Origin of the sequence: Streptobacillus notomytis, from assembly GCF_001902585.1 — a bacterium.
GTDB classification, from domain to species: domain Bacteria; phylum Fusobacteriota; class Fusobacteriia; order Fusobacteriales; family Leptotrichiaceae; genus Streptobacillus; species Streptobacillus notomytis.
In genome coordinates this window covers 1-57671 of record NZ_LKKV01000034.1, presented here as the reverse complement: position 1 = coordinate 57671, position 57671 = coordinate 1, and the positions used below count along the sequence as shown (strand labels likewise).

Sequence of the window (57671 nt, the reverse complement as noted above, 5' to 3'; positions counted from 1 at the left end):
TATTGAAGGTCAAGGTAAAATAGAATTATTTGATAATTTAATGGAAGAATTAATTTATAGATTTACAGAAAATACTGTATTTAATTCAAAATATATAAAAAAATTAATTACAGAAATACTTTTTGAATTTGAAGATAGGGTAATAGTTGAAAATATTGAAAATACTAAAATATATTTATCGTGTATATTAACAGATTATTGCAATGTAATTTATGTATATATGAAATATTATTATTTTAATATAATAAGAGATGATGAAATATTTTTTAAAAATCAAATAATTGAAAAAGGAGATATAATTGGATATACGGAACTATTTCCCCTAATTGAAAATGATTTAATAGAAATACGTATAGGTAATAAAAAAATTGTTGAATTTAAAATACTTAAAATAAATAAGATATCAAAATTTACAAATAATAACTTTTTGATAAAGTTTACAATATTATTTTTAATATTTTTTGTATTTATATATTTTATATTATCAAACATTTATTTAAATAATAGTTTTAATCATATTGAAAACATATTTACAAAGGTGAATAATAATAATTTTGATTATTTATCAAATGAAAAAAAGTTAATTGAAATTGAAAATAGGTTAATACTTATAGATAAAAAATACATTTATTATACAGGTAAGAATATAGAAAAAAGAGAAAAGTTAAAAAATAAGTTAAGCTTAGAGAAGAATAAAAATAATATATTTAAAAATATTTTTGAAATTAAAAATATAACAAAAAAAATGATAAAAAATAGAGAATTTTTAAAAGCCAAAAATGAATATGTTAATATAAAAAATAAGATAGAGGACATCTCGCCCAAATTATTAATAGATATTAATAAGGATATAGCTGAGTTAGACAAATTAATAATTGAACAAAATAATGAATTATTTTTAGTTGGAGAGGACATAATTAAAAATACTGATATTTTAAATAATTTAATAGAGGTATATAAAAAATCAAAATTTGAAATAGATATAAATGATTTAGAAGATAGAAAAAATAATAATTTTAAAATATTAGATAATTTAAAAATAAAATTGGATAAGAGATATCTTAAAATTGATGATTTATTAGACCAAAATATTTCAGAAGGTTTAAAAGAAATAATTTATTTAAAGCAAGAATATAGTAAATTGGAATTTAATAAAGAAGTTGAATATTTAAGTAAAAAAGAAATTGAAATATCAAATAAAATATTAAATTTAGAAAGTAAAATGAATGAATTATATAATAGACATAAAGAATACTATGAGATTAAAGAATACATTACATCTATTTCATTTCTTGAAAAATCACTTTATTATGCTAATTTGTTGCATAATGACAATAAAATTAAAGAGCTAGAAGGTAGAATTAGATTAATTTATAAACAAAAGAAAAAAATAGAAATGGAAAATATAAAAAAAGTTGAAGATATAAAAGATAAATTGAAATTAGAAAATGATATGAAATATACCATTAAATTATCAATAGAAAAAGGTGATAAATTATTAAAAAATGATGAGTATGAGAAAGCGTTTATAGAATATAAAAAGGCTATAGAATTAATGGATAAAGTAAATTATTCAAAAAAAATAAAATTAGATATTGAGAAAAAGGTAGAATATATTAAGAAAAAAAAGGGCAAAAAATGGTGGGAATTATGGAAATGAAATATTATAAAAAAATATTTAATATTAATTTACCAGAATATAATTTTATGTTTAATTACGAAATAAATACCATGTTTTTCTTATTAAAAAATGAGATTTCATTTATACCTAGAATATTAAAAGTTAAAATAAAAAAAAATAATAGGGAAATTTTTTATGAAAAAATAAAAGGTAAGACTCTTAATGAAATAAATATATTAAATTATTCATTAAAAGAAAGACTAGAAATATTTAATAAAATTATTATTGCCATAAAAAGAATTCATGATTTAGGTTTAATACACAATGACATTAACTTAGGGAATATAATTATTAATGAAAATAATGTATATATTATTGATTTTTCTGAATCAAGATTTTTAAATGGTGAATATAATAAAAAATATTTTTCATATACTAAAGGATTTTCTTCTTTGGAAAAATATTCAAATATCGAAAAAAATTTTATTGAAAATGATACTTATTCTTTAACATCTATATGTTATTATTTAGTTTTTAATAAAATTTATCCTAACATTTGTGATTCAAATTATATTAATATTGTCCATTCAAATAAAAAATTAGAAAGATTTTTAAAAAAAGGTTTATCCTTGATAAAATATAAAAGGTATAATAGCACAGTTATTATGAAAGAAATGATAAGTGATATAATTGAAGAATTATAATAAAAATGAATTAATAGTAAAAAATAATTATGAACTATATGAGATAGCAAGAAAAGAAAATATCGTAGACAGGTATAATTTTGATATAAATAGAAAAAAATTAATAAATAATATATTAAAAAATAATGAGTATAAATATAATAAAAAAATTGAAGAATATCTTGAAATAGGCTATTATTCATTACAGGATTTTTTTGAAAAAAACTTAAGAGTTTTAGAGTTTGAAAAATTTGATATAATTATAGAAGATGTAATTATATATAAAGAAATAATTACTAAAGTTAATATATGTATCACTAAAAATAAGAATATAGATTTAAATATAGTTCTTTTAGTTAATGAATACAGATATATTTATGGTATTTTTAGTACAAAAATTTTAGATATAAATGATGATTACTATAAATGTGAATTAACATTAATACCTGAATTGAATAGATTCACATCAGAATATAATAATGAAAAGATATTCTTTTCATTTTTTGAAGAAAGTTCAGATCTATATAATATTTATTATAATAAATATAAAAGTGAAGTATTAAATGATAGTATTTATGGATATATAGTACCCATAATTAAATATAATATTATACAAAAAGTTGAAAGTATAGAAAATCTTTATGTTAAATTAGGTATAGATAATGTTGAGTCTAAATATTTAAAAGAAGATTATTGTATTGATATTTCAAATTTAGAAGATAATATTTCATTAAATTATGGAACTGAGGCTAAAAATATTTTAAAAGAAAATGAATATAAGACAAATAGAAGTTTTTTTACTCAAATAGATGATATAATTTATAATTATAATGATGCTATAATTATAAAAGATGAAAATTTAAATAGTCGAATAATAAATTTTTCTGAGTTATTTTTAAAATTTATGAAATTTTATATCAATAAAATAGAATATAAAATAAAAATTAAAATAAATAATGTCCTAATATTGAAAAATGAAGAGGAAGATTTAAATGATAATTTAAGTTTTGAATGTTATCATAATTTAAAGTATTTTATTGGAAAAGACAGAGAATACACATATATATTATCGGACATTAAGTATTTTAAAATAATTTACGTTAAGCATAGTGTTGTGAATAATAAAGTTTCATACAAATTAAAAATGAGTGAACAAGTGATACATGAAAATACATATCTTACAGAAATAATGTTTTTGAAAATGATAATGGAATATATATTAAATGATAGAAAATCATTATTTAAATATGAAGGTAATATGTTTAATTTTATGAAAGAAAATAGAGATTTTGAAATAAATTTATCTAATAATTATTCAATTTATGTAAGAGAAGAAGCTAAAGAATTGATGAATATGTATTATAAAGATGAAAATTTTAATAATAAAAAAGATTTAGATGATATAATAATTTACCTTTCATTTAAATCTATTTATGATTTTTTTGAAAATTTTAAAATTATAGATATACTTAAAAAATTTAATGATATTAAATTAAGTGGTAAATTAGTATACATGAAATATTTTATTGAGGTTTTAAAAGAATTTATACCTGGAAAAATATTGGAATATAAAAATATAGTAAATGAAAATGAGATATTTAATATTATTGATGATTATGAGAGAAAAAGAGATAAAGGAAATTTAATATTAGAGTATAAGTATATAGAACTTAAATATGATATAAATATTTCATATATTAACTATATAAGTGAAAAAATTAAAATAATATCATTTTATGAAAATATAGTTAATTTTATAGATAAAGATAACAATACTATTTTTATTGAAATTATTATAGAAAAAATTTATCAATATAAAAATAATGAAGAGTTTACATCAATAGTTAATTTTCCACAAGAATATATAGAACTTGATGAAAATGAACTTTTACATACAGATGAATTGGGAATAAAAGATATTGAAATTGATGAGGTTATTAATGATGTAATAAGAATATTTTTATCATTTGAAAGTAGAAATAAACTAAAATTATGTTTTGTTAAACGTATTGAAGATCAATTATTTTGTGCTTTTAATGACATTAATATACCTTGAAAATTGACAAATATAAAATATCCATGTTATACTTAGTCAATTCAGAAACGGAGGTACTATGAAAAAAATACTAACGATATTTTTATTGACTTTAACCTTATTATTAGTTAATGCTAGTGAGAATATTAGTGGTAGTCATATTGAAAATGTCGAAGTTAAAGGAGAAGATATTAAGGAATTAATATCTGAATTAAAAGAACAAAGCCAACCAGTAGAAGAAGAAAATATTAGAGAAATGGTTGAAACAGAAATTTATCAAACAGGAATTGCTTCATATTATGGTGAAAGATGGAATGGAAGAAAAACTGCTAATGGAGAAATATTTGATACATGGAAAGTATCAGCAGCTCATAAAAAATTGCCTTTTGGAACAAAAGTAAAAGTTACTAACATAAGTAACGGTAAATCAGTAAAAGTTAGAATTAATGATAGAGGACCGTATATTAAAGGTAGAGTTATTGATTTAAGTAAAGCAGCATTCAAAGAAATTGAAAATTTTGAAAAAGGAATTACTAAAGTTAAGCTAGAAATAGTAAAATAAATTTAAGACATAAAAGTTCAGTTATCTGAACTTTTTTATTTTTTAATTTAAAATTAGTGTTAATTGAAAAAAAATATTCAAAATGTTAGAATTTATATGTAGAAAAATATTAATAAAATAAGTTAAGTTAGAACAATTACTTTCTGTCTTTAAATTAAAGGGCAAATAGAATGTTTAATTATAAAAAATATGTCGATAAAATACATATAAATATGAATTTAAATATATAAGAAAGTCTTTTTATTGTTTCTTTATATGAAATTATATGTTCTATAATATTATTTTATATAATATTTTTAAAAATAAAGAAGGAGGATTTAAAGATAAAAATATATTTTTATCTGAATAACTATGATTAAAAAAATTAATAAAAAATTAATTAAATTGAGTAGTTTATTTCTATTATCAATTTTAACAATTTTACCTATTTCTAGTTTAGGTAATAACAATATGGAAGCTAGAAAAAATAGCAACTATATTTTAACTAAAGAAGAGTACAAAAAATTATCGGCTGTTCAAATGGCGAAATTGGTTAAGGAAAAAAAGGTAACACCTAAACAATTAATAGATTTGGCATATGAGGTAATAGAAGAAACAGATCCTATTTTGAATAATATAATTAAATATGACGGAAAATCTATAGATCCTAAATTAAAAGAAAGAGCATATTTAGAAGCTAAAGATGTTAAAAATATGGATAAACCTTTCTATGGTGTACCTATACTGGTAAAAGGAATAACTTTTGAATTAAAAGATGGGATTAATTCTCAGGCTTTAGTTTATAGAAAAGATAATATATCTAAAGATGATAATGCTTTAGTTAAGATGTTTACTGATTTAGGGTTTATACCTATAGCTCAAACTACTATACCTCAGTTAGGTTGGATAAATGTAACTAATTCTGATTTATATGGTTCTACTAAAAATCCTTGGGATATTAGTAAAAATCCTGGTGGTTCATCAGGTGGAACTGCAGCAGGAGTAGCTATAGGACAAACTGCAATAGGTACTGCAAATGATGGAGGAGGTTCTATTAGAATACCATCATCATTCTCAAGTTTAATAGGATATTTCCCTACAGGTGGAGTTATTAAAAATAATTCTGCAGCTGAAGGATTTAAATTAGAAAACTTCCTTATAGCTGAAAAAATGGAAGATGTTTTAGCTATAGCTAAGGCTCTTCACAATCCTGAATATAAGTTAAATGATAAAAAATTAAGTAAAGATAAAATAATAGCTTATACTACAAAAACTCCTGCTAATACTCCTATAAGTCCAGAAGCTGTAATAGCAGTTGAAAATGCAGTTAATTTCTTAAAAGATATGGGTTATACATTAGAAGAAGTAGACTATCCTATAGATGGAAGAGCTATGATGATGGCATATTATACAAATGCATCGTATATAGGAAGCAGAGTAGGTAAATTCGGAGAAACTTTACTAAAAAGACCTTTAAAGATGGATGATGTTGAATTATTAACTTGGGCTTTATACCAAGCTGGTAATAAGTTAAATAATGAAGATATAAATAATGCAAAAGAAACACTTAAAGGATTTAGAAAAACTGTAGATGAATTTTTTGATAAATATCAAGCTTTCATAACACCTACAACTTCTTATCCAGCTCCTTCAGCTGATTATAACCATATACCAGAAGAATTAAAAGTAAAAATGAGAGATATGTCTGGTTTAACTAAAGAAGAAGCTATACAATTAATTTATGATCAATGGTTACCTGCTTGGACTATTACACCATTTACTCAATTATCAAATGTAACTGATACACCAAGTATTAGCATACCAACGCATTTAACCAAAAATAAATTACCATTAGGAGTATTAATTTCAAGTGGAAGATTTGATGATAATATAATATTAGAAATAGCTAAATTATTTGAAGATAATAATAAATTCTTCTTATATCAAGATTATGAAAAATAGAAAATAGGGGCTAAATTTTAGCCCCTATTTAATTACTTTGTATATTTATTTATCCAATTTGTAATTTCTTCTAATCTTTCTATTCTAGCTTTTGGTTTACCACCTCTTGAAAGTCCATGGGATTCTCCGTAGAATAATACCATTTTAGTATCTACATTTCTATCTCTTAGAGCGGTAAATAATTGGTATCCTTGATCTACAGGACATCTATAATCTTCGTTAGAATGTATTATTAAAGTTGGAGTTTTAGCATTTTCGATATATTTTAATGGAGAATGATTCCAAATTTTTTCAAATCCTTTTTCATTAGGTAATGTAGTGTAATTTTGATCATCTGAGAAATAATAACCTATATCACTAATACCATACATAGAAATCCAGTTAGATATAGATCTTTGAGTAGCAGCAACTTTAAATCTATCTGTATGTGTAATTATCCAGTTAGTCATGAAACCACCATAAGAACCACCAGTTACAGCTAATTTTTCTTTATCTATATTAGGGTATTTAATTAACGTCTCATCAACAAATTTCATTAAATCTTCATAATCTATAGTTCCGTATTTACCTCTAATATCACTAAATTTATCTCCTCTACCACTAGAACCATGAGGATTTGTAAACATTACTACATATCCTTTATTTACCCAAACTTGCATTTCATGGTAATAAATAGTAGAATAAACAGTTTTAGGACCTCCATGAATATCTAATATTGCAGGATATGATTTGTTTTTGTCAAAATTTTCAGGTAATAGAACAAATCCTTTTATTATGTCTCCATTAGATTCAAATTCAAACATATTAGGCTCTGCTATATATTTGTCCTTCATAATGTCATCGTTATATGAAGTAACTTGTTCTAATCCATTTGATTTGTATATTTCTAATAATTTAGAATCTTTAAATCCTAATAGATATAGTTCATTTTTTAAAATTGCATATCCATCAACTGAACCTAATGAATCAGAAATAACGTATGATTTTCCATCTTTTACACCATGTAGCTCTGCTTTATATTCAGTAGTACATATATATGTTATTTCTTCTGTATCATAATCTACTTTAAAGCTTTCATTATACCCAAATCTAGCATCAGTACCAGTGGCATTTCCGTAACTAACATCTTCATCTAAGTAAAGTTCGATTTCTGAATTATCTCTATTTATTTTAAATATTTTACTATTTTCGTTTATACCATAAAATTCCATTAAACTTGCTATTGCATATATATTATTTTTACTGTATTTAGCATTTGAGAAACTATATTTTCCGTCATTAACTATAGTTTTTATTTCTGAAGTTTTTACATCATATTCAACTAAAGAGTTATATTTTTCCATTTTTTTATCAAAATATTCAGATATTAAAAGTATTTTATTATTGTCTATATCTAAAATATTTGTGCTAGTTCCATCAAGTAAAGTTATATTTTCAACTTTATTTTCAGAAGGTATATATTTAAAAATAGCGTTTCTTGATTTAGAAATATATGTAGAACCATCATTCCAAAATGGAATTTCATCTATAATTCTTCTAAAACTTTTATCTTTTGTTTCTTTGATGTACTTAGATTTTTCTTCCTTAGATAATGAGTGAAATTCTGGATTATCTAAAGAGTATTCAGAAGATAAGATGTATAAATCATCATGTATTTTATATATTTTATTTACAGAAAAATCAAATTCTAAAAATTTTTCAGCTTCACCTGATTTTTCTATATTTAATTTATATATTACACTACCATTTTCATTTTCTTTATCCTCATCAGTTCTTTTAGAAAAAAAGTATATATTAGAATTATCTAAAAATTCATAATTTCCTTCATTTGTTAATTTTCTATGTTCCTTACCATCAAACATGTATATACAACTATCGTATCTATTTTTTTCTAAATTTGGTTTTGTTAGTATATATGTTAGTATACTTTTGTCTTTATTTGATTTTAAATTCCAAATGTATTTAAAATCGTTCATTGTATCTATATTTAATTTAGACATTATATATTTACCTCTTCTAATTTGTTAATTAAATTTATTATTCCTTCTTTAGATTTACAGTTAGAAACTACATTAACATTAGTTTTGTTATAAAAAATTTTAGCTATTTTAGCTAAAGCTTCTAAATGTAAATTATTGTATTTTGCAGGTGTAGCTATAAATAGAAAAAGTTTAGTTTTTTCATTATCCAAAGATTCAAAATCAACACCTTCTTGACTTATTCCTAAACCTATAGAAAAATGAGTTATATTATTACTTCTAACATGTGGTATAGCTAATCCATGTTCTAAAGCTGTTGAACCAGCATCTTCTCTGGCAACTAAATCATTGTAAAGTTTTTCTTCATCTAAAATTTCTCCAGTTTTAACTAAAGATATTAATTCTTTTAAAATTTCTTTCTTTGTTTTTGATTTTAAATCAATGCAGATATTCTCTTTTTTTATAATCTCACTTATTAACATATAAGCACCTCCGTTCTTTTTATTATTATAGCACTATAAAATAAAAAGTCAATATAAGAAAAACTAGACTTTAACTATATTTTTAGCAGTAAATATTCTTTAATTATGTAAAGTTTTTATCGATTGATAAAAAAGTACATTTATGCTATAATAAATAGTAAAAAATAAAAAAATGAAAGGGGAAAATGATGTTTCAAAAATTAGATGAAGTTGTTGAAAAATACGAAGAAATAAATAGATTACTTATGACACCAGAAGTATTATCAGATCCTAAAAAATTAATGGAATATAATAAAACATTAAGTCAAATGTCAGAAATTGTTGAAAAATATTTATCATATAAATCAAAAAAAGAGGCTTTGGAACAATATAAAGAAGAAATAAAAATTGAAAAAGATGAAGAAATGTTAGAAATGTTAAATATAGAAATTGATTCAATAGAAGAAGAAATTCCTAGGTTAGAAGAAGAATTAAAAATATTGCTTTTACCTAAGGATCCAAATGATGATAAAAATGTAATAGTTGAATTAAGAGCAGGAGCAGGTGGAGATGAAGCTGCTTTATTTGTTTCTGACATATTCCGTATGTTTACAAGATATGCTGAGAGAAATAGATGGAAAACAGAAATAATAGATAAAAATGAAATAGGTGTTGGAGGATTAAAAGAAATAACCTTCTTAATATCTGGAAAAGGTGCTTATTCAAGGTTAAAATTTGAAAGTGGAGTACATAGAGTACAAAGAGTTCCTGATACAGAAGCATCTGGAAGAATACATACATCTACAATTACTGTTGCAGTATTACCTGAAATAGATGATGTAGAGCAAGTAGCTATAAATCCATCTGATTTACAAATAGATACATATAGATCTAGTGGTGCAGGTGGACAGCACGTAAATACAACTGATTCAGCAGTTAGAATTACACATAAGCCTACAGGTATAGTTGTAACATCACAAGATGGAAGATCTCAAATTAAAAATAAGGAAGCAGCCATGAAAGTATTAGCTTCTAAACTATATGAAATTGAGGTTGAAAAACAAAGAAGTTCTGTAGAAGCTGAAAGAAGAAGTCAAGTTGGTACAGGAGATAGATCTGAAAAAATTAGAACATATAATTATCCTCAAGGAAGAGTTACTGATCATAGAATTAAATTAACTTTACATAGATTAGATGCTATACTTGATGGTTCTTTAGATGAAATTATTGATGCTTTAATAGCATTTAATCAAGCAGAGTTGTTAAAAAATTCAGGTGAAAATTAATATGAAAGACACTTTATTAACATTACTGAATAAATCAGTTAAATACTTAGAAAATAAAGGTGTCTTTAAACCTAGATTTGTTGCAGAAAAGATACTATCTGAAATTTTATTACTTGATAGAATTTCTCTTTATTCAAATTTTGAAAGAATAATTTCAGAGGATGAAAAAAAAAGGATAAAGGATAAACTATTAAATTATGATTCTAATAAAAAAGAAGAAATAGTACTTGAAACTATTAGAGATTATTATGAAAAAATTAAAGTTTATTTGGATAAAAAAGGTATAAATGAAAGTAATATCATTACAAACATTATTTTTTCTAATTTATTAAATATTGATATGAGTTTATTATTTACTAAATACAATACCAGTATTAATGAAGACCAAAAAAATAAGCTAAGAGATATATTAAAAAAAATAGTTGAGAAAAAAATACCTATACAATATATATTTAATGAACAAATTTTCTATGGTTATTCATTTTATGTAGATAAAAATGTTTTAATACCTAGAATAGATACAGAAGTTGTAGTAGAAAAATCTTTAGAATTAATAAATAAAATAGATGAGCCTAAAGTTTTAGATATAGGAACAGGAAGTGGAGCTATAGCTTTAGTAATAGGGCTTGAAAATAGAAGTAGTAAAGTTTTAGCTGTTGATATATCAGAAAATGCTTTAAAAGTAGCTAAAAAAAATTTAGAAATATTAAATGTAGAAAATGTGAAAATTTTACATTCTGATCTATTTTCAAATGTTACGTATAAGGAATTTGATTTAATTGTTTCTAACCCTCCTTATATATCTCGTGATGAAATAGGAATTATGTCAGAAAATGTTTTATTACATGAACCACAAAATGCTTTATTTGCAGATGATGGAGGACTATATTTCTATTTTGAAATATCAAAAAATGCACAAAATTATTTAAAAGATAATGGATATTTACTTTTTGAAATAGGTTATTCTCAAGGAAGTAAAGTAAAAGAAATTATGGAAAAATTTGGATATATTGAAGTATTAATTGGTAAAGATTTAACTGGAAATGAAAGATATGTTTTTGGTAAAAAGAAAGGAAATTAATGAGAGTTGAAGATTATGATTTTGATTTACCTTTAGAATCTATAGCACAGCATGCAATAGATCCAAGAGATCATTCAAAATTATTAGTTTTAAATAAAAATAATGGAACTATAGAAGATAAAAAATTCTATGATATTATTGATTATCTTACCCCTAATGATATTTTAGTAATTAATAGAACTAAAGTTATTCCAGCTAGATTATTTGGTAAGAAAGAAAATGGGGTAATATTAGAATGTTTTTTATTAAAAAGAATTGATTTAAAAAAATGGGAAGTTTTACTAAAACCTGCCAAAAAATTAAAAATGAATGATAAATTAATATTTTCAGATAAATTATCAGCAACATTACTAGAAATTAAAGAAGATGGAAATAGGATAATGGAATTTGAATTTGAGGGTGTATTTGAAGAAATACTTGATGAGTTCGCTGAAATGCCATTACCACCATATATTACTGAAAAATTAGAAGATAAAAGTAGATATCAAACAGTTTATGCTAAATCAGGAGAATCTGTTGCAGCACCTACTGCAGGATTACATTTTACTACTGAATTACTTGAAAAAATTGAAAAAAAGGGTATAACAATATTAGAAGTTTTTTTAACTGTTGGTCTTGGAACTTTTAGACCAGTTCAAGTAGAAAATGTTGAAGATCATATAATGCATAGTGAAGAATATATTATTCCTGAAAAAACTGCAAAGATAATAAATAAAGGTAAAAAAGAAGGAAAAAGAATAATAGCAGTTGGTACAACATCTATTAGAACACTTGAATCATCACTTGATGAAAATAATAATTTAATTGCACAAAAATCTGAAACAAGTATATTTATATATGGTGAATATAAGTTTAAAATAGTTGATGCACTAATTACTAATTTTCATTTACCTAAATCAACTTTAATAATGTTAATTTCATCTTTTGCTAGTAAAGATTATATTATGAATGCATATAAACATGCAATAGAAAATAATTATAGATTTTTTAGTTTTGGTGATGCAATGTTTATACAAGGAGAATTATGAGAATTACATCAGGATATTTAAAAAATAGAGTTATTTTAAGTAGAATAGGTAAAGAGACTAGACCTACTCTTGAAAGAGTAAAAGAAGCGATTTATAGTATTATTTCAACTAAGGTTGAAGATGCAATTTTCTTAGACTTATATTCTGGTACTGGGAATATGTCTTTTGAGGCTATGAGTCGAGGAGCTAGTAGAGCTGTAATGATTGAAATGGATAGAGAGGCTTTAAGAGTAATTATTGAAAATGTCAATAATTTAAACCTTGAAAAAAAATGTAGAGCATATAAAAATGATGCTTTACGGGCTATAGAAATATTAGAAAATAAAAATGAAAAATTTGATATAATTTTTATGGATCCACCATACAAAGAAAATTTAACAGAGAAAACATTAAAAAAAATTTCTAACCATAATATATTAAATGAAGATGGTATAATAATTTGTGAGCACGGTAAATATGAAAAATTAGAAAATGAAATTGGAGATTTTGTTAAATTTGATGAAAGAGAGTATAATAAAAAAGTAGTGACATTTTACAAGAAAAAATAGGAGTGAATATGGAAAATAAAAATTTTGAAACTATTTTAGAAGAAATTAAAAAAAGTATAGTTAAATTAGAAAGCTTTGATATATCTTTAGATGATTCTATATTAGAATATGAAAATGCTGTTAAATTAATAAAAGAAGCTGAAAAAAAATTAAAAGAAGTTGAAGGTAAATTAGAGGTAATAAAAATAAATTTCGAGAAAGAATAATATATGGAGAAATATTTAAAAAATATAAAGAAGGATGTAGATGAAAGCATAAAAAAGGTTTTAAAAAAACATAAATCAATAAAAGAAATTGATGAAATGTTGGAATATGCAGTTCTTTTAGGTGGTAAAAGAATAAGACCAGCAATTATGTACTTACTTGCCGATATATATAAAAAGGATAAAAAATATATAGAAAATGAAGCAGTTGCTATAGAATTAATACATGCCTATTCTTTAATACATGATGATTTACCTTGTATGGATAATGATGCTTATAGAAGAGGGAATTTGACTGTACATAAAAAATATGGTGAGTCTAATGCTGTTCTTGTAGGAGATGCATTATTAACATTAGCTTTTTCTGTGCTTGCAGAATCAGAATATTCTAATAAATATAGTATAGTTGCACTTTCATATTATTCAGGACATAAAGGTATGATATTAGGTCAGTATTTAGATTTATTAAATGAAAATAAAAATAATATGGATTTTAATGATTTAATGGAAATAAACTTGAATAAGACAGCAATGCTTTTAATGGCTACGGTTGAAATTGCATCTATTAGTTTATCTATAAACATAGAAGCTAGAAATGCACTTAGAAAATATATACTATATCTTGGATTAGCTTATCAAATACAAGATGATATTTTAGAAGCAGAATCTAGTTTTGAAAAAATTGGTAAAGAAAATACTGATGATAAGAATAATAAATCAACCTTTCCTAAAATATTAGGTTTAGAAAAATCTAAAATGTTAAAAGAAAAATTTACAAATGATGCAATAGAAATAGTAAAAGATAATCAAAAATTAGTAGATTTTGCACATTATTTATTAAACAGGGAGTATTAATGTTTAAAGAAGAAAAAAATCTTTATATCATAGATGAATTTTTAAAATATAATTGCATAGCTGCTTTTACCAAGAAAGAATTGGGGAATATGGCAGATTATATAAATAATGATAATCCAAAGAATAATAGGGAAAATGCACTTTCTATATTGGGAATTAGTGATAAAAAAATTGTTTTTGCATTACAAAAACATACAAATAATATTATTGATATACCTAATGATGCTGATATTGAAGCATTAATAAATATTGAAAATGTTGATGGTTTTGTTACAATGAGAAAAGATGTAGCTATATTTACTTTTTATGCAGATTGTTTACCTATTTATATTTTAGATAAAAAAAATTTAGCATACGGTTTAGCACATTCTGGTTGGGCAGGAACTACAAAATTTGTAATACATAAATTAATTGATAAAATGATTAGTACATATAATAGTAAAAAAGAAGATTTATTAATAGCTCTTGGTATAGGTATACATATTGATGATTATGAGGTTGGAACTGAGTTTTTAGAAAATTTTAAAAATGTATTTCCAAATCATTTTCAAAAGTGTTTTAAAGAAATTAATGGTAAAATATTTTATGATAATACATTATTAAATAAATTATTGGCACTAGATTATGGGATATTAGAATCTAATATAGTTATAGATAATAGAGGTGTGAAAATTGCTAATACATTTTCTCATAGATTAGATAAGGATAGTATTGGTAGATCTGCTGCTATAATATCAATAAAGGAGTAAAATGCAACAAAAAAATAGGTTAATTTCTATTTTTATGCTTTCACTTTTATTTGTAATTATGAATAATAAAACACTTAATAATTCGAGTAATACTATTCATATTGATAGAATGATAACAAGCTTTTTAAAAATAGAAAAAAAAGAAAATGAAAATATAAATATAGAAAATAATATAGAAAAATTTTTTCTTAAAAATACAAGGATTATAAGAAAAAATAATATAATATCTTTTTGGAATATTTTTTTTACATACAATAAAATTTATGGTAGAAATAATTTAAAATATATAGAATAAAAATTTCCTTTTTTAAAATATATAATATTAAAAGGAGTAAAAATGAAAATAATAGATATAATTAATAAGATATTTGGTTCATCTGATGAAAAAATTATAAAAAAAATGAAAAAACAAGTAGAAAAAATTAATGCATTAGAACCGACTATGGAAGCATTAAGTAATGAAGATTTGGCAGCTAAAACGCAAGAGTTTAAAAATAGATTAAAACAAGGAGAAACGTTAGATGATTTATTAGTTGAAGCTTTCGCTGTAGTTAGAGAAGCTGCTAAAAGATTAACAGGTATGAGAATATATGATGTTCAGTTAATAGGATCAATGATAATACATAGTGGTAAAATTGCAGAAATGAAAACAGGTGAAGGAAAAACCTTGATGTCAACTTTAGCAATATATTTAAATGCTTTAACTGGAAAAGGTGTGCATGTAGTTACAGTAAATGACTATCTAGCTAAAAGAGATAGAGATACTATGGCACATATTTATGATTTCTTAGGTTTAACTTCAGGAGTAATAATAGCTAATTTGGATAATGAAACTAGAAGAGAACAATATAATTGTGATATAACTTATGGAACAAATAATGAATTTGGATTTGATTATTTAAGAGATAATATGGTTCATGATCCAAGTGAAAAAGTTCAAAGAGAACATAATTATGCTATAGTTGATGAAATTGATTCTATCTTGATAGATGAAGCTAGAACACCATTAATAATTTCAGGTCCAGCAGAAGAAACAACTCATTGGTATGATGTTTTTGCTAATGTAGTATTAAGATTAAAGAGAAGTTACAAAACAGAAGAAATAAAAGATAAAAAAAATACTGTTATTCCAGATGAAGACTGGGAAGATTATGAAGTTGATGAAAAAGCTAAAACAGTTACAATAACTGATAAAGGTATAAAAAATGTTGAGAAAATATTACAAATTGATAATCTTTATTCACCACAATATGTTGAATTAACTCATTTTTTATCACAAGCATTAAAAGCTAAGGAATTATTTAAAAGAGATAGAGATTATATAATAAATGAAAAAGATGAAGTTATTATAGTTGATGAATTTACAGGTAGATTAATGGATGGTAGAAGATATTCTGATGGATTACATCAAGCTATAGAAGCTAAAGAACATTTAAAAGTTGCTGGAGAAAATCAAACATTTGCAACAATTACATTACAAAATTATTTCAGAATGTATGAAAAATTATCTGGGATGACAGGTACTGCTAAAACAGAAGAAGAGGAATTTAAACAAATATATAAACTTGGAGTTGTAGTTGTTCCAACTAATAAACCGGTAATAAGAAAAGATTTACCTGATGTAATATATCAGACAACTAAAGCTAAATACAAGGCTATAGTTAATAAAATAATAGAGTTGTTTGAAAAAGGTCAACCAGTTTTAGTTGGTACGGCATCAATAGAACATTCAGAGTTGCTTTCATCATATTTAACTAAAGCTAAAATTCCTCATGAAGTTTTAAATGCTAAATATCATGAAAGAGAAGCTGATATTATAGCACAGGCTGGTAGATATAAAAATGTTACTATTGCAACTAATATGGCAGGACGTGGAACAGATATTAAATTAGGTGGAGATCCAGATTCATTAGCGATTAAAGTAGCTGAACGTGGAACGTCTGAATATTATGAGGCTTATAAGACTTATGAAAAAGAATGTCAAGAAAATAAAGAAAAGGTTCTTGCAGCAGGTGGATTATTTATTTTAGGTACTGAAAGACATGAAAGTCGTAGAATTGATAATCAATTAAGAGGAAGAGCAGGTCGTCAAGGAGATACAGGAGCTTCTGAATTTTATTTATCTTTAGAAGATGATTTAATGAGATTATTTGGAGGAGATAAACTTAAGTCAATGATGAAAGCTTTAAATATACCTGAAGATGAGGATATTAGACATGGAAGAATATCTAAAGCTGTTGAAAATGCACAAAGAAGAATTGAAAGTAGAAATTTCTCTATAAGAAAAAATCTTATTGAATATGATGATGTAAATAATAGACAAAGAGAAGTTATATACAAGCAAAGAGATCAAATATTATATAATAAAGAAATTAGAGAATTGATTTATGATATGATAGATAATACAGTTGTTTCTGTTGTGGATGATATATTATCTCCTAATAAATCAGAATGGGATTTTGAAAATCTTAATTCAAAAATTTATGAAATATATGGATTTGAATTACCTGATTTAGTTTATGAGGCTTCAAAATTAGATGAAATTTATGATATATTATATAATGAAGTTAAAAATAGGTATGATAATAAAGTGTTAGAAATAGGAGAAGAACAATTTTCTAGAATAGAAAGATATATTATGCTTGAAGTACTTGATCAAAAATGGAGACAAAACTTAAAGGATTTAACAGAATTAAGAGAAGGTATAAACTTACAATCTTATGGACAAAAAAATCCTGTTAATGAGTATAAAATTTCAAGTACAGATGTATATAATGATATGATAGATAGTATTAATAGAGAAACAACATCTTTCTTATTAAAACTAAAATTAAATGTACCAGAAGAATTAATTAATGTAAATGAAGAAATTGAAGTTATTGATTCAGATAATGAAAGTTTTGAGTTCAAGAGCAGAAGAGAAAGAATAGAAGAAAATGAATAAATTTAAAAAGAGAATTTTTTATAAATTCTCTTTTTACTTAAAGGAAGTGAAATAATGATTAATAAAATTATAAAAAAAGAAGATATATACGAGGTTATGTATAATGAATTTTATTCTAAGAATGAAAATTTAATATTAAATGAAGAAGTAGTTTTTGAGGATATATTAAAATATGATAAAACAAAATTAAAGCAATTAGCAAAGCTTAAGTTTAAAATGAAGAAATTTTTTTATGATATTCAATTTAAAAAAATTTTTGAGATATTTAATAATGATGATTTTTCTAAATCAAACACGTTTATAACTAATACTTTAAATAAAGTAGAAATAACAAAAGCTGTAAAAGAAATGGATAATTATAAAAGTATTATTATTCATTCAGATATTTTAGTAAATTTACAAAATAAATTAATATGTGATAAAGGCTGCCCTCTTAACTCTTCTAAGGTTGAAGATGAATTAAAATTAAAAATTATACTTAATAATGATATAACATTAAATGATAATGGAGAATATATCTCATATGTTTTAGAAAATAGTATATATGATTTTAATGTTGATATTGTTAATGAAAAAAAGGAAAATAGAGCAGTTGTAAATGTTAGGTATGGTTTTGATATTGTAAATAATATTATTAGAATAATTAGTAAAGATTAATCATATTTAAAATATATATTATTATATATATTGTATACTTGTAATTTATATAAATATATGATACTATTACTTTGTAATAATTTTGGAGGAAAAAATATGATAAATAAAGTAGTTACATTTAAAATGAATATGATGCACATGTAATAAAAGCTTGTATTTTTGGGTACAAGCTGTTTGTGTTTGTGCCTTGAATGTAACTAGTTAAGTCAGGCACTAAAGCCTGACTTTTTATTTTAAGGAGGAATAATGTCATACCTAACAATAAAGAATTTAACCAAAAAATTCAATGAAAAAATAGCTGTTGATGATGTTAGTTTAGAGATATCAAAGGGAGAAATATTTGGAATAATTGGTTTATCTGGTGCTGGAAAATCAACCTTAATTAGAATGATAAATAAGCTAGATAGTCCAACTAAAGGAACTATTTATCATGAAAATAAAGATATTTTTAAATTTAATGATTTAGAAACCAGGGAATATAGAAAAAAAACATCTATGATATTTCAAAATTTTAATTTATTATCATCAAGGACTGTATTTGAAAATGTTTCTTTACCTTTAGAAATATCAAAATTTTCAAAAAGTGAAATTGATAAAAAGGTAAATGAATTACTTGTGTTGGTTGGATTAGAAAATTTTAAAGATGAATATGTAAATAATTTAAGTGGAGGACAAAAACAAAGGGTAGCTATTGCAAGAGCTATATCTACTAATCCCGATATATTATTATCAGATGAATCTACTTCAAGTTTAGATCCAATAACATCTAATTCAATATTAGAATTATTAAAAGATATAAATAGTAAATTAGGAATAACTATTATATTAATAACACATCAAATGGAAGTTATTAAGAAAATATGTGATAGAGTAGCTGTTATGAAAAATGGTAAATTAATAGAGGTCTCTACAGTAAAGGAATTATTTATTAACCCTAAGATTGATTTTTCAAGAGAATTAATAAGTGATTTAAAAATAGAAGTTCAAAAAGGAAGAGCTAATACACTTAATTTGATTTTTGATGGAGATCAAGTTGATAAACCTTATGTTTCAGAACTTACTAGAGAATTTAATTTGGATATTAATATACTTAGTGGTTCCATTGATACATTAGCAAGTGGAGTAAAAATAGGGCATTTAAACATAAGTATAGAAACAAATAATATAGAAGAAATAATAAATTGGTTGGAAAATGTTGGAATTAGAGTAGAGGTGTTAAAATGATTATTAAAGCCATATTAGAAACAATATATATGATATTTATTTCAATAAGTATAGCAAGCATCATTGGATTGCCATTAGGTATATTATTGTCAATTACAAGAGAGGGATCTATTTCAGAGAATAGAACTTTAAATAAGATTCTTGATTTAATAATAGTTAATATAACTAGATCAATACCATTTGTAATTTTGATAGTTCTTTTGATTCCTTTATCAAGATTAATAGTTGGTAAATCATATGGTACAACGGCATTTATTATTCCTTTATCAATAGGAACAGCACCATTTGTAGCCAGAATTATAGAAAATTCATTAAATGAAGTTAGTTATGGATTGATAGAAGCTGCTATTTCAATGGGAGCTACTAATAAAGATATAGTATTTAAGGTGTTAATACCTGAAGCAATACCTTCAATAATTAATGGATTAACTTTAACTTTAATTTCACTTGTAAGTTTTTCTGCTATTGCAGGTATAATTGGTGGTGGAGGATTAGGTAACTTAGCTGTTATAGAAGGCTTTCAAAGAGGTAATTATAAATTAATGTATTTATCAACGTTTATATTGATAGTTATAGTTCAAATAATACAATTTATAGGAACTAGAATAGTAAAATTTATTGAAAAGAAAAGAGGAAGGTAATATGTTTAAAAAAATAATATTAGTATTTTTAACTTTTATTGTATTATCATGTGTTGGAGGAAAATCTTCTGATGAAAATAGTAAAAAATTAATTTTAGGAGTTTCTCCAATACCGCATCAAGAAATAGCAGAATTTATTAAAGATGATTTAAAAGCTGAAGGTATAGAACTTGAAATAGTTGTATTTAATGATTATGTTCAACCCAACATATCATTAAAAGATGGAAGTATAGATGCAAACTATTTCCAACATATACCATATATGGAAACATTTGGTAAAGAAAATAATATAGAAATGGTTAGTGCAGGTGCTATACATTTAGAACCTTTAAAAGCATATTCAAATGTAGTTAAGAATATAAATGAAATAAATGAAGGATCAGAAATTTTAATTCCTAATGATCCAACGAATAGAGGAAGAGCACTATTATTATTAGATGCTTCAGGTTTAATTAAATTAAATAGTAGAGAAAAATTAGATGCAAATATTTCTGATATTGTAGAGAATTCTAAAAAATTAGTAATTACAAGTTTAAATTCAGAGCAAATTGCACCTAGATTATCTGAAGTTACTTTAGCTATTATTAATACAAATAATGCTTTAGCTTCAGGAATTACAGGAGATAAAGCTGTAATAGTTGAAGGTAAGGATTCTCCTTATGTAAATATAATTACAGTATTAAAAGGTAAAGAAAATGATGAAAAAATACAAAAATTAATTAAAGTTTTACAAACTGATAAAGTAAGACAATTTATAATGGAAAAATACAATGGAGAAGTAGAAGTAGGTTTTTAACTTAATATATTAGACTAAGGTAAATCAAATTGACTTAGTCTTTTTTGTTTAGTATAATTAATATATATAAATAAGAAATGAGTGTGAAAAATGGAGAATAGACAGGAATTTAGTTTGAAAAGATTTTTACCTTTAATATACATGATAACAGTTATATTAATAGCCTTAATAGCCTTTAAAGCGTCTTTATATTTATTACCATTTGTGATTGCATTCATAGTGGTTACGGTAACTAGAGGTCCAGTTAATTTTTTGGTAAATAAGTTTAATTTTAGTCACAGAATATCAAATATGATAGTAATAATGTTATTTTATTTAATAATACCTGTGATATTAATTTTATTATTTATTAGATCGTATAATGAAATATATAATCTTTCAAATTGGTTGATAAAAAATACTAATACCTTAAAAAATATTAGTTCGGAATTATTTGAAAAATTTGGATTTTTTGAAAGATTATTACCTTCAGTTGCAATAATACCAATTAAGAATTTTATGGGAATGGCACTTTCTAAATTAGCTAATTTAGGATTTGTAATTGCTAACTACATTTTATCTTTGACATTAAAATTACCAGTACTTTTTGTATATGTTATAATAACAATTACGGCGACATTTTTAATGGCAGGAGATATAGAAACGGTTCATAATTTTTTTGAACAACAGTTTCCTAAAATATGGTTAGAAAAATTTGAACAAATTAGAGTTAATGTAGTTGGAGTAGCTTGTCAGTATTTAAGAGCTCAATTAATATTATTATCATTATGTTTTACAGAATTAGTAGTGGGATTAAGTATAATAAATATATTTGTTAGTTCGATAAACTATGTTTTTTTAATGTCAATGCTTATAGCATTATTTGATGCCTTACCTATATTTGGTGCAGGAGGGATATTGCTGCCATGGACAGTTTATTCTTTTTTAACTGGCAATTATTTATTAGGTTTATCAATTTTATTTTTATATATATTTATTGCTGGAATGCGTATAACGCTTGAACCACGTATTTTAAGTAAGAATTTGAGTATAAATCCACTTTTATCATTAATTTCATTATTTGTTGGATTTAAAACTTTTGGAGTAGTTGGATTTTTCTTTGGTCCGATAATTTTAACTATTATGATAATATTGTTCAAAGAAGAAATTAATAAAGGATTTTTCAAGATACTTGCAGGAGAATTTGTTAAATAATTATAATTAAATATACATATCAAATAAAATGATATGTATATTTTAATAAAGGAGAAAAATGAAAAAGAAAATGATAATACCATTACTATTTTTATTATCTTTAGCTTACGCTATTATAGATTTTAAATTTAATAAAAAAGAAGTTAAAGAAGAAATAATTTTTGTAGGTAAAGGTGAAACTATAAAAAAAATATATGAGAAATTTAATTTTAAATACAATATATTTGATAAAATTTATTTAAAGTTTAATCCAGACTTGTCTAATATTAAAGAAGGTAAGTATAGATTTAAGGATAAGATTATATCTAAATATATGTTGTTAAATGGAATGCCAAATAGATATATATCATCAGATAATATTACTTTGACTATACCAGAAGGGTTTACTCAAAAAAAGGTTCTTGCTAGAATTGAAAGATTGGGATTAGCCACAAAAGAAGAGATGATAAAGGCTTTAAATTCTGTTGATTTCCCATATTACCATGAAAAAGATAATTTTGATGGATATCTTTATCCAGAAACATATCTAATTCCTAAAGGAGCAAAACCATTAGATGTAGCTAAAATTATATTAGGTGAATTTGTGAGACAATTTCCACCTAAAAAATATCCAGATAAAAAGAAATTTTATGATGATATTAAATTAGCATCTATAGTAGAACTTGAAACAGGAGAATTCGAACATAAATCTAAGGTTGCAGGTGTTTTCAAAAAAAGATTAGGAATAAATATGTTGCTTCAATCTGATGCTACATTAAAATATGAATTAGGAAGAAAAGCTTATAAAAAAGAATTGATGAAAAGTCAATCGCTATATAACACATACAAGCATAAAGGGTTACCACCTACACCAGTATGTAGTCCTTCAAAAGAAACAATAATAGAAACAATTAATGCAAAAGAAGGAGAACATTTATTCTTCTTTATGAATGGAAAGGACACTTATTATTCAGAAACTCATGATGAACATTTAAGAAAGAGAAGATCATTAAAATGAAAAAATTAAAATTAGTATTTTTATTTTTCCTTTTATTTTCATGTTCTACTATAGAATATAAGACGATAGAAAATGCAGGTGTTAAAGTTAGGGAAGAAAAAAAATTAAAAGATGATATTAGAGTAAAATTAACAAATTTAGAAAAGCAAAATCTAGATTTTGAATTAGATAGTAATATGTTAATAAATAAAGAATATCCAAAAAATTTAAAATTTATTTTAGAAGCAATTGATAATAAAATACATATGAATGGCAAAATATATGATGAAATTACTATTACAAATAAAAATAGTATAGTAAAAATTGATAAATATTCTTTTTATGGAGATATGTATATTAAAGCTGTTGATTCTAAATTGATCATAATAAATACATTAAATATGGAAAAGTACTTATTGGGAGTAATACCTTATGAAATGCCAGCTTCTTTTCCATTAGAAGCTTTGAAAGCTCAAACTGTAATTGCAAGAAGTTATGCATATAAAAATATTTTGAGAAATAGGGAAAAATTTGATGTTTATGATAATGTTTTATCACAGGTTTATAAAGGTATAGTAGATAAAAACATTGAAAATGTTAGAAAAGCAATTGATGAAACTAATGGAGAAGTAATAGCACATAATGGTAAAATAATAGATGCTGTTTTTCATTCATATAGTGGAGGATATACTGCAAGTGGTAAAGAAGTCTGGGGAAATGATGTTCCTTATTTACAAGCTATTGAGGATAATTATTCTAAAGATGTTCATTCATCTGTATTAACTTGGGAATATAAGATAGATAATAACATTATTATGGATAAAATAGGATTTAAAGTTTTTGATTTTGATATTTACTATACTGATAGTAATAGAGTTTCAAAATTGATATTATATAATAAAGATAAAAGTAAAGAAATTTCTTATACAGGTAATAATTTTAGAAAAGAGTTTTCACCTTCTAAGATAAAATCCACTTCATTTGCATTAGATATTACAAATGATGGTTTAAATGTTGTTGGTTCAGGTTATGGACATGGAGTAGGATTTTCACAATGGAGTTCAAGATCTATGGCTATAGATCATAATATGTCTTATGTTGATATAATACATTTTTTCTATAAAGGAGTTGAAGTAGTAAAGAAAGGAGAATAAAATGTTTAGAAATTTTATTGAAGCTAATAATTTAATTGAAAAAAATGATAAAATTTTGATAGCTTTTTCTGCTGGACCAGATTCAGTATTCCTTTTAGAAAAATTATTAGAAATAAAAGAAGAATATAATTTAGAATTACACTTAGGGTATGTAAACCATAATTTTAGAGATGATGTGTATAAAGATATAGCGTTAGTAAAAAAAATTGCCAATAAATATAGTTTAAAATATACTATATTAGATATTAAATTGGAAAAATTTAGTGAAGAAAAGGCAAGAGAATTAAGATATCAAGCTTTAAGTAATTTGAAAAAAGAGATAGGATATATAAAAATTGCGACAGGGCATAATAAAACTGATAATGCTGAGACTATTCTATTTAGAATAATAAGAGGTACAGGACTAAATGGTCTAGAGGGTATAAAGGTTAAAAGAGATGATATTATTAGACCTATATTATACATTTCAAAAGATGACATACTTAATCAAGTGTATAATGAATACATAATTGATAAAACAAATCTTGAAAATAATTACAGTAGAAATAAAATTAGAAATTTAGTTTTTCCAGTACTAGAAGAAATTAATTCTAAGTATATAGATAATATAGTTAAAATTCACAAAAATGTTGTAAATATAAACGATAAAAAATATGAATATATTTTGAATAGTTTAAATGAAAAAAATATAAAATTAAATACAAAAAAAATTGAACAAATATATAATATTTTAGATAAAAATGAAACTAAAATTATAGATTTGGGTAATGAATATATTTGGTATAAGTCATATGACAATAATAAAATATTAAAAAAAACTGATCTACAAAAAAGCTCAGAAAACATTATACTTACTTTAAATAATGAAGTAGAATTTAATGGGTTTAAGGTAGGTTATGTTGACTCAACTAGACTTGAAAAAATATCTAATAGAATGTATAATATACTTAGTTTAGATACTTTTGATGAATATTCTACATTTGTTGTTAGAACTAGAATAAATGGGGATAGATTGGATAATAAAAAGTTGAAAAAATTATTTATAGATAATAAAGTTGATAAGTTAATAAGAGATAAAATGCCAGTAGTTTTGTATGAAAATATGCTAATGCTAGCAGGATATTTTTTTAAGACAAGAAGAAAAGGGTCTATAAATAAATATTACTTATATATTAGGAGAAATGATGGAAGATAAAAATATTAAAGATGATGAAGTTCTTGATGAACAAAATGAAAATCAAGAATATATTCAAAATCAAGATGAAAAAAATAAGGAAGAAAAATCTAAAAAAAAGGTATATATTTCTGATGATGAAAATGCTGAAGAGATTAAAAAAAGAATAGAAAGTTTAAAAAATAAAAATAATAACATCTCTTTCAGAGTTAAACCACCTATATTCTTTTTATTTATACTTGTAATTATGTCTACACTTTTCTATTTTTATGGAAATAAGGTAGCTTTATTTGAAGAAAAACGTGAAATTAGTTATACACAATTTGTAAATAAGGTTAAACAAGGTGAAATTAAAGAAATTAGAGAAAATCAAGAAAAATTAACTGGTATAAAAAAAGTTGCTGGAAAAGTAGAAGTTTTTGAAACTAATAAATTGACTGATAGATTAGGTCAAGATAATTATTTAATGGAGATTGCAAAAGAAAAAAATGTTAATATTGTTGTATTAGGTACACCTTTATCTTCAATGATAACACGTATTATTTTTAGTTTTGCTCCATTACTTATCTTATTATTATTTTTCTATTTTATTAATAAGAAAATGATGGGTGCTTCTGGAGGAGGAATAGGTAACCCATTTAATATTGGAAAAGGAAAAGGAAAAATAAGTGAAAGACCAAATGTTAAATTTTCAGATGTTGCAGGATTAACAGAAGAAAAAGAAGAATTAAAAGAAATAGTAGAATTTCTAAAAAATCCAGCAAGATTTGAAAAGGCAGGAGCAAGAGTACCTAAAGGTGTCTTATTATTAGGTGAACCAGGTACAGGTAAAACATTACTTGCAAAAGCTGTTGCTGGTGAATCTGAGGCAGCCTTTTTCCCTATTTCAGGTTCTGAGTTTATAGAACTTTATGTTGGTGTTGGGGCTTCACGTGTTAGAGAATTATTTAAAGATGCTAAAAAAGAATCACCTGCTATTATATTCATAGATGAAATAGATGCTGTAGGTAGAAGAAGAGGACAAAATAAAAATGGTGGTGGAGGAAATGAAGAAAGAGAACAAACTCTAAACCAATTATTAGTTGAAATGGACGGATTTGATACAGATCAAAGAATTATAGTAATGGCAGCCACAAATAGATCAGATGTTTTAGACCCTGCATTATTAAGAGGTGGAAGATTTGATAGAAGAATTGAAGTTTCAAAACCAGATGTTAAAGGAAGGGTTGAAATACTTAAAGTTCATAGTAGAAATAAGAAATTAGCATCTGATGTAAAATTAGAAGATATAGCTAAAATAACTCCTGGATTTGTAGGAGCAGATTTAGAAAACTTATTAAATGAAGCCGCCATTCTTGCTGCAAGAAGAAATAGTGATGAGATCACTATGGAAGATTTAGATGAAGCAGTAGATAAAGTAGGAATGGGATTAGGACAAAGAAGTAAAATAATTTCAAAAAGAGATAAGGATATGTTAGCATATCATGAAGGTGGTCATGCTTTAGCTGCAACTTTAATACCTGGTGCAAATAAAGTTCACAAAGTTACAATAATACCTCGTGGAGATGCTGGAGGATATATGATGCCTTTACCTGAAGAAACTTTAGGTAAAACTAGAAAACAAATACTTGCTGAAATAAATGTACTATTTGCTGGAAGAGCAGGAGAAGAATTAATGATGGATGATATAGCAACTGGTGCATATTCAGATATTAAAAGAGCAACTGAGCTTGCAAAATTATTAGTTTCTAGTGTTGGTATGAGTGAACTTGGACCAATAAATTATGAACATTCAGATAATGGATTTACGTTAAGTTCTGATTTAAGTAATGAAACAGCTAGAGAAATTGATTTAGAAGTTAGAAAATTATTGAAATTTAAATATGAAGAAACATTGAATTTGTTGAAGGATAATAAAGATACATTAGAAAATATAGCTACTTTATTAAAGGAAAAAGAAACTGTTACTGGTTCTGAAATTAGAGCATTAGTTTCAGGATTATCAGTAAATGAAGTGTTAGAACTTGATGATGAACAATTAGAAAAATATTACTAAATATGTAGAGTATACCTTGACAAAGATATAAAAATTTTGTAGAATAGATTGTATTAATACAAAATTACATGTAATGACATAATTACAATTAGATTATGTAGAAAGGAGCTCAAAATGGCAGTACCTAAGAAAAGAACATCAAAAGCGAAAAGAAATATGAGAAGAGCACATGATTCAATAAATGCTCCAAAATTTGTTGTTGAAGCAAATGGTAGTGTAAGAAGACCTCACAGATTAAATCTTGAAACAGGTGAATATAGAGGAAGAAGAGTACTAAAAGCGTCAGCAGAAGAAATAGTTGAATAGATAAGAAAAAATAAAAAGTTATTTGTGAACTATAATAAGAATAACAGTCTAATTTGAAAGGACTGTTTTTTTATTTTTATATGTACCCTCTTTACTGGAAAAAGCAGTAATGAGGGTATTTTCGAATTCAAAAAAGAAATATTAAAAAATAAAACTAGAATAGGTAGAAAGTTAAGTGGTTAAATAATAATACTTTTGAAATATTTAATGAATTACTAGATAATTTTGTATATGCTTAAAAAATATCATAATAAGTTTAAAGTTACTAAGATTATTTAAAATATTGGAGGTTTTTAATTGTAATAGAACTAAGAAAGTTTAGTTAAAAAATATTGTTATTTTCATTGTATTTTCAAATATTTTAGCTACTTTATAGATATTCACAAAATATACAAAATATGATATAATTCAAAATTATAGAGTACAATGAAGGATAACATTATGAATAAAAAATATGAAGTATTAGAATACCATAAAATACTTAATAATTTAATAGATAAATCAAAATTAGAATCAACTAAAGAAAAATTTATAGATTTAAAAATGTTTAAAGAAAAAAGTGAGTTAGATAAGGAATTTGCTATACTCCAAGATTTAATAGACTTTTACAAATTTGACGATGGATTTGATTTAAGTCAATTATCAAGTATAAATAGATTTTTAAAAGTTATTTCAATTTTTGGAAATTATTTAGAAGTTGATGAATTACATGAATTAAGAAAAAATTTGGTGATTTATAGAATATCTAAATCAAGGTCTAAAAATGTTAGAGATAAATATAAGCAAATATGGAATATATTTAAAGATTTAAATGATTTAAAAGATATTGAGAATTTTATAAATGAAGTAGTAGATGATAATGGAAGTATAAAAGATGATGCTAGTTTAACTTTGATTGATATTAGAAAACAAAAAAATATCATTTTTAATAATATAAAAGAAAAGTTTGAAGCATTAATAAATAATAAAGATACACAAAGAGCAATACAAGATAAGATCATTACTAAAAGAAATGAAAGATATGTTATTGCTATAAAAACAGATTTTAAGGGACTGGTAAGAGGAATAGAACATGATAGATCTTCAACAGGTTCAACTTCATTTATAGAACCTTTAAATGTTGTATCGTTAAATAATAAATTAAGAGAATATGAAGCAAGAGAAAAAGAAGAAATAAGAAAAATACTTTTAAGATTAACAGAAATACTTAGAGGTAAACTTGAAGATTTAAAAGTTGTTGAAGAATTGTTAGAAAGACTTGATTTTTTAAATGCTAAAGTTGAGTATGTATTGGAAACAAAATCAAATATTCCTAAAATAGTTAATAATGTAAAAATACATTTAGAAGATGCAAGACATCCTTTTATAGATAGAGATAAAGTAGTACCTTTAACTTTTGATTTAGATGAAAATGATAAGGTTATGTTAATTACTGGTCCAAATACAGGAGGTAAGACAGTAACATTAAAAGTTGCAGGATTATTCACTTTAATGGCATTATCTGGTTTAGCAATACCAGCTAGTGATAAATCTATAATAGGTATGTTTGATAATGTTTTATCTGATATAGGAGATGAACAAAGTATAGAACAGAACTTGTCATCTTTTTCTTCTCATGTTAGATCAATTTCAGAAATATTAAATGAAGCAACTTCGAAATCTTTAATATTATTAGATGAATTAGGATCAGGAACAGACCCTAGTGAAGGAGCAGCCTTTGCAATGGCTATAATTGATCATATACTTGAAAGAAAAATAAAAGCACTTATAACAACACATTATAGTCAAGTTAAGGCACATGCATACACTCATTCGGGAATAAAATCAGCATCTATGGAATTTAATGCTGAAACTTTATCTCCAACATATAGATTATTAGTTGGTATACCTGGAGAATCAAATGCTTTGATAATTGCCTCAAAATATGGAATAAACGAAGAAATTATTGAGAATGCTAGATCATATATTAGTGAAGATAATAGAGAAGTTGAAAAAATGTTAGCTTCAATAAAAGAAAAAAATGATAATCTTGAAATTATGAATTTTGAGATTGAAAAACTTAAACAAGAACTTGTAGAAGCTAAAAGTGATTATGAAAATAAGTTAGCTGAGTTTGAAAAAGAAAAAAACAACATATTAAAAGATGCATATAAAAAAGCTGACGACTATATTAAAGATATGCAGAATAAAGCAAAAGCCTTAGTTGATAAAATCAATTCAGATAATATTAAGAAAGAAGAAGCCAAAATACTACAAAAAAATATAAATATGATAAGACAATATATAGAAGATAGTAAAAAAGAAAATATTGTTGAAAAGAAACATATTAAATCTAATTTGAAATTTGAAATAAATGAAGAAGTTTTGGTGAAAACATTAAATCAAGTTGGAAAAGTTCTTAGAATTATTCCAGAAAAAGAATCTTTACAGGTTCAAGCAGGAATTTTAAAAATAACTGTTGCCTTTGAAGATGTTGCTAAAATACCTAAGAAAAAGAATAATAGTTTTACTAATGTGATTAATTCAAAGGTTACTCATGTTAAAGGTGAAATTGATGTTAGAGGAAAAATTGCAGAAGAAGCAATAGAAGAAATAGAGATATATTTTAATAGAGCTATTTTAAACGGGTTCACTAATGTTGCAATTATACATGGAAAAGGAACTATGATTCTTAGAAAAAAAATACATGAATATCTTAAAAAGTCTGTTTATGTTTCAGAATTTAAAGATGGACACCCTAGTGAAGGTGGACTAGGTATTACTATAGTGACATTGAAATAGAGGAGAAAAAATGAAAATATATAATAGTTTAAATAATAGATTAGAAGAATTTATACCTATTAATGAAAACAAAGTTGGAATTTATGTATGTGGACCAACTGTGTATAATTATATACATTTTGGTAACTCAAGACCTGTTATAGTTTTTGATACTCTTGCAAGACATTTTATAAATCAAGGTTATGAAGTTTCATTTGTTCAAAATTTTACAGATATAGATGATAAAATTATTAATAAAAGTATAGAAGAAGCTATTTTATTTGAGGAAATTTCAAAAAAATATATAGCAGCTTTTATGGAAGATATTTCTAAATTAAATATACTTGATATTGTAAAAAGACCAAAAGTAAGTGAATATATACCTGAAATTATACAAATGATAGAAGGGCTTATTGATAAGGGATATGCATATATTTCAGATGGAGACGTTTTTTTTAGAGTTAATAAATATTCAGAATACGGTAAGTTATCCAATCAAAGATTAGAAGATTTATCAGTTGGTGTAAGAATTAGTAAAGATGATAAAAAAGAAAATCCTCTAGATTTTGTATTATGGAAAAAAATGAAAGAAAATGAACCTTATTGGGATTCACCTTTTTCTAAAGGTAGACCTGGTTGGCATATTGAATGTTCTGTAATGAGTAGAGAATTTTTAGGAGATAATTTTGATATACATGCAGGAGGAATAGACTTATTATTTCCTCATCATGAAAATGAAAGAGCTCAAAGCATTTGTTTTTGTAATGAAAAATCTTCCTTTGCAAATTATTGGCTCCATAATGGTTTCTTAGAAATAAATGGAGAAAAAATGAGCAAGTCCTTGGGTAATTTTATTACATTAAGAGAAGTTTTAAAAAATTATTCTGGAGATGTAGTTAGATTTTTCATGTTATCAACCCATTATAGAAAACCTATAAATTACTCTATAGAGAATTTGGAAATATCTAAAAAAACATTAAATTCAATAATAGATAATATTGATAGATATAAGCAATTAGTAGTTGATAATAATTCAAATATTGAGATCATAAAAGATATAAATGAGTTTGAACTTAATTTTAATTCAGCTTTAAATGATGATTTAAATACGCCTTTGGCAATATCGTGTATACATGATTTAATTAGAAAAACTAATAGACATTTAAATTCATCAGTATTTAAAGAAATTGTACTAGTAATTGAAGTTTTAGAAAAATATATAATTAATGTTTTGGGGATAAAGATGGAAAAAGATAAAAATGACATTTTAAGTGAAAAATTAATAGAATTATTAAATAGAATTAGAGAGGATGCTAGAATCAATAAAAATTATGCATTGTCTGATATGATACGTGATGAACTATTAAAGTTTGGAATAAAAACAGTTGATAGGAAGGTAAAATAAATGCTTAATAAAAATTTTATAAAAAGAATAATAAGATCTCTTAGAATAAATAAGAATATATCAATAGATTTAGGTACTGCTAATATACTTATATATGATAAGCAGGAAGATAAAATAGTTTTAAATGAACCATCAGTTTTAGCAAGAGATAAAAAAACTGGAAAAGTTATTGCTGTTGGTAAAGATGCAAGAGAAATGTTAGGGAAAACGCCTGATAGTATTGAAGCTATTAAGCCTCTTAAAGATGGAGTAATTGCTGATTTAGATGCAACTCGTGAAATGCTTTCGCATTTTATGTATAAAATATATGGAAGTTCAATATTTAAACCAGAAGTAATGATTTGTGTTCCTTTAGAAGTTACTCCTGTAGAAAGAAAAGCATTATTTGATTCTGTTAGTGGAGCTAAAAAGATATATATAATAGAAGAAGGAAGAGCTGCAATTATTGGTTCAGGAATTGATATATCTAAACCAGCTGGTAATATGGTTATAGATATTGGTGGAGGTTCAACTGACGTTGCTATACTTTCATTAGATGAAGTTATAGCTTCAAAATCTATAAGAATTGCTGGGAATAAATTTGATGAGGATATAGTAAGATATGTAAGAAATAAATATAATTTATTGATAGGTGATAGAACAGCAGAAAAGATTAAGAAAGAATTAGCTACTGCAACATATGAAGAAGAACCTAAAGTAATGACTATTAAAGGGAGACAATTAGAAGTTCAAACACCAGTTTCTTTAGAAATTAATTCTAATGAAGTTTATGAAGCTATAAGATCATCGCTTCATTCAATAATTAATACAGCTAAAGAAGTACTTGAAAAATCACCACCTGAATTAGCTGCTGATATCTTAGATAATGGTATTGTAATGACGGGTGGAGGTTCTATGATTAAGAATTTCACTACATTGGTAGAACAGGAAGTAAAGGTAAAAGTGTACTTATCAGATCATCCGTTAGATTCAGTTGTTCTTGGTGGAGGAAAGGCGTTTGATAATAAGAATTTATTGAAAACATTACAAATGAGAGAAAATTAATATGGAAATATTTAAAAATGAAATATTAAATTTGAAAAAAAGTGCAACTTTCATGTTTTTTGCAGATAATAGGATATCTTTATTAGAAAAAGCTAAAATATTTACATCTATGTTACTTAATGAATTTAATACGGATGTATTATCTCATCCAGATGTAAGTTATTACTTTGAATTGAAAATTGATGATGTAAGGGAAATAATAATAGGTTCAGTTGAAAGTCCATATATTTCTGATAAAAAAATATATATCATTGATTCAATTGAAACTATAAAGAAGGAACCTTTGAATGCACTTTTAAAAGTAATAGAAGAACCGCCACAAAATGTATATTTTATACTACTTACAAGAAGATTAGAGATACTTGAGACTATTAAATCAAGATCTATAATATTAAATTTAAACTTAAGTGTAGATACTGAGAATATAACTAAAAATATAGAAATGTTTAATTTTTTAGAAAATAATGTTGATTATTTAAATATGTATCTAGATAGAAAAGATTTAATTGATTTAGAAGTATATAAAATAGATTCTTTAGAAGAGGCTGTTAACTCTATTAAAAACTATTTTGATGAAATAAATGTATTTACAGTTATATCATATCAATATGCAATAGATTATTTAATAAATAATATTAAATTTATGAAAGAAATTGATGTAATAATTTTAAAAGATGATCTATTGTCAGTATTATTAGTAAATAATGATAATAAAAAAAGTAGAGAAAGAATAAAAACATTTATGAATACTTGTATAAATAAATATTCTAAATTTAAAACTTTAAATTATCTTGAAGAATTATTAGAATATAAGTTAGCAATAAATTCTAATGTAAATTTGAAAATATTAATGTTTTTATTTATAGATACTTTATCTAAAAATTGAAAAGAATGGTGACAAATATGTCTATAGGAATTTTTGACTCTGGTATGGGAGGAGTAACTGTATTAAATGAAATTAGAAAACAATATCCTAATATTAATATTCATTTTTTTGGAGATACAGCTAGATTGCCATATGGAGAAAAAAGTAAAGATGAGATAATTAAATACTCAAGTGAAATAGTTGAGTTTTTATTAACCAAAAAAGTTGAGTTGATTGTTGTTGCTTGTAATACTGCAACATCACTTGCACTTGATGAAATAAAAGAAAAATATGATGTTAATATTATTGGAGTAATTGAGGCAGGAGTAGAGGGTGCGATAAATAATAAAAGTAAAAACATAGGTTTGATTGCAACTACGGCAACAGTAAATTCTAAAAAATATACACAAAATTTAAATAATATTAATTCAAGTATAAAGGTGATAGATAAATCTTGCCCTTTATTAGTACCTGCAATAGAAAATGGAAATATTAAAGGGAAAGATATAGATGAGTTAATAAATAAATATATTGATAATATGAGTAAAGAAATTGACAGCCTTATACTTGGATGTACGCATTATTCTATTTTAAAAGAATCAATAAAATCACTTTATTCTAATATTGATATAATTGATCCATCAATTGAGATTGTAAAAATTATTAATGATAGAGATTTAATAAAACATAAAGAAGAAGATTCTAAAACATTTTTTTATGTTTCAGGAAATAAGATGCAATTTAAGAATAATTTGAAGAATATTTTCTCGATTGAGACCGATAATATTTTTGAAATAAGAGGAGAATAAAATGTATGAGTATTTTGAGGGTATATTAAGCGTAAAAAATCTTAATTATGTTGTTATAGATATTAATGGAGTAGGTTATAAGATATATACATCTATAAAAACTTATGATAAGCTTAATTCAATTGGAGAAAAAGATAAGTTATACATACATACTATAGTTAAAGAAGATGATATTTCATTTTTTGGGTTTAAAAGTGAACTTGAAAGAAGTATTTTTCTTGAATGCATTGCAATAAATGGTATAGGAGCTAAAAAAGCAATTGCAATATTATCTAATTTTGAGTTTGAAGAATTAGCTGCTATAGCTTCTTCAAAAAATTTTAAAGAACTTGCAAAAGTTCCAGGTATAGGAATGAAAAAAGCAGAAAAAATAATGGTAGATCTTTCTGATAAGCTAGAAGGGTTAAAAATAACAAGCAATGCTTCTAGCAAAGATATGATAGAATTATATAATAAGAAAGAAAATTTAAGATTAGCATTAGAATCTTTAGGTTATGAAAGAATTAATGTAAGTCAAATTATGGAAGATGAAAAGATTAGAGAACTAAATATGCAAGAATTAATTAAACTTGCATTATTTAATATAAACAAAAAGAAAAAGTAGGTGAAAAAATGAATTTATCATGGCTTCTTATTATTTTAGGAGCGATAATGTGGGGGATAGATGGAGTATTATTAACACCACGTTATTTTAAATATGGTTTATATAATGTTGTTTTAATAGTATTCATAGCTCATCTTTTACCCTTTTTATTTATGTTAATTACTAAGAGAGAATATATAAAGGAAATAAAGAAAGTAAATTTATCTGATAAATTATATTTCTTATTAATAGCATTGTTTGGAGGAACTATAGGCACTTTATCTATTGTAAAAGCATTACAATTAAGTGAATTTAATCCATATAGCTTAGTCATATTAATACAAAAATCACAACCTGTATTTGCAATATTATCAGCCTATTTTATATTAAAAGAAAAAATTACACATAAATTTAAGATAGTATTTATAATTTCTATTATCTCATTACATTTTTTAACTTTTGGACTAAACAGTCCATTCGATATAGAGATTAAATCTGTATACTCTGCGATTTATTCGTTAATTGCTGCAATTTCTTTTGGTTTATCAACAACTTTTAGTAGAAAGGTTGCTATGAAGTATAACGCTAACTTATCTACATTTATAAGATTTATGTTTACAACAATAATAACTTTTTTACTATTATTGTTAAATATAACTCAAACTAAGATTGATATAATATATTTAATTTCAAATAATCAAATAATATTACTAGCTATATTTATTGCGATTTGGGGAGTAATAGCTGCTAATTTTTACTACAAAGGATTGCAAAATACAAAGGCAATATATTCTACTGTTTCTGAATTAGCATTTCCTTTAACATCTGTTTTTATAGATATTTTCATTTTAGGAAATATTTTAGATCCTATTAGAATATTAGCAGGTTTAGTATTATTACTTAGTATATTATATTTAAATATAAATAATGAATAAAGGAGCAAAAATGGAATATATTAAAATAAGAGGTGCTAGGGAACACAACCTTAAAAATATTGATATAGATATACCTAAGAATCAATTTGTTGTAATTACGGGAGTAAGTGGTAGTGGAAAATCATCTCTTGCGTTTGAAACAATATATTCTGAAGGTCAAAGAAGGTATGTTGAAAGTTTATCAGCATATGCAAGACAATTTATAGGTCAAATGAAAAAACCAGAGGTAGATAGTATTGAAGGGTTATCACCAGCAATATCAATAGAACAAAAATCTGTTTCCAAAAATCCAAGATCAACAGTTGGTACAATGACAGAAATATATGATTATATGAGACTTTTATGGGGTAATATTGGTAGTGCACATTGCCCTGTTTGTAAATCTTTGGTTAAAAAACAAAGTATAGAAGAAATTACTAATGAAGTACATTTAAAGTGTAAAGATAAAGATAAATTAATCTTTTTATCTCCTATAATAATAGATAAAAAAGGAAGTTTTAAAAATTTATTTATTAATTTATCAAGACAAGGATATCTAAGAGTAAGAGTAGATGGAACAATACTTGAGCTTGATGATAGCATTGAATTAGATAAAAATAAAAGACATAATATTGAATTAATTACTGATAGAATAGTATTTAAAGAAGAAAATATCTCAAGAATAAATGAGGCTATAGTTAATGCAACAAAATTATCTGAAGGTAATTTAATTGTAAATATAAATGGATTAGACTATAAATACAGTGAAAATTTTGTATGTAGTAATCATCCTGATATATCATTTCCAGAAATCAATCCAAGACTTTTCTCATTTAATGCACCTTATGGAGCTTGTGAGGAATGTAATGGTCTAGGGTCATCTTTAGAAGTTAATATGGATGCCATTTTATTAAATGAAAATATCTCTATTAATGAAGGTGCATTATCTGTTGTTGGAGGTAGTTCACCTACATCTTGGACTTGGAAATTATTTAAATCATTTTTAGAAGGACATAATATTGATGCAGATAAACCTTTTAAAAAATTATCACAAAAAGAAAAAGATCTAATATTTTATGGAAGTGATAAAGAATACCAATTTTCGATTCATACTAAAGATTATGATTATGATGGAATGAAAACTTTTGAGGGACTTATAAATCTTGTTAAAAGAAGACATAAAGAGTCAATGAGTGATTCTAATAGAGAAGAAATTCAAAATAGATATATGATAGAAACTAGTTGCTCTAAATGTAGTGGTAAAAGATTAAATGATATAGTTCTTGCTATTACTATTAATGATAAAAATATTATTGATGTTACAAATATGAGTATAGTTAATTCTTTAAATTTTTTTGAAAATTTAAATTTAACTGAAAAAGAGAAACAAATTGCTGAAGAAATATTAAAAGAGATAAAGAATAGATTATCTTTTTTAATTAATGTTGGACTAGATTATCTTTCATTAGATAGAATGACTAAAACACTTTCTGGTGGTGAATCACAACGTATAAGACTTGCAACTCAAATAGGGTCAAGATTAACAGGAGTAATATATGTTTTAGATGAACCAAGTATAGGACTTCATCAAAGAGATAATGATAAGCTATTGAGTACTTTAAAAGATTTAAAAGATATTGGAAATACATTAATAGTAGTGGAACATGATGAAGATACAATGATAGAATCAGATTATTTAATCGATATAGGACCTAATGCAGGTAAGTTTGGTGGAGAAGTAATATCTTATGGAAAACCTGATGATGTTATTAAAGAAGGAAAGTCGCTTACAGCTAAATATTTAAATAAAGAAATTCAAATAGAAGTACCTAAAAAACTTAGAAAATCAAAAGAATATTTAAAAATCAATGATTGCTATGGTAATAATTTAAAAGGTGTGAATTTAAAAATTCCGTTGGGGATATTTACAGTTGTAACAGGAGTAAGTGGTAGCGGTAAATCGAGTTTAATTAATCAAACTCTTTATCCTATATTACATAACTATTTAAATGAAAAAACAATGTTCCCATTAAAACATGGAAAAGTAGATGGATTAGATAAAGTGAAAAAAGTTATTAATATAGATCAAAGTCCTATAGGTAGAACACCTAGATCAAATACTGCTACTTATACTAAGATATTTGATGATATTAGAGCTATATTTTCAGAAACTAATGATTCAAAAGTTAGAGGATTTGATAAAGGAAGATTTTCATTTAATGTAAAGGGTGGAAGATGTGAAACATGTTCTGGAGCTGGAATTAATAAAATAGAAATGAATTTTTTACCTGATGTATATGTAGAATGTGAAATGTGTAAAGGTAAGCGATATAATAAAGAAACCTTAGAAGTTAAATATAAAGGTAAGAATATTTCAGAAGTATTAGATATGAGTGTTATAGATGCATATGAATTTTTTGAAGCAATACCATCATTAAAAAGAAAGCTTCAAACTTTAATTGATGTAGGAATGGACTATATTACATTAGGACAACCTGCAACAACTCTTTCTGGTGGTGAAGCTCAAAGAATAAAACTTGCTTCTGAATTATCAAAGGTTACAAAAGAAGGAACTATGTATATCTTAGATGAACCTACAACTGGGCTACATTTTGAAGATGTAAGAAAACTTTTAATAGTTTTAGATAGATTAGTTTCAAAAGGAAATAGTGTTGTTGTTATTGAACATAATCTAGATGTTATAAAATGTGCAGATCATATTATAGATATAGGTCTTGAAGGTGGAGATAAAGGTGGATATATTGTAGTTGAGGGGGCACCAGATAAAATTATGAAACATAAAGAATCTTATACAGGAAAATTCTTAAAAAGACATTTAAATAAATAGGAGGATAAATGCATATTAATGAAGTAGTAAGAAATTTACAAATTTCAATTATTAGACAAATTTCAGCAAGAATGCCAGAATTTAAAAATGGAATTAACATGACTATAGGTGAACCTGGGAATGATTTGCCTCATGAGCTAAAAAAATATATGTCAGAGGTTACTTTAAACGAAAAAATAGGATATACAAATACTGGAGGAGCTATAGCATATAGAGAAGCTGTTGCTAAATATTATAATAAACTTTATGGTTCAAATTATACTTGGAAAAATGCTTTAGCTAATGCTGGATCTACTGAAGGGATATCTTCTTTTTTAAGAACTGTATTACAACCTGGTGATGAAGTAATATTACCAACTCCTACATATCCTGGATATGAGCCAAATATATTACTTATGAATGCTAAACCTGTATATATTGATTTAAAACACACTGATTTTGAATTAACAGCTGATATTTTAGAAAAATATATAACACCAAAAACTAAAGTTATAATACTTACTTATCCTAATAATCCAACAGGGACAGTTATGTCTCTAGAAGAAATGGATAAAGTTGCTGAATTGTTAAGAAAGTATGATATATATTTATTAAGTGATGAAATTTATTCAGTTCTTGCATTTGATAAGTATAATTCTTTTGCAAGATATACAGATTTAATAGATAAAATAGTTGTAATAAATGGATTTTCTAAATCTCATTCTATGACAGGATACAGAGTTGCATATACTTTAGCTTCAGAGGAAGTTATAAATAATATGAATAAAGTTGGACAATATACAATGACAGGTGTAAATACAGTAGGTCAATTAGGAGCTATTTACGCTTGTGAACATATACCTACAAGAGAAGATGTAGTAAAAGTTAACAAATCTAAATTAAAGCGTATGATGAATGGTTTAAGAGAAATAGGGTTTAAAGTTATTGAACCAAAAGGAGCATTTTATCTTTTTGTTGACTATACAATGTTTTCTAATAAAAAATCTTTAGATTTTGCATTAGATTTATTAGAAAAAACAGAATTAGGTGTAGTTCCTGGTATATGTTTTAATGTTGAAGGATATTTTAGATTATCTGTTACTCAAAGTGATGAGATAATAGATGAAGCAATTAAAAGATTAAAAAAATATGTTGAGAATGAGTGTAAATGAAAAAAGGTGATATAGTAAATCTTGACATTGTTGGTATAGATTTTCCAGCAAAACCATATGGATATCTAGAAAATGATGATAGAAAATGTTTTGCCAATACTAATGTAGTACCAGGTCAAAAAATTCAAGCTAGAATAGGAAAAATAAAAAATAATAAGATAGAATTAAGGGATATAGTAATATTTGAAAGTTCTGAAAATGTTGCAAAACCTTTTTGTGAAAAATTTAATAGTTGTGGTGGTTGCTCATTTCAATACCTTAGCTATGAAAAGCAAGCAGAGCTTAAAGCTAATTTAGTGTATAAATTAATTGATAATGTTGTAAAAACTAAAGATTATGAAAAACTTCCTATAGTTACTATGGATAAAGATAAAGAATATAGAAATAAAATGGAATTTAGTTTTGGAAATGAGTATAAAGATGGTCCAATAATTTTAGGATTACATAAAAAAAATTCATTTCATGATATAGTTAATGTAAATGAATGTAAATTAATGGATGAAAACTTTAGAAAAATAGCTAAATTTACTAATGATTTTTTTTCTAAGAAAGAAATAAGTTTTTATCATAGATTAACACATATAGGTTTTTTACGTAATTTAGTTATTAGAAAAGGTGAAAAAACAAGGGAGCTTGGAGTGAATATAGTTACTACATCTCAAGCAGAAAACTATGATATTATTAGTGAATATAAGGAAAAGTTACTTAATTTAGATCTTAGTATGGAATTAAAATCAATTATTCATACTATTAATGATAATAAATCTGATACAGTAAAAGCTGATAAAGAGATAATATTATACGGTAAAAGAGATATTACTGAAAAATTATTTGACTTAAATTTTAAGATTAGCCCTTATTCATTCTTTCAAACTAACTCATTTGGAGTTGAAAAACTATATCAAGAAGTAATAAATAATTTATTATTAATAACCAATAAATTTAATGAAAAACCAATAGTATTTGATTTATTTAGCGGTACAGGTACCATAGGTCAAATTGTATCTAAATATTCAAAGGAAGTTTACGGAATAGAATTAATAGAAGAAGCTGTTATTAAAGCAAATGAGAATGCTTTAAAAAATGGAATAACAAATGCAAAATTTATAGATGGAGATGTATTTGAAAAATTAAGGGAATTTGATAAAGAAAATATTAAACCAGATATATTAATACTAGATCCTCCAAGAAGTGGTGTTGGAGAAAAAACTATAGTTAAATTATTAGAATATGAAGTTAAGCATATTATTTATGTTTCATGTAATCCCAAAACTCTTGCTGAAGATTTAAAGATTTTTGAAGATAATTCATATATATTAAAAAGAGTAGTGTGTGTAGATATGTTTGGTTATACACCACATGTGGAGACGGTAGCACTATTGTCCAAACTTGATGTCGATAAGCATATAGATGTTGAAATTAAGCTGGACGAGCTTGATTTGACAAGTGCTGAAAGTAAAGCAACCTATGCACAAATCAAGGAATATATATTAGAAAAATTTGATTTAAAGGTTTCGACACTCTATATTGCTCAGATTAAAAAGAAATGTGGTATTGAATTAAGGGAGCATTATAATAAATCAAAAAAAGAGAAACAAGTTATTCCACAATGCACACCGGAAAAAGAGGAAGCTATCATGGATGCGTTAAGACATTTTAAAATGATTTAGTAGAAAAGGTACTAATTCAAGTTAAAAACTATATGGTAAAGGAGAGTGAATATATGGAAAGTATTAATATTGAATGTCAAGTATTTACTCCTCACAATATTGTCGTTGAGATATTAAATCAAGTTGGATATATAGAAAAGCTATATGGGAAAAAGGTTCTAGAAAATTCTTGTGGTGATGGAGCTTTTCTTGTTGAAATTGTTGATAGATATATTGTAGACTGCTTAAAACAAAATTTTTCTAAAGATCGGATAATCTATGGGTTGGAAAATGATATATATGGAAATGAAATAGATGAGAAGCACAAAGTGAATTGTATAGATAATTTAAATAAAATCGCGCAAAAATATAATATTGATTGTGTTAAATGGAATATCGTACAGAATGATTTCTTAAAAAGTTCTATTAGCGAAAAATTCGATTTTATTATAGGAAATCCTCCGTATATAACATATTCAGATTTAAATAAAACTACAAGATCTTTCATTAAAAAGAATTTTATAGTGTGTTCAGATGGGAAACCAGACTATTATTATGCTTTTATTGAAATGTCTATAAAAGTATTAGCCGATGATGGTAAATTAGCTTATCTGATTCCTAACAACATTTTTAAGAATAGATTTGCAGATAGATTGCGTATCTTTATGTTACCTCATTTGTCAGTAATAATTGATTATACAACAGAAAAACTCTTTGAAAATAAATTAATTTCTTCTGCTATTATTATTTGTAATGGCACACAGAACAATAACGATATTCAATATGTAGATAAGGTGAAAAAACGAGAAATAACATTGCATAAAAATAGTTTAACAAATAAGTGGATTTTTAGAAAAAAAGAAGTTGTTAAAGAAAATAAAAAAAGAAAATTTGGTGATGATTTTAATGCAATGTGTTCGATTGCTACGTTATTAAATGAAGTGTTTATAATAAAAAATTATGAAGAATATAATGAACATATATTGGTTAATGGGTATAAAATTGAAAAATCAGTATTAAGGGAAGCCGTTAGTCCAAGGTCATTGCAGTATGCCCGAAAAGAATTTTTGATTTTTCCATACTCATATGGAGAAAATAATAGTATATTGCGCTTTGAAGAATCAGAGTTTATACAACAATTTCCAGGAGTGTGCAGCTATTTAAAATCCTTTAGTAAAAGATTAAATAAGCGTGATAAAGATAAAAATGCAAAATGGTTCGAGTTTGGAAGATCACAAGCATTAAGTCATCTTAATCAAGAAAAATTATTGTTATCTACTTTGATAACAGAAGAAGTTAAAATACATCACATTACTAAAAACCAAGTACCTTATTCAGGGATATGTATATATCAAAAAGGAGATCTGTCATTAGAAATTGCAGAAAAGATTTTGAAAAGTGATGAATTTTTAAATTATGTTTATGATATAGGTATTAATGCTAGTGGAACAACAATGAGGATTACAGCAAGAGATGTTATGAATTTTGAATATACTTTGGATTAGGAAAGGAAATTACCATGGCGAAGATATCATTCAATGTAGATGCTTATACAGCTCGTTTAATAGGACGAGAAAATGTATCAAAATTAAACGGTGCCATAATTGAATTAGTTAAAAACACATATGATGCAGATGCTACGATTTGTGTCTTATATTATGAAAAAACAACTAATTCGCTATATATCGCAGACAATGGCTGCGGTATGACAAAGGATGTCATTATAAAACATTGGATGACTATTGGAAGATCGACAAAAAAGAAACAATTTATTAGTAAATCAGGTCGAGTACAAACTGGTGCAAAAGGAATTGGAAGGTTTGCTTTAGACAGGATATCTGATACATGTGAAATGTTTACTGCTTCTGCGGAAGGAAAGTTAATTTGGAAGGTTGATTGGGAAGATTTTTCAAAGAGTGATAATATTACAGATGTAACAGCAGATTTATATGAACCAACTGTATCAATAGATGGGTTTCTTAATGAAGTTATTAATTACGAAGTAAAAAATATAATATTAAATAACTTAAAAAGCACGGGAACTATTTTTAGGTTAACTTCTTTAAGAGACTCATGGAATGATAATGTTATAAAAAAAATCAAGGACGATTTAATAACATTAATACCATATGAAATGAAAAGTGAATTTCAAGTATATTTTTTTGATGAACAAAACTCTAGTGAAGATGCTGAGGTATTAGATGTTGCGAATGCTTTTTCTTATGATTATAAAATTAAATTTAATGTTCTGACAGATGGAAAAACTTATATTGAGATACATAGAAATGAATTTGACTTTGGTGATAGATTTGATGAAATAATTACACAAGCTGAATTTACTTCAGAAGATGAGCAGTATTTTAAAGGCAAATATATTTGTATAGAAACGGACTTTGCACATATGCTACCAAAACGTGGGGAGCAGTTAAAAAATACAATAGGTGAATTTTCCGGAGTTTTGTATTTTGAAAAAGTGACTTATTCAAAAACAGATGCTGAAAAATATTTCTATAAATTGTCAAATAATCGTAATAATAAGAGGGATATTTTTGGGGGAATTAAAATATATAGAGATAGTTTTAGAGTGAGACCTTACGGAGAACCAAAAACATCTGATTATGACTGGCTACTGTTGGCTGGTAGAAAAAACAAATCTCCTGCTGCGCCTTCTCATCAAACAGGTGCGTGGAGGGTTAATACTGATCAAATAATTGGATCAATTTTTATTTCGCGTATGAATATTACATTACCAGATCAATCTAACAGAGAAGGTATTGTAGAAACAAAGGAATTTGTATTGTTAAAAGAATTTTTAATTAATGTGATTCAGGAATTTGAAAAAGATAGACAATATGTTTTTCGTAAGTTAGATGCTCGCTATGATAGAATAATGGAAGCTGCAAGGATACAAGCTGAAATTAATAAGAAGGCAGAAGAAGCAAAAGCAGCTAGAGAAGATAAGAAATTTTTAGGTGATAGCAGTGAACGCAATCAAAAATCAGGATCTGCTAAAAGTTTTATAGATCCAGAAGAAGCTAAAACTGTTTTAGATCATAAAGATACAGTTATTAAAAACTTAGAAGATGAGAATAGATTGCTAAGAACATTAGCTACAACTGGTATAGTTACTAACACTTATGTCCACGAAATTAAAGATATAACTCATAAGCTAAGCAGAAAGATTGTTATGGCTAAAGAAGCTTTGGAATTAGATAGTAATTTGCAAGCTGGGTTAAAATATGTAAATGAAGCCAATGTAATGAGAGAATCATTAAATTCATGGTTCAAGGTAACAATAGGTTCTGTAACACGTGATAAAAGAACTATGAAAAAAACAGATTTAAATCTTCTGATATCACAGACTGTAAAGTCATGGAAAGAAACACTTAAAAACGTTTCAATAGATTTAGAATTTCAAGGATCGGAAATACAATTAACATGTTTTCCTTATGATATTGAAAGCCTCTTTAGTAATCTGATTGCTAATAGTGTTAGTTCTTTTGAATCCTGTTTTTCAGATAATAAGAGTATAAAAATTGTAGTATCTGACTTAGAAAAAGAAATTATTATCAAATACAGCGATTCTGGACGAGGGTTATCTCTTGCCTATAAAAATAATCCAAGGAAAATATTAGAACCTATGGAAAGTGATAGAAGAAATGAAATGGGAGAAACTATTGGCACTGGTATGGGGATGTGGATTATAAATAGAACTGTTGCTGACTATAATGGAAGTATAGATTTATCCGATAATACGAAACATACTTCTGGATTCTATGCCACTATAAAATTAATAAAGAAATAGAAGTGGAGGACTGACATGTATAGAATAGGATTTATTGATGATGATCGAGATTCATATGAGGATTATCGAGTACGTTTAGCAAGAAAAGATATTGAATTACTATATCCAGATGGCATTACTGAAATGCCAGAAATGATAGAGTGGCTTTTATCTAATGGTATTAAGTGTTTTATTATAGACTATAAACTTAATAATAAATTTAAGTTTTTGGGGACTGAATTAATTGCTTACATAAATGCTAAAGTCCCTGATTTACCATGCTTAATATTAACTAATTACCCTGAAGAATCAATACGTGAAAATTTAGTAATTATAAATTTGATTGAAGATAGAAATGTTTTAGCCGCAGATGATATAGAAGAATTTGTAAGAAAAATCAAACAGGCTGTTGATGTTTTTGAAAATAGGCTACATAAATATCATATCGATTATAAGGAACTGCTCAAGGCAAAGAAAAATGGATCTATATCAGCAATAGAAGAAGAACAATTTATAGATCTGTATAAATTATTACGTGCATATGGTGAAGTAGATGACTTGCCAATTCAGCTTTTAAGTAGCGAAGTTAATCAGAAAATTGATGAAATACTTGGAAGAGTAAATATTTTGGTAGAGGAAGTTGAAAACAGGTAAAAGTTATGCGAATACATGGAAAAAATGAAATTAGTAGAAGCATTGATGTAAAGCAAGAAAATGACTATAAAAAATATGTTCCTCAATTGAGAGAAGACTTTAAACATATATGCGGTTATTGTGGTAAACCAGAAGAGGTTACAACAAAAGGCTTTGAACCAGACCATTTCGTTCCTGGAAGAATAGATTCAAGTAGAAAACTTGATTATTCAAATTTAGTATATTCTTGTTTCACATGCAATAGAAAAAAACTCGGCAAATGGCCAACAGAAAATAAAGATAAATCCAATGATGGAGAGGTTGGATTTGTAGATCCTGCATTAAAAGAATATGATACGCATTTAGGCAGAGATAAAGAAGGTAGTATTGAATTCTATACAAGTGTCGGGGAATACATGTATAAAAATGCGTTTAGATTTGATATACGACCGATGAAGGAAATATGGAAAATTAGTCAATTAATTAATGCAAAGGAAAATTTATTTGAAATTAAGGATAAACTCACATCAGAGGAATTGATGAAATATTTAGAATTAGATAAGTCTATAGAGGAGTTGAAGAAAATATTATTCGAAAAAAAAGAGTAATCAGGTATGATTGCAGTTTTGACTAGCCATTAAAGCTATGAAATTGATGATGTATCATGATATAAATTTATATAAAAACAAATGTTGATATATTAGTGTATATACGACATGTGGAGACTGTAGTGTTGATACAAAGAGTGAAATCGTGAAAATTCTGCATTTTAAGCAGTTTTACAAGCATTATATCTTTAATGAAGATGGCGATGGAGGACGAAAAAAAGTCCTGAAAAATTATATTGATGTGAATGTTTGCATTGATATGGTGTGTGACAAGAAATGATTTGGAAAGTGAGGAATAAAAAATGATAAGATGGATAATAAAAATAATCTTGTTTCCAATCAGTTTGCTGCTTAGTATCCTCATGGCCTTTCTGACATTCCTGCTCGGTATAGGAACAACTATTCTGTATTTCTTAATGCTGATGTGTATAGTTACTGCAATAGGATCATTTATGCAAAAAGATATATCACTTGGTATTGAGGCATTGGTATTAGGATTTTTGTTAAGTCCTTATGGAATACCGATGATTGGAGCAACCGTTATAGCATTCCTTCTGGGAATCAATGAAGCGATAAAATCAATCTAAAAAAATTTCATAAAAATAGTTACCAAAGGCGATAGAGAAAAAACTATCGTCTTTTTCTTTGCAAATTTTTAAGGAGGAAGGTGAAGCGATGGACTTTGATTATTTCTATAACAGAGAAGCAGAGCGATTTAACTTTCTGAAAGTGCCTGAAATATTGGTAGATGGAGAAGAATTTAAGGGATTATCGGCAGAAGTAATTATCCTATACTCCATGCTTTTGAAACGCACAGGAATGTCATTTAAGAATAACTGGATAGACAAAGAAGGCAGAGTATTTATCTATTTTACTGTCAAAGAAATTATGAGAAGAAGAAATATCTCAAAGCCGACAGCCATAAAAACATTAGATGAACTCGATATGAAAAAAGGAATCGGACTGATTGAAAGAGTAAGGCTTGGACTTGGTAAGCCGAACATCATTTATGTCAAAGATTTTATGAGCGTATTTCAGGTTAAAGAAAATGACTTTCAGAAGTCAAGAAACTTAACTTCTGAAGTAAAAGATTTTAACCTCAGAAGTAAAGAAAATGAACTTCAGGAAGTTAAAAATGTTGACTCTAACTATATAGATAATAATAAGAGCAAGTATAGTAAGAGAGAATATAGTTTTAGCGAAAACGGGCTTGGAACATTTCAAAACGTATTTTTAACGGCAGAAGATATATCCGATTTACAAATCATACTAAACTCACAGCTTGAAAATTACATTGAACGCTTATCCGCATATATCAAGAGTACCGGAAAGACATATAAAGACCATAAAGCAACAATCCTTTCTTGGTTCTATAAAGATCAAGGAGGAAGAAAAGAAGCGAAAACAATGGGAAGAATATGATAAAGGAGAACACCTATGATAAAAGAATTAGAAAAAATAATGATAGAGGATGTAGAGTATGCTTATGATCCTGAAAAAGAGTATATAAAAGACGGACACGCCTATTGTAAAGTATGCCACGAACAAAAAGATGGAAAGCCGATCCCAATGTTGAATAAGCCGATGATTTTCAAAATGGCTTGTAAATGCGATAGAGATAGAGTGGCAAAAGAAGAAGAAAGAGCAAAGCAGATGGAAATAGAACGATTAAAAAAGAACTGTTTTAACTCCATTATCCAGTGGGCATATACCTTTGAAAATTATCAGATAGAAGAAAATCAAAGCTTTATCATCGCTAAAAACTTTGTAAAAGACTATGAGGAGATGAAAAAAGAAAATATCGGATTGCTATTTTACGGCTCGATTGGAAGCGGTAAGACCTATCTTGCCTGCTATATTTCAAATAGTCTTATTGAACAGTATCAAATAAGTGTTAAGATAAGAAATTTTGCACAGATATTGTGTGAACTGCAAAAGGGAAGCTTTGATTTTGACAAAAACGCATATATTGAATCTCTTGTAAATACTTCTGTTCTGATTTTTGATGACTTGGGAATAGAAAGAGATACAAGCTATGCCAAAGAGCAGGTATATAACATTGTGAATAACAGGTACTTAAAACAGAAACCGACTATCTTCACTACTAATATTTCCTATGACACAATTCAAAATTGCGAAGATAGCATGGAGTATCAAAGAATCTACTCAAGAATCATAGAGATGTGTATTCCTATAATGGTTGTTGGTGGGGATTTTAGAAAGGTTATTCAAAAGGATAAACTGAATCGTAACAAAGACAGACTACTGAATGGAGGTGAGAGAACTTGATCAATGAAGAAATTGCAAGAAAAACGCTGAACATGGAAGTGAAGGCTATAAGGAAAGTGAAAGTACCCTTGAAAATATCTTTTCTTTAAGCAGACTTTACGGTGATGAAAAGATAGACAGACAGATGAATGAGCTTAGAATAGCTGATGAGGATAGAATATCCTTTATCAAGAGGGACTTTGTAAGTTATGTGGTTGCTTCAAGATTTAAGTTAGATAAAGGAAAATTTTGCAATGCTTGATAGTATTTTCATTATGATTCTTGGTGAAACCGTAGTGGAAAGATTGTTGATGCTACTATTCAGAAAATCAAAGAATTGGAGATTCAAAAAGAAGAACAGACGGACTTTATAATGGAATATCCGAATCCGACTTATGCAGTGATGAGACTCACTTATCTTTCAGAGAGCGAGGAGCAAAGCAACTTCGAGATGTTAGTGGATTTATATAAAGAGAAGAAATTGACAGGACATCTGATGGTATCATAACTGTTTCGCTTATGGAGAAAAATGCAATATTCCAAAGGTCTTCAAGCAGGGAGATTTTGTTAAGCTCTTTGGACAAATATAATGGCAAGGATCATAGCAATAGGATACTTTATTCAAAGCTCTTAAAGGTAAAGGAACAAATGAAAGGACAGGATGAAAAAAAAGAATCTGTACTTGGATCTATCAAAAAATATCAGATGGAAGATAAGCAAAAGCCTAAACAGAGCAAAGAAAAGCCAAAAGAAACAGAAAGATAAGATGATGGTCGGTGTGGTCTTTGGACTGTACCGACTATTTTTTAATTCATGAAGGAACGATAATATAACCTTTGATATAGAAATTTAAACATTTGTCCCATAAATATAGAAATTTGTCCCGATTTGTGGTATAATAATAAAGCAAATAGGAGGTATGGAAATATGAAAAAACAAAATGTTTTAAATTTAATAAAATACCATGTGGAAAGAAATGAAAATTCCTTTAGGAATGAGGCGATAGTAATAGCAAGATATTTTGATAGCATAGGAGATTATCAGTTATCTGAATATATTATGGGGTTAATATCTGAATCAAATTTATATTCACCACAAAGTAGTGATTTTGAAAGTGAGTTTTTAAAACAAGTAGAAATAAGAAATTTAGAGGCTTTAAATTTACCACTTGAAATAACAGAAGATATAAAAGGTATTATTAATGCTGTAAACCATAATGTGGGTATTAATAAATTTTTATTTGAAGGATTACCAGGAAGTGGAAAAACAGAAGCAGCTAAAAATGTTGCAAGATTATTGGATAGATCTCTTTTTAGGGTGGATTTTGAAAACTTGATAGATAGCAAGTTGGGACAGACTAATAAAAACATAATAAAAGTATTTAGAGAAATAAATATGCTTCCAAATGCAAATAAGGTTGTGGTTTTATTTGATGAAATTGATGTTATTGCTTTGGATAGAATTAATTCTAATGATATTAGAGAGATGGGAAGAGTAACATCCACAATTTTAGGAGAATTAGATAGATTGACAGATCTTAATAAAGAGATTGTACTTATTGCAACAACTAATCTATATTCAAATTTTGATAAAGCATTAATTAGGAGATTTGATGCTGTTATTAATTTCAATAGGTATAGTGATGAGGATTTAATAGAAGTTGCTGAATATTATTTTTCTTCATTTATCAAGAATTTTAAAGGAATATCTAAAGATACAAGATTATTTAAAAAAATATTGAAGATAGCAAAGAAAATACCTTATCCTGGAGAATTAAAAAACATTATAAAAACATCACTTGCATTTAGTGATGTTGGTTCTGAGTATAATTATTTGAAAAGATTGTATAATAGTTTTATAGGAAACTTGGATCAAAAGGACATAAGCCAACTTTATGAAGAAGGTTTTACTGTAAGAGAAATAGAAAAATTAAAAGGGGAGTCTAAAAGTGCTGTATCAAGAAAGCTGAAAAAGGAGGAAGTAGATAGTGAATAATGTTTTGGAATTAAAAGGGAAACGTTTTGTACAAGCACGTAGAAATGTTAATGGCGGTGGTATAGCCATGAATGGGAAAAATGATGTTAGCACACAGCATTTGTCAAGGTTAAAATCTCAGTTAAGCCAAATTAAAGAATTTTGGGATAAAGAAACAAAGCCATTTAAAGGAATTTTAATTAGCGTTTATTATAATAAAATTGTTGCGAAAAGTAATCGAATTGCAGGACTTTTTAAAGGGACGGATTCTAATGATGCAATTGTTGGTGCAAAATTTAATTTAGATAAGAGCAAGCATATAATAACATATTTTCTTGATGAAGATGATTTAATTAAAAGCATAGAGTTAATTGTAAATACTTCAAATATATTATTTCAAAAATTTGAAGGAAATATCAGTAAGAGTAAATTTGAAGACAAAAGTATTGTTAATTCAGAAGTTTTTAAAAACCTTTCTTTGAGTATGTCTACATTTAAACAGGTGATTGCAGATGTATCGTATATCGATTCTTTTGGGGTAGAGTCACCTAAGATAGATGTAAAACAGAGTATTATAACTTTGTATGATGTAAGAAAAGATATAAAATTATTATTTGAAAGATTAGGGATAGATATTTTAAGTAGCAGAATTTTAGATAATCAAACTGTTTTCTTAGACGAAAATCAGGTAGAACTACTTTTCGTAAAAGCACCTTATCTTGTTTCAATGTCAACTGTTGATTTGTCAAGTTTATCACCTGATGATTTTATCAATGAGTATCAAACAAAAATTGTAACTATACCATCCCCAACTATTGAACCAACAATTGGGGTGATAGATACCTTATTTGATAAAAGTATTTATTTTAGTGATTGGGTTGAATATCATGATATGGTCTCAGAAGATATACCCAAAAATCCAAAAGATTATAATCATGGGACAGCAGTATCTTCCATTATTGTTGATGGAGCAAGATTAAATCCTTGGCTGGATGATGGCTGTGGAAGGTTTAAGGTTAGGCATTTTGGAGTAGCGGTAGGTACTGAATTTTCTTCATTTTCAATAATAAATAAAATAAAGAGTATTGTAGTAAATAATTCGGATATAAAAGTCTGGAATATTTCACTTGGTAGTAATCAGGAAATTAATGACAACTTTATTTCTGTCGAAGCTGCGACATTAGATAGAATTCAGTTTGAAAATAATGTAATATTTGTTGTGGCAGGAACAAATAAACCAAGTTCAGATATAGTAAAAATAGGCTCTCCAGCAGATTCTGTTAATAGTATAGTTGTAAATTCAGTTAGTAAGAATGGTCTGTCTACTAAATATGCTCGTAAAGGATTAGTATTATCTTTCTTTGCAAAGCCTGATGTGAGCTATTATGGTGGCAGTGAAGAAAAGTATATTAAGGTTTGTGAACCTTTAGGGATTGCGAGTGTTGCTGGTACTTCTTATGCTGCACCTTGGATTGCGAGAAAATTATCTTATTTAATTGATGTGTTAGGACTTAATAGAGAAGTTGCAAAAGCCATGATTATTGATGCTGCAAGAGGTTGGGATGAAAAACCAACTCCTGAGGAAGTTGCTTTATATGGGCATGGAGTTGTACCAATTCATATAAATGATATTATTCAAACAAAAGATGATGAAATAAAATTTGTGGTATCAGATATTAGTGAAAAATGGAATACTTATAACTATGATTTTCCAGTTCCTATAAAGGATAATAAGTATCCATATATTGCAAAGGCTACGATGTGTTATTTTCCATTGTGTGATAGATCTCAAGGTGTTGACTATACAAATACAGAATTGAATTTGCATTTTGGTCGAATAGGCGATGATAAAAAAATCAAGGATATTAAGGGTGATAAACAGAATACAGAAGACACATTAGATGGAGAAAGAAATTATCTTTTGGAAGGTGAAGCCAGAAAGCAGTTTAGAAAATGGGATAATATAAAGTATATCGCAGAGAGTGCTACAAAAAGAATGATACCAAAAGACTCTTATAAAAATAAAAACTGGGGTATGGAAGTAAAGACAAATAACCGATTAGATCCCCAAGATGGCGTAGGAGTTAGGTTTGGTGTTGTTGTAACACTCAAAGAAATGAATGGAGTTAATAGAATTGATGAATTTATCAGAAGTTGTACATTAAATGGTTGGCTAGTAAATGTAATTGATGTTGTTAATAGAGTGGATATTCACCAAAAAGTGAATGAAGAGATTGAGTTTGAATAGATGTTAAATGACGGTATTAAAGGAGGATTAGTAGTAAATGATATTCATAGAAGAGCAATTAAGAAAATATGCAAAACCTTTGAGTGAAACAGAAAATGTATATTGAGATACTGGTAGAAATGTTATATTAGATAGAGGTTAGTTGGTGTTTCTAAAATTAATTATGGTTTTATAAGTGCAAGTTTAAAAAGCAAGACTAAAAAGAATTTTTAGAAGCGATTGAAAACGATATAAAAGAAATTGTTTTAACTTATAACAAGTAAGATAGTGCTAATTTCAGCATGGAAAAAATTCTATAAAAATGCTATAATTTCTTGTAAGGAAAGTAGGGCTAAAGGAATTAAGCATTAAAGATATATTTATGGATAATGCAAAGATTATGTCAAAATTACAGGTTACTATTCAAAAAATAATAAGGGATATATTAGAAATTTAGAATGGATATTATGTAACTTTTGTTGTATCTGAAGGAAAAATACAAATTGTAAATTCAAAGACTTTTATAGAGGATAATATAAAGGGTAGGAAATAAATTACAGATGTCAGATATCGATAGGAGGAACTTATGGATAAGGAAAATACTTCTTTGCAAAATATAGATACAGATAAAAACAATATTCCATTTCAAGAGATTGTTATGATTGTAGAAAATATAAAAGAGCGTGCATACAGAAAAGTTAATGAAGAGTTGACTTTGATGTATCAAAAAGTAGGAAAATACATTAGTGAAAAAACTAAGGAGGCATCTTATGGTTCTGGTTTCGTTGACAATGTAGCTGAATTTTTCTATACTAACTATCCTGAATTAAAGGGATTTAATCGTAGGTGACTTTACAGAATGAAGCAATTCTACAAGTTGTATAGTGGCGATGAAAAAGTGTCACCACTGGTGACACAATTGAGCTGTACTAATCATTTGAAAATAATGTCAGCTTCTAAAAGTTAAGAAGAGAGAAGATTTTATATTGAATTGGCAGTAAAAGAAAGATATTCAAAGCGTGAATTGGAAAGACAGATGGATAGTGGCTATTATGAACGTTATATATTTTCAAATGGTAATAATTTGCCTGCTATACAAAGAGCAAAACAAGAAACACATAATCTATTTATGGATAGATATGTATTGGAATTTCTTGATGCTCACAAGATTGGAAATGAAAGAGAATTTCAGAAATCAATTCTTGAGAATCTGAAGAACTTTATCTTAGAAATTGGAAAAGATTTTTCATTTATAGGTAATGAGTACAGGGTACAGGTCGGAAATCATGATTACTATATAGATTTGTTATTCTATCATAGAGGATTATCTTTCTTGGTTGTTTTTGAACTTAAAATTGAAGAGTTTAAACCAGAATATGTTGGTAAAATGAACTTATACTTGGAGGCACTGGATAGAGAAGTGAAGAAACAAACCGAAAATCCAAGTGTAGGTGTAATCCTTTGTTCATCTAAGGATGATGAGGTAGTAGAATTTGCGTTCCTTTCACCTACAATGGTATCTGAATATAGATTGAAATTGATAGATAAGAGTTTGTTGCAACGAAAATTAAAAGAATATATAGATATTGCGGAAGAAACAAACGAATAAAATTTAATAAATATAATGAGGAAAAGGTGATTAGAGTAAAATCTAACCGCTTTTTTTATTTGAAAAAGAAGAAGGTAAAAATGCGAATCAATGATTTTCATAACATTTTGGAGCTTGTAAAACAGGATATTCTGCATAGTAAAGTAGAATACCTGAAGCTCTTAAATTGTATATTATATTAATAACATATCAATTTTAGAATAGGAAAAATTATTTGAAAATGATATAATAAAAATATATGTACTTAGAATAATTAAAATAATAAGAACGTGTTATATGCAAGTATATTTTTTTGATATAAGGCATCATTTAGAAGTTAATCTGATTAAATTAGTTGATGAAAACACAGTTTATAGATATACTCCTTTTGGGAGTCATAAAATACAAAGAAAGGATATTAATGTTATTAAAAAATTATGTTGATACACCTATTGGGAATTTAATTGTTTTAGCAGACGAGGAATATGTTAGGGGAGTGTGGTTTGATGATCAAAAATATCTAGGATCACATTATAATCTTGATGATGTTGAGGTAGGAGATAATAATTTGATAATAAATGTTAAAAAATGGATAGAAGATTATTTTTTAGGTAAAAATCCACAATTGGATTTATCAATTTTAGGTCCAGAAGTTACAGATTTTAGAAAAAAGGTTATTGATGTTTTACTGTTAGTTCCTTATGGACATACAATTAGTTATAAAGAAATATCAGAAATGATGAGCAAGAAAAAACGTTGTTCTGCAAGAGCTGTTGGTGGAGCTGTAGCTAATAATCCTATTTCAATTTTAATTCCATGTCATAGGGTTGTTGGAAGTGATGGTTCATTGACAGGGTATGCTGGAGGTATTGATAGAAAAATTAAATTATTAGAGCTTGAAAAAAATATTTAAAATTAATAAAGAAGATAAAATATATTTTATCTTCTTTTATTTATTTCTTAATATAAGTTTTGGTTTTATAATTTCTTTTTTCTTAATTTTCTTTTTGTTAATTATATTTAAAATTGATTTGCAACATTTTTTTGATAAAGTCTCTGTATTTTGTTCAATTGATGTCAAATGAAATATCTCTGAAAGTTTTAAGTTATCATATCCACATATTAAAAATTTATTTTCAGGTATATTGTATTTTTTTAAATAATAAAAAAAACCATATGCCATCATATCATTAAAGAAAAAAATTCCATCAGGTGAAGATTTTAAAATACTAGGAGCTAAATTAATTCCTGATTCAAAAGTAAAATCCCCTTTAAATATTAATGAATCATTCAAATTATTTTCCTCTAATGCTTTTTTATATCCAATTAATCTATCTTTAGAACTTTGAGATGTAAATGTACCAGTAACACCAGCTATATTTTTACAACCTTTTTTTATTAAATATTCAGTAGCTAAATATCCACCTATTTTATTATCATAAGAAATTTGAGTAATATTTGAATTTTTCATAATTCTATCGATTATTATAATGGGAACAGGTAAATTTTCTAAATATTTTTCATAATCATAATTATCTAGCATTTCATTAGAAGGACATAAAAGAATACCATCTACTTGATGATTGATATATGATTGAATTAATAATTTCTCATGTTCTGTAGAGTTATTGCTATTTGCAATAAGTAAAAGATAACTTTCTTTGTATAGAATTTCTTCTATATATTTAGATAGAGAAGAAAAAAAAGGATTATTAATATCAGGTATAATTAATCCTATCGTAAAAGTTTTTCTTTGTGCTAAAGAACGTGCTATTATATTTGGTTGATAATTTAATTCATTTGCAATTTTTTTAATTTGTTCTTGTTTTTTTTTTGAAATACGTGTTTTTTTATTATTTAGTACAAGTGACACTGTTGTTTCTGAAACAGAAGCTAATTCTGCTATATCTTTTAGTTTGATTTTTATCAAAATATAACCTCCGAAATGCGAATTATAATCTTTTAAATTATATTCTTTTTAATATAAAAAGTCAAACACTTGACTTTGATAAAAATTGTGGTATACTCAATTTGATTGGAGGTAAAACGCTTTATCATGAAAGAAATTATTAAATTTAATGCATTAAATGCAGAAGATTATTTGAATCTACATGAAAAATGTGGATTTAAAGAATATAAAAAGAAGGATGTCATTACAGCTATTAAAAATCATTTGTTTGATGCTGTCTTATTAATTGAAGAAGAAGTTATTGGAATGATTAGAATAGTAGGTGATAATAAAATTGTTTTTTTCATAAAAGATTTAATGATATTACCTGAACATAGGAATAAAGGATATGGTAGATTATTACTTAATTCTGCACTAGAGTATATATCTAAAAATGCTTGTAAAGGTGCATATATTGGTCTTATGTCTACAGTTAATCATGAAGCATTTTATGAAAAA

Annotated in this window: 51 protein-coding genes and 1 pseudogene (1 of these 52 running past the window's edge); 49 read left to right on the top strand and 3 right to left on the bottom strand. The window is 25.6% G+C overall.

Annotation, left to right across the window (positions count from 1 at the left end):
* The 5 genes from BUE91_RS01445 to BUE91_RS01425 all read left to right on the top strand — a co-directional run.
* Positions 1-1660 carry the 3' portion of a coiled-coil domain-containing protein gene (locus tag BUE91_RS01445; RefSeq protein ID WP_073507712.1) on the top strand. The gene continues 104 nt to the left of window position 1, outside the view, so 1660 of the gene's 1764 nt are visible here — the last part of the coding sequence; its start codon lies off the left edge, out of view; it ends in the stop codon at positions 1658-1660.
* On the top strand, positions 1639-2325 hold the full coding sequence (locus BUE91_RS01440; protein ID WP_083573712.1) for a protein kinase domain-containing protein: 687 nt from the start codon (positions 1639-1641) through the stop codon (positions 2323-2325). The genes BUE91_RS01445 and BUE91_RS01440 overlap by 22 nt, the downstream gene beginning before the upstream one ends.
* A complete protein-coding gene (locus tag BUE91_RS01435) occupies positions 2312-4360 on the top strand; it encodes a transcriptional regulator (RefSeq protein ID WP_073507710.1) in 2049 nt (682 codons plus the stop codon). The genes BUE91_RS01440 and BUE91_RS01435 overlap by 14 nt, the downstream gene beginning before the upstream one ends.
* A gap of 58 nt (positions 4361-4418) precedes the next feature.
* Entirely contained in the window at positions 4419-4901 is a 483-nt protein-coding gene (locus tag BUE91_RS01430; protein WP_073507709.1) for a septal ring lytic transglycosylase RlpA family protein, read from the top strand.
* A 351-nt stretch (positions 4902-5252) separates the two neighbouring features.
* Complete coding sequence (locus BUE91_RS01425) at positions 5253-6842, top strand: amidase family protein (protein WP_066900643.1); 1590 nt, start codon at positions 5253-5255, stop codon at positions 6840-6842.
* 32 nt (positions 6843-6874) lie between these two features.
* Here the strand turns inward: BUE91_RS01425 and BUE91_RS01420 are convergent, their stop codons facing one another.
* Positions 6875-8842 carry an alpha/beta hydrolase family protein gene (locus tag BUE91_RS01420; RefSeq protein ID WP_073507708.1) on the bottom strand — a complete coding sequence of 656 codons (1968 nt, stop codon included), beginning with the start codon at positions 8840-8842 and terminating at the stop codon, positions 6875-6877.
* Complete coding sequence (locus tag BUE91_RS01415) at positions 8842-9303, bottom strand: PTS sugar transporter subunit IIA (protein WP_073507707.1); 462 nt, start codon at positions 9301-9303, stop codon at positions 8842-8844. Before BUE91_RS01415 ends, BUE91_RS01420 begins: the two co-directional genes overlap by 1 nt.
* A 188-nt stretch (positions 9304-9491) precedes the next feature.
* Between BUE91_RS01415 and prfA the strand changes: the two genes are divergently transcribed.
* From prfA to BUE91_RS01200, 43 genes and pseudogenes are all read left to right on the top strand, one after another.
* Positions 9492-10568, top strand: coding sequence for a peptide chain release factor 1 (gene prfA, locus BUE91_RS01410; protein ID WP_066900638.1), 1077 nt, complete (start codon positions 9492-9494; stop codon positions 10566-10568).
* Position 10569: 1 nt separating this feature from the next.
* A complete protein-coding gene (gene prmC, locus BUE91_RS01405) occupies positions 10570-11649 on the top strand; it encodes a peptide chain release factor N(5)-glutamine methyltransferase (protein ID WP_073507706.1) in 1080 nt (359 codons plus the stop codon).
* On the top strand, positions 11649-12677 hold the full coding sequence (gene queA, locus BUE91_RS01400) for a tRNA preQ1(34) S-adenosylmethionine ribosyltransferase-isomerase QueA (protein WP_066900634.1): 1029 nt from the start codon (positions 11649-11651) through the stop codon (positions 12675-12677). The genes prmC and queA overlap by 1 nt, the downstream gene beginning before the upstream one ends.
* Positions 12674-13225 carry a 16S rRNA (guanine(966)-N(2))-methyltransferase RsmD gene (rsmD, locus tag BUE91_RS01395; protein ID WP_066900631.1) on the top strand — a complete coding sequence of 184 codons (552 nt, stop codon included), beginning with the start codon at positions 12674-12676 and terminating at the stop codon, positions 13223-13225. Before queA ends, rsmD begins: the two co-directional genes overlap by 4 nt.
* Before the next feature lie 8 nt (positions 13226-13233).
* Positions 13234-13431 carry an exodeoxyribonuclease VII small subunit gene (xseB, locus tag BUE91_RS01390; RefSeq protein WP_066900630.1) on the top strand — a complete coding sequence of 66 codons (198 nt, stop codon included), beginning with the start codon at positions 13234-13236 and terminating at the stop codon, positions 13429-13431.
* A 3-nt stretch (positions 13432-13434) separates the two neighbouring features.
* Positions 13435-14283, top strand: coding sequence for a polyprenyl synthetase family protein (locus tag BUE91_RS01385; protein WP_073507705.1), 849 nt, complete (start codon positions 13435-13437; stop codon positions 14281-14283).
* A complete protein-coding gene (locus BUE91_RS01380; protein WP_073507704.1) occupies positions 14283-15032 on the top strand; it encodes a purine nucleoside phosphorylase YfiH/LACC1 family protein in 750 nt (249 codons plus the stop codon). The genes BUE91_RS01385 and BUE91_RS01380 overlap by 1 nt, the downstream gene beginning before the upstream one ends.
* Position 15033: 1 nt before the next feature.
* The gene (locus BUE91_RS01375; RefSeq protein ID WP_066900624.1) at positions 15034-15327 is read left to right on the top strand and encodes a hypothetical protein; all 294 of its coding nucleotides are present in this window, start codon (positions 15034-15036) and stop codon (positions 15325-15327) included.
* 42 nt (positions 15328-15369) lie between these two features.
* A complete protein-coding gene (secA, locus tag BUE91_RS01370) occupies positions 15370-17976 on the top strand; it encodes a preprotein translocase subunit SecA (RefSeq protein WP_073507703.1) in 2607 nt (868 codons plus the stop codon).
* 54 nt (positions 17977-18030) lie between these two features.
* Entirely contained in the window at positions 18031-18633 is a 603-nt protein-coding gene (locus BUE91_RS01365; RefSeq protein ID WP_073507702.1) for a hypothetical protein, read from the top strand.
* A 246-nt stretch (positions 18634-18879) separates the two neighbouring features.
* The gene (locus BUE91_RS01360; protein ID WP_073507701.1) at positions 18880-19857 is read left to right on the top strand and encodes a methionine ABC transporter ATP-binding protein; all 978 of its coding nucleotides are present in this window, start codon (positions 18880-18882) and stop codon (positions 19855-19857) included.
* Entirely contained in the window at positions 19854-20498 is a 645-nt protein-coding gene (locus BUE91_RS01355; RefSeq protein WP_073507700.1) for a methionine ABC transporter permease, read from the top strand. Before BUE91_RS01360 ends, BUE91_RS01355 begins: the two co-directional genes overlap by 4 nt.
* A gap of 1 nt (position 20499) precedes the next feature.
* Entirely contained in the window at positions 20500-21294 is a 795-nt protein-coding gene (locus tag BUE91_RS01350) for a MetQ/NlpA family ABC transporter substrate-binding protein (RefSeq protein WP_066900613.1), read from the top strand.
* Positions 21295-21384: 90 nt separating this feature from the next.
* Positions 21385-22488: a sporulation integral membrane protein YtvI gene (gene ytvI, locus BUE91_RS01345; RefSeq protein ID WP_066900611.1), complete on the top strand. Its 1104-nt coding sequence runs from the start codon at positions 21385-21387 to the stop codon at positions 22486-22488.
* Positions 22489-22546: 58 nt separating this feature from the next.
* Positions 22547-23485 (top strand): endolytic transglycosylase MltG, encoded by a 939-nt coding sequence (gene mltG, locus BUE91_RS01340; RefSeq protein ID WP_066900609.1) that lies wholly within the window; start codon positions 22547-22549, stop codon positions 23483-23485.
* Positions 23482-24618 carry a SpoIID/LytB domain-containing protein gene (locus BUE91_RS01335; protein WP_073507699.1) on the top strand — a complete coding sequence of 379 codons (1137 nt, stop codon included), beginning with the start codon at positions 23482-23484 and terminating at the stop codon, positions 24616-24618. The genes mltG and BUE91_RS01335 overlap by 4 nt, the downstream gene beginning before the upstream one ends.
* Position 24619: 1 nt before the next feature.
* Positions 24620-25813 (top strand): tRNA lysidine(34) synthetase TilS, encoded by a 1194-nt coding sequence (tilS, locus tag BUE91_RS01330; RefSeq protein WP_073507698.1) that lies wholly within the window; start codon positions 24620-24622, stop codon positions 25811-25813.
* Positions 25803-27848, top strand: a complete 2046-nt coding sequence (gene ftsH / locus BUE91_RS01325; RefSeq protein WP_073507697.1) for an ATP-dependent zinc metalloprotease FtsH — start codon at positions 25803-25805, stop codon at positions 27846-27848. The genes tilS and ftsH overlap by 11 nt, the downstream gene beginning before the upstream one ends.
* A gap of 114 nt (positions 27849-27962) precedes the next feature.
* Positions 27963-28154: a 50S ribosomal protein L32 gene (gene rpmF, locus BUE91_RS01320; RefSeq protein ID WP_066900601.1), complete on the top strand. Its 192-nt coding sequence runs from the start codon at positions 27963-27965 to the stop codon at positions 28152-28154.
* Between the two features lie 441 nt (positions 28155-28595).
* Positions 28596-30935 (top strand): endonuclease MutS2, encoded by a 2340-nt coding sequence (locus BUE91_RS01315; RefSeq protein WP_073507696.1) that lies wholly within the window; start codon positions 28596-28598, stop codon positions 30933-30935.
* Positions 30936-30945: 10 nt separating this feature from the next.
* Complete coding sequence (cysS, locus tag BUE91_RS01310; protein WP_073507695.1) at positions 30946-32319, top strand: cysteine--tRNA ligase; 1374 nt, start codon at positions 30946-30948, stop codon at positions 32317-32319.
* Positions 32320-33363: a rod shape-determining protein gene (gene mreB, locus BUE91_RS01305; RefSeq protein ID WP_073507694.1), complete on the top strand. Its 1044-nt coding sequence runs from the start codon at positions 32320-32322 to the stop codon at positions 33361-33363.
* Between the two features lies 1 nt (position 33364).
* Positions 33365-34249, top strand: coding sequence for a hypothetical protein (locus BUE91_RS01300; protein ID WP_073507693.1), 885 nt, complete (start codon positions 33365-33367; stop codon positions 34247-34249).
* A gap of 17 nt (positions 34250-34266) precedes the next feature.
* Complete coding sequence (gene murI / locus BUE91_RS01295; protein WP_073507692.1) at positions 34267-35037, top strand: glutamate racemase; 771 nt, start codon at positions 34267-34269, stop codon at positions 35035-35037.
* Between the two features lies 1 nt (position 35038).
* Positions 35039-35641, top strand: coding sequence for a Holliday junction branch migration protein RuvA (gene ruvA, locus BUE91_RS01290; protein WP_073507691.1), 603 nt, complete (start codon positions 35039-35041; stop codon positions 35639-35641).
* 8 nt (positions 35642-35649) lie between these two features.
* Positions 35650-36555, top strand: a complete 906-nt coding sequence (locus BUE91_RS01285) for a DMT family transporter (RefSeq protein WP_073507690.1) — start codon at positions 35650-35652, stop codon at positions 36553-36555.
* Positions 36556-36565: 10 nt separating this feature from the next.
* The gene (gene uvrA / locus BUE91_RS01280; protein WP_073507689.1) at positions 36566-39382 is read left to right on the top strand and encodes an excinuclease ABC subunit UvrA; all 2817 of its coding nucleotides are present in this window, start codon (positions 36566-36568) and stop codon (positions 39380-39382) included.
* A gap of 8 nt (positions 39383-39390) precedes the next feature.
* Positions 39391-40533, top strand: coding sequence for a pyridoxal phosphate-dependent aminotransferase (locus BUE91_RS01275; RefSeq protein WP_073507688.1), 1143 nt, complete (start codon positions 39391-39393; stop codon positions 40531-40533).
* Complete coding sequence (gene rlmD, locus BUE91_RS01270) at positions 40530-42203, top strand: 23S rRNA (uracil(1939)-C(5))-methyltransferase RlmD (RefSeq protein WP_073507687.1); 1674 nt, start codon at positions 40530-40532, stop codon at positions 42201-42203. Before BUE91_RS01275 ends, rlmD begins: the two co-directional genes overlap by 4 nt.
* Before the next feature lie 53 nt (positions 42204-42256).
* Positions 42257-43687: an Eco57I restriction-modification methylase domain-containing protein gene (locus BUE91_RS01265; RefSeq protein WP_083573710.1), complete on the top strand. Its 1431-nt coding sequence runs from the start codon at positions 42257-42259 to the stop codon at positions 43685-43687.
* Positions 43688-43701: 14 nt separating this feature from the next.
* Positions 43702-45987, top strand: coding sequence for an ATP-binding protein (locus BUE91_RS01260; protein WP_073507685.1), 2286 nt, complete (start codon positions 43702-43704; stop codon positions 45985-45987).
* Between the two features lie 15 nt (positions 45988-46002).
* A complete protein-coding gene (locus BUE91_RS01255) occupies positions 46003-46620 on the top strand; it encodes a chemotaxis protein (protein ID WP_073507684.1) in 618 nt (205 codons plus the stop codon).
* 5 nt (positions 46621-46625) lie between these two features.
* Positions 46626-47207: an HNH endonuclease gene (locus BUE91_RS01250; protein WP_073507683.1), complete on the top strand. Its 582-nt coding sequence runs from the start codon at positions 46626-46628 to the stop codon at positions 47205-47207.
* A gap of 302 nt (positions 47208-47509) precedes the next feature.
* The gene (locus BUE91_RS01245; RefSeq protein WP_073507682.1) at positions 47510-47794 is read left to right on the top strand and encodes a CD1845 family protein; all 285 of its coding nucleotides are present in this window, start codon (positions 47510-47512) and stop codon (positions 47792-47794) included.
* A gap of 88 nt (positions 47795-47882) precedes the next feature.
* Positions 47883-48629, top strand: coding sequence for a replication initiator protein A (locus tag BUE91_RS01240; protein WP_219335341.1), 747 nt, complete (start codon positions 47883-47885; stop codon positions 48627-48629).
* Positions 48630-48644: 15 nt separating this feature from the next.
* Positions 48645-49496, top strand: coding sequence for an ATP-binding protein (locus tag BUE91_RS01235; protein WP_073507681.1), 852 nt, complete (start codon positions 48645-48647; stop codon positions 49494-49496).
* Positions 49493-49582, top strand: a pseudogene (locus BUE91_RS07665) (PcfB family protein); the annotation flags it as partial. The gene BUE91_RS01235 and the pseudogene BUE91_RS07665, both read left to right, overlap by 4 nt.
* A 412-nt stretch (positions 49583-49994) precedes the next feature.
* The gene (locus BUE91_RS01230; protein ID WP_244889863.1) at positions 49995-50240 is read left to right on the top strand and encodes a hypothetical protein; all 246 of its coding nucleotides are present in this window, start codon (positions 49995-49997) and stop codon (positions 50238-50240) included.
* A 162-nt stretch (positions 50241-50402) separates the two neighbouring features.
* Positions 50403-51470: an ATP-binding protein gene (locus BUE91_RS01225; protein ID WP_073507680.1), complete on the top strand. Its 1068-nt coding sequence runs from the start codon at positions 50403-50405 to the stop codon at positions 51468-51470.
* Complete coding sequence (locus BUE91_RS01220) at positions 51463-53697, top strand: S8 family peptidase (RefSeq protein ID WP_073507679.1); 2235 nt, start codon at positions 51463-51465, stop codon at positions 53695-53697. The genes BUE91_RS01225 and BUE91_RS01220 overlap by 8 nt, the downstream gene beginning before the upstream one ends.
* Before the next feature lie 565 nt (positions 53698-54262).
* Positions 54263-54526, top strand: a complete 264-nt coding sequence (locus BUE91_RS07255) for a DUF1016 N-terminal domain-containing protein (RefSeq protein WP_219335340.1) — start codon at positions 54263-54265, stop codon at positions 54524-54526.
* A gap of 141 nt (positions 54527-54667) precedes the next feature.
* Entirely contained in the window at positions 54668-55285 is a 618-nt protein-coding gene (locus tag BUE91_RS07250; protein ID WP_219335339.1) for a PDDEXK nuclease domain-containing protein, read from the top strand.
* A gap of 400 nt (positions 55286-55685) precedes the next feature.
* A complete protein-coding gene (locus BUE91_RS01200) occupies positions 55686-56177 on the top strand; it encodes a methylated-DNA--[protein]-cysteine S-methyltransferase (RefSeq protein ID WP_073507678.1) in 492 nt (163 codons plus the stop codon).
* 36 nt (positions 56178-56213) lie between these two features.
* Here BUE91_RS01200 and BUE91_RS01195 read toward each other — a convergent pair whose 3' ends face one another.
* Positions 56214-57194: a LacI family DNA-binding transcriptional regulator gene (locus tag BUE91_RS01195; protein ID WP_066900572.1), complete on the bottom strand. Its 981-nt coding sequence runs from the start codon at positions 57192-57194 to the stop codon at positions 56214-56216.
* Positions 57195-57320: 126 nt separating this feature from the next.
* On the opposite strand from BUE91_RS01195, the gene BUE91_RS01190 reads away from it, so the two are divergent.
* Positions 57321-57671, top strand: a 351-nt coding sequence (locus BUE91_RS01190; RefSeq protein ID WP_066900570.1) for a GNAT family N-acetyltransferase, incomplete at its 3' end; no start/stop codon positions are given.

What these genes read in the sequence shown, in the direction of transcription:
- BUE91_RS01440 (WP_083573712.1), top strand. Translation starts at nt 1,639, where the DNA reads ATGGTGGGAATTATGGAAATGAAATATTATAAAAAAATATTTAATATT.
- BUE91_RS01430 (WP_073507709.1), top strand. Translation starts at nt 4,419, where the DNA reads ATGAAAAAAATACTAACGATATTTTTATTGACTTTAACCTTATTATTA.
- BUE91_RS01425 (WP_066900643.1), top strand. Translation starts at nt 5,253, where the DNA reads ATGATTAAAAAAATTAATAAAAAATTAATTAAATTGAGTAGTTTATTT.
- BUE91_RS01420 (WP_073507708.1), bottom strand. Translation starts at nt 8,842, where the DNA reads ATGTCTAAATTAAATATAGATACAATGAACGATTTTAAATACATTTGG.
- BUE91_RS01415 (WP_073507707.1), bottom strand. Translation starts at nt 9,303, where the DNA reads ATGTTAATAAGTGAGATTATAAAAAAAGAGAATATCTGCATTGATTTA.
- prfA (WP_066900638.1), top strand. Translation starts at nt 9,492, where the DNA reads ATGTTTCAAAAATTAGATGAAGTTGTTGAAAAATACGAAGAAATAAAT.
- prmC (WP_073507706.1), top strand. Translation starts at nt 10,570, where the DNA reads ATGAAAGACACTTTATTAACATTACTGAATAAATCAGTTAAATACTTA.
- queA (WP_066900634.1), top strand. Translation starts at nt 11,649, where the DNA reads ATGAGAGTTGAAGATTATGATTTTGATTTACCTTTAGAATCTATAGCA.
- rsmD (WP_066900631.1), top strand. Translation starts at nt 12,674, where the DNA reads ATGAGAATTACATCAGGATATTTAAAAAATAGAGTTATTTTAAGTAGA.
- xseB (WP_066900630.1), top strand. Translation starts at nt 13,234, where the DNA reads ATGGAAAATAAAAATTTTGAAACTATTTTAGAAGAAATTAAAAAAAGT.
- BUE91_RS01385 (WP_073507705.1), top strand. Translation starts at nt 13,435, where the DNA reads ATGGAGAAATATTTAAAAAATATAAAGAAGGATGTAGATGAAAGCATA.
- BUE91_RS01380 (WP_073507704.1), top strand. Translation starts at nt 14,283, where the DNA reads ATGTTTAAAGAAGAAAAAAATCTTTATATCATAGATGAATTTTTAAAA.
- BUE91_RS01375 (WP_066900624.1), top strand. Translation starts at nt 15,034, where the DNA reads ATGCAACAAAAAAATAGGTTAATTTCTATTTTTATGCTTTCACTTTTA.
- secA (WP_073507703.1), top strand. Translation starts at nt 15,370, where the DNA reads ATGAAAATAATAGATATAATTAATAAGATATTTGGTTCATCTGATGAA.
- BUE91_RS01365 (WP_073507702.1), top strand. Translation starts at nt 18,031, where the DNA reads ATGATTAATAAAATTATAAAAAAAGAAGATATATACGAGGTTATGTAT.
- BUE91_RS01360 (WP_073507701.1), top strand. Translation starts at nt 18,880, where the DNA reads ATGTCATACCTAACAATAAAGAATTTAACCAAAAAATTCAATGAAAAA.
- BUE91_RS01355 (WP_073507700.1), top strand. Translation starts at nt 19,854, where the DNA reads ATGATTATTAAAGCCATATTAGAAACAATATATATGATATTTATTTCA.
- BUE91_RS01350 (WP_066900613.1), top strand. Translation starts at nt 20,500, where the DNA reads ATGTTTAAAAAAATAATATTAGTATTTTTAACTTTTATTGTATTATCA.
- ytvI (WP_066900611.1), top strand. Translation starts at nt 21,385, where the DNA reads ATGGAGAATAGACAGGAATTTAGTTTGAAAAGATTTTTACCTTTAATA.
- mltG (WP_066900609.1), top strand. Translation starts at nt 22,547, where the DNA reads ATGAAAAAGAAAATGATAATACCATTACTATTTTTATTATCTTTAGCT.
- BUE91_RS01335 (WP_073507699.1), top strand. Translation starts at nt 23,482, where the DNA reads ATGAAAAAATTAAAATTAGTATTTTTATTTTTCCTTTTATTTTCATGT.
- tilS (WP_073507698.1), top strand. Translation starts at nt 24,620, where the DNA reads ATGTTTAGAAATTTTATTGAAGCTAATAATTTAATTGAAAAAAATGAT.
- ftsH (WP_073507697.1), top strand. Translation starts at nt 25,803, where the DNA reads ATGGAAGATAAAAATATTAAAGATGATGAAGTTCTTGATGAACAAAAT.
- rpmF (WP_066900601.1), top strand. Translation starts at nt 27,963, where the DNA reads ATGGCAGTACCTAAGAAAAGAACATCAAAAGCGAAAAGAAATATGAGA.
- BUE91_RS01315 (WP_073507696.1), top strand. Translation starts at nt 28,596, where the DNA reads ATGAATAAAAAATATGAAGTATTAGAATACCATAAAATACTTAATAAT.
- cysS (WP_073507695.1), top strand. Translation starts at nt 30,946, where the DNA reads ATGAAAATATATAATAGTTTAAATAATAGATTAGAAGAATTTATACCT.
- mreB (WP_073507694.1), top strand. Translation starts at nt 32,320, where the DNA reads ATGCTTAATAAAAATTTTATAAAAAGAATAATAAGATCTCTTAGAATA.
- BUE91_RS01300 (WP_073507693.1), top strand. Translation starts at nt 33,365, where the DNA reads ATGGAAATATTTAAAAATGAAATATTAAATTTGAAAAAAAGTGCAACT.
- murI (WP_073507692.1), top strand. Translation starts at nt 34,267, where the DNA reads ATGTCTATAGGAATTTTTGACTCTGGTATGGGAGGAGTAACTGTATTA.
- ruvA (WP_073507691.1), top strand. Translation starts at nt 35,039, where the DNA reads ATGTATGAGTATTTTGAGGGTATATTAAGCGTAAAAAATCTTAATTAT.
- BUE91_RS01285 (WP_073507690.1), top strand. Translation starts at nt 35,650, where the DNA reads ATGAATTTATCATGGCTTCTTATTATTTTAGGAGCGATAATGTGGGGG.
- uvrA (WP_073507689.1), top strand. Translation starts at nt 36,566, where the DNA reads ATGGAATATATTAAAATAAGAGGTGCTAGGGAACACAACCTTAAAAAT.
- BUE91_RS01275 (WP_073507688.1), top strand. Translation starts at nt 39,391, where the DNA reads ATGCATATTAATGAAGTAGTAAGAAATTTACAAATTTCAATTATTAGA.
- rlmD (WP_073507687.1), top strand. Translation starts at nt 40,530, where the DNA reads ATGAAAAAAGGTGATATAGTAAATCTTGACATTGTTGGTATAGATTTT.
- BUE91_RS01265 (WP_083573710.1), top strand. Translation starts at nt 42,257, where the DNA reads ATGGAAAGTATTAATATTGAATGTCAAGTATTTACTCCTCACAATATT.
- BUE91_RS01260 (WP_073507685.1), top strand. Translation starts at nt 43,702, where the DNA reads ATGGCGAAGATATCATTCAATGTAGATGCTTATACAGCTCGTTTAATA.
- BUE91_RS01255 (WP_073507684.1), top strand. Translation starts at nt 46,003, where the DNA reads ATGTATAGAATAGGATTTATTGATGATGATCGAGATTCATATGAGGAT.
- BUE91_RS01250 (WP_073507683.1), top strand. Translation starts at nt 46,626, where the DNA reads ATGCGAATACATGGAAAAAATGAAATTAGTAGAAGCATTGATGTAAAG.
- BUE91_RS01245 (WP_073507682.1), top strand. Translation starts at nt 47,510, where the DNA reads ATGATAAGATGGATAATAAAAATAATCTTGTTTCCAATCAGTTTGCTG.
- BUE91_RS01240 (WP_219335341.1), top strand. Translation starts at nt 47,883, where the DNA reads ATGGACTTTGATTATTTCTATAACAGAGAAGCAGAGCGATTTAACTTT.
- BUE91_RS01235 (WP_073507681.1), top strand. Translation starts at nt 48,645, where the DNA reads ATGATAAAAGAATTAGAAAAAATAATGATAGAGGATGTAGAGTATGCT.
- BUE91_RS01230 (WP_244889863.1), top strand. Translation starts at nt 49,995, where the DNA reads ATGGAGAAAAATGCAATATTCCAAAGGTCTTCAAGCAGGGAGATTTTG.
- BUE91_RS01225 (WP_073507680.1), top strand. Translation starts at nt 50,403, where the DNA reads ATGAAAAAACAAAATGTTTTAAATTTAATAAAATACCATGTGGAAAGA.
- BUE91_RS07255 (WP_219335340.1), top strand. Translation starts at nt 54,263, where the DNA reads ATGGATAAGGAAAATACTTCTTTGCAAAATATAGATACAGATAAAAAC.
- BUE91_RS01200 (WP_073507678.1), top strand. Translation starts at nt 55,686, where the DNA reads ATGTTATTAAAAAATTATGTTGATACACCTATTGGGAATTTAATTGTT.